Source organism: Candidatus Marsarchaeota archaeon (genome assembly GCA_023485295.1).
GTDB lineage: Archaea > Micrarchaeota > Micrarchaeia > Micrarchaeales > Micrarchaeaceae > Micrarchaeum_A.
Genome location: JAMCZQ010000002.1, coordinates 113,875 through 171,545, shown reverse-complemented (window position 1 = coordinate 171,545; position 57,671 = coordinate 113,875). Strand labels below are relative to the sequence as shown.

The 57,671-nt window shown below is 48.7% G+C and carries 56 protein-coding genes, 2 tRNA genes and 1 other RNA gene (2 of these 59 only partly in view); 29 read left to right on the top strand and 30 right to left on the bottom strand.

Annotated features, from left to right (window positions below):
* From M1125_01435 to M1125_01415, 5 genes are all read right to left on the bottom strand, one after another.
* Positions 1-636, bottom strand: the 5' portion of a protein-coding gene (locus M1125_01435; protein ID MCL5404486.1) for a hypothetical protein. It extends 465 nt beyond the left edge of the window; 636 of the gene's 1,101 nt are visible here — the first part of the coding sequence; its start codon is at positions 634-636; the stop codon falls past the left edge of the window.
* Positions 637-702: 66 nt separating this feature from the next.
* Positions 703-1,902: a hypothetical protein gene (locus tag M1125_01430; GenBank protein ID MCL5404485.1), complete on the bottom strand. Its 1,200-nt coding sequence runs from the start codon at positions 1,900-1,902 to the stop codon at positions 703-705.
* Positions 1,903-1,967: 65 nt separating this feature from the next.
* Complete coding sequence (locus tag M1125_01425; protein ID MCL5404484.1) at positions 1,968-3,137, bottom strand: MFS transporter; 1,170 nt, start codon at positions 3,135-3,137, stop codon at positions 1,968-1,970.
* A 64-nt stretch (positions 3,138-3,201) separates the two neighbouring features.
* Entirely contained in the window at positions 3,202-3,885 is a 684-nt protein-coding gene (locus tag M1125_01420; protein ID MCL5404483.1) for a hypothetical protein, read from the bottom strand.
* 44 nt (positions 3,886-3,929) lie between these two features.
* Positions 3,930-4,424, bottom strand: coding sequence for a hypothetical protein (locus M1125_01415; protein ID MCL5404482.1), 495 nt, complete (start codon positions 4,422-4,424; stop codon positions 3,930-3,932).
* A gap of 158 nt (positions 4,425-4,582) precedes the next feature.
* Between M1125_01415 and M1125_01410 the strand changes: the two genes are divergently transcribed.
* Genes M1125_01410 through M1125_01400 form a run of 3 tightly spaced genes read left to right on the top strand, consistent with a single transcriptional unit; the run spans position 4,583 to position 8,122 of the window.
* The gene (locus M1125_01410) at positions 4,583-6,463 is read left to right on the top strand and encodes a 2-oxoacid:acceptor oxidoreductase subunit alpha (protein ID MCL5404481.1); all 1,881 of its coding nucleotides are present in this window, start codon (positions 4,583-4,585) and stop codon (positions 6,461-6,463) included.
* Positions 6,450-7,358 carry a thiamine pyrophosphate-dependent enzyme gene (locus tag M1125_01405; GenBank protein MCL5404480.1) on the top strand — a complete coding sequence of 303 codons (909 nt, stop codon included), beginning with the start codon at positions 6,450-6,452 and terminating at the stop codon, positions 7,356-7,358. The genes M1125_01410 and M1125_01405 overlap by 14 nt, the downstream gene beginning before the upstream one ends.
* Before the next feature lie 8 nt (positions 7,359-7,366).
* On the top strand, positions 7,367-8,122 hold the full coding sequence (locus M1125_01400; GenBank protein ID MCL5404479.1) for a GTP cyclohydrolase II: 756 nt from the start codon (positions 7,367-7,369) through the stop codon (positions 8,120-8,122).
* Positions 8,123-8,136: 14 nt separating this feature from the next.
* On the opposite strand, the gene M1125_01395 is transcribed toward M1125_01400, so the two are convergent.
* Together M1125_01395 and M1125_01390 are read right to left on the bottom strand one after the other, a co-directional pair.
* Positions 8,137-8,343 (bottom strand): hypothetical protein, encoded by a 207-nt coding sequence (locus M1125_01395; protein ID MCL5404478.1) that lies wholly within the window; start codon positions 8,341-8,343, stop codon positions 8,137-8,139.
* 54 nt (positions 8,344-8,397) lie between these two features.
* Positions 8,398-8,814: a hypothetical protein gene (locus M1125_01390; protein MCL5404477.1), complete on the bottom strand. Its 417-nt coding sequence runs from the start codon at positions 8,812-8,814 to the stop codon at positions 8,398-8,400.
* 71 nt (positions 8,815-8,885) lie between these two features.
* Between M1125_01390 and M1125_01385 the strand changes: the two genes are divergently transcribed.
* Positions 8,886-9,884 (top strand): hypothetical protein, encoded by a 999-nt coding sequence (locus M1125_01385; protein MCL5404476.1) that lies wholly within the window; start codon positions 8,886-8,888, stop codon positions 9,882-9,884.
* 8 nt (positions 9,885-9,892) lie between these two features.
* Here M1125_01385 and M1125_01380 read toward each other — a convergent pair whose 3' ends face one another.
* Positions 9,893-10,774 carry a hypothetical protein gene (locus tag M1125_01380; GenBank protein MCL5404475.1) on the bottom strand — a complete coding sequence of 294 codons (882 nt, stop codon included), beginning with the start codon at positions 10,772-10,774 and terminating at the stop codon, positions 9,893-9,895.
* A 175-nt stretch (positions 10,775-10,949) separates the two neighbouring features.
* Here M1125_01380 and M1125_01375 point away from each other — a divergent pair, with 175 nt between their 5' ends.
* Complete coding sequence (locus tag M1125_01375; GenBank protein MCL5404474.1) at positions 10,950-11,723, top strand: hypothetical protein; 774 nt, start codon at positions 10,950-10,952, stop codon at positions 11,721-11,723.
* 27 nt (positions 11,724-11,750) lie between these two features.
* Positions 11,751-13,331, top strand: coding sequence for a DUF87 domain-containing protein (locus tag M1125_01370; GenBank protein ID MCL5404473.1), 1,581 nt, complete (start codon positions 11,751-11,753; stop codon positions 13,329-13,331).
* A gap of 34 nt (positions 13,332-13,365) precedes the next feature.
* Here the strand turns inward: M1125_01370 and M1125_01365 are convergent, their stop codons facing one another.
* Both M1125_01365 and M1125_01360 read right to left on the bottom strand, forming a co-directional pair.
* A complete protein-coding gene (locus M1125_01365) occupies positions 13,366-13,662 on the bottom strand; it encodes a hypothetical protein (protein ID MCL5404472.1) in 297 nt (98 codons plus the stop codon).
* Positions 13,659-14,009, bottom strand: coding sequence for an Lrp/AsnC ligand binding domain-containing protein (locus M1125_01360; GenBank protein MCL5404471.1), 351 nt, complete (start codon positions 14,007-14,009; stop codon positions 13,659-13,661). Before M1125_01360 ends, M1125_01365 begins: the two co-directional genes overlap by 4 nt.
* Positions 14,010-14,476: 467 nt before the next feature.
* Here M1125_01360 and M1125_01355 point away from each other — a divergent pair, with 467 nt between their 5' ends.
* Positions 14,477-15,814, top strand: coding sequence for a hypothetical protein (locus M1125_01355; protein ID MCL5404470.1), 1,338 nt, complete (start codon positions 14,477-14,479; stop codon positions 15,812-15,814).
* A 528-nt stretch (positions 15,815-16,342) separates the two neighbouring features.
* On the opposite strand, the gene M1125_01350 is transcribed toward M1125_01355, so the two are convergent.
* Positions 16,343-17,005 (bottom strand): metal-dependent hydrolase, encoded by a 663-nt coding sequence (locus tag M1125_01350; protein ID MCL5404469.1) that lies wholly within the window; start codon positions 17,003-17,005, stop codon positions 16,343-16,345.
* A gap of 88 nt (positions 17,006-17,093) precedes the next feature.
* On the opposite strand from M1125_01350, the gene M1125_01345 reads away from it, so the two are divergent.
* Positions 17,094-17,792 carry a hypothetical protein gene (locus tag M1125_01345; GenBank protein MCL5404468.1) on the top strand — a complete coding sequence of 233 codons (699 nt, stop codon included), beginning with the start codon at positions 17,094-17,096 and terminating at the stop codon, positions 17,790-17,792.
* Between the two features lie 46 nt (positions 17,793-17,838).
* Here the strand turns inward: M1125_01345 and M1125_01340 are convergent, their stop codons facing one another.
* A complete protein-coding gene (locus tag M1125_01340) occupies positions 17,839-18,960 on the bottom strand; it encodes a hypothetical protein (GenBank protein ID MCL5404467.1) in 1,122 nt (373 codons plus the stop codon).
* 264 nt (positions 18,961-19,224) lie between these two features.
* On the opposite strand from M1125_01340, the gene M1125_01335 reads away from it, so the two are divergent.
* The 10 genes from M1125_01335 (at position 19,225) to M1125_01290 (ending at position 28,707) form a co-directional block, all read left to right on the top strand.
* Positions 19,225-19,443, top strand: coding sequence for a hypothetical protein (locus M1125_01335; GenBank protein MCL5404466.1), 219 nt, complete (start codon positions 19,225-19,227; stop codon positions 19,441-19,443).
* Between the two features lie 77 nt (positions 19,444-19,520).
* A complete protein-coding gene (gene ileS, locus M1125_01330) occupies positions 19,521-22,667 on the top strand; it encodes an isoleucine--tRNA ligase (GenBank protein MCL5404465.1) in 3,147 nt (1,048 codons plus the stop codon).
* Positions 22,668-22,679: 12 nt separating this feature from the next.
* The gene (locus M1125_01325; protein ID MCL5404464.1) at positions 22,680-23,255 is read left to right on the top strand and encodes a phospholipase D-like domain-containing protein; all 576 of its coding nucleotides are present in this window, start codon (positions 22,680-22,682) and stop codon (positions 23,253-23,255) included.
* Positions 23,256-23,353: 98 nt separating this feature from the next.
* Positions 23,354-24,169, top strand: a complete 816-nt coding sequence (locus M1125_01320; protein MCL5404463.1) for a hypothetical protein — start codon at positions 23,354-23,356, stop codon at positions 24,167-24,169.
* Positions 24,170-24,346: 177 nt separating this feature from the next.
* Positions 24,347-24,637, top strand: a complete 291-nt coding sequence (locus M1125_01315) for a hypothetical protein (GenBank protein ID MCL5404462.1) — start codon at positions 24,347-24,349, stop codon at positions 24,635-24,637.
* Positions 24,638-24,774: 137 nt separating this feature from the next.
* Positions 24,775-24,847, top strand: a tRNA-Gly gene (locus M1125_01310).
* A gap of 334 nt (positions 24,848-25,181) precedes the next feature.
* Positions 25,182-25,580 (top strand): NUDIX hydrolase, encoded by a 399-nt coding sequence (locus M1125_01305; GenBank protein MCL5404461.1) that lies wholly within the window; start codon positions 25,182-25,184, stop codon positions 25,578-25,580.
* An 86-nt stretch (positions 25,581-25,666) separates the two neighbouring features.
* The gene (locus M1125_01300; protein ID MCL5404460.1) at positions 25,667-27,274 is read left to right on the top strand and encodes a hypothetical protein; all 1,608 of its coding nucleotides are present in this window, start codon (positions 25,667-25,669) and stop codon (positions 27,272-27,274) included.
* Complete coding sequence (locus M1125_01295; GenBank protein ID MCL5404459.1) at positions 27,271-28,536, top strand: amidohydrolase family protein; 1,266 nt, start codon at positions 27,271-27,273, stop codon at positions 28,534-28,536. The genes M1125_01300 and M1125_01295 overlap by 4 nt, the downstream gene beginning before the upstream one ends.
* A 54-nt stretch (positions 28,537-28,590) precedes the next feature.
* Positions 28,591-28,707, top strand: a tRNA-Met gene (locus M1125_01290).
* Between the two features lie 6 nt (positions 28,708-28,713).
* On the opposite strand, the gene M1125_01285 is transcribed toward M1125_01290, so the two are convergent.
* The 6 genes from M1125_01285 to M1125_01260 form a co-directional block, all read right to left on the bottom strand.
* Complete coding sequence (locus tag M1125_01285; GenBank protein ID MCL5404458.1) at positions 28,714-28,893, bottom strand: hypothetical protein; 180 nt, start codon at positions 28,891-28,893, stop codon at positions 28,714-28,716.
* A 9-nt stretch (positions 28,894-28,902) separates the two neighbouring features.
* On the bottom strand, positions 28,903-29,118 hold the full coding sequence (locus M1125_01280; GenBank protein ID MCL5404457.1) for a hypothetical protein: 216 nt from the start codon (positions 29,116-29,118) through the stop codon (positions 28,903-28,905).
* Between the two features lie 12 nt (positions 29,119-29,130).
* Positions 29,131-29,362, bottom strand: an RNA gene (rnpB, locus tag M1125_01275) — RNase P RNA component.
* A gap of 44 nt (positions 29,363-29,406) precedes the next feature.
* Entirely contained in the window at positions 29,407-29,823 is a 417-nt protein-coding gene (locus M1125_01270; protein ID MCL5404456.1) for a hypothetical protein, read from the bottom strand.
* Positions 29,824-29,834: 11 nt separating this feature from the next.
* Positions 29,835-30,032 carry an NFYB/HAP3 family transcription factor subunit gene (locus M1125_01265; GenBank protein MCL5404455.1) on the bottom strand — a complete coding sequence of 66 codons (198 nt, stop codon included), beginning with the start codon at positions 30,030-30,032 and terminating at the stop codon, positions 29,835-29,837.
* 93 nt (positions 30,033-30,125) lie between these two features.
* Positions 30,126-30,704, bottom strand: a complete 579-nt coding sequence (locus M1125_01260; protein MCL5404454.1) for a GNAT family N-acetyltransferase — start codon at positions 30,702-30,704, stop codon at positions 30,126-30,128.
* A 58-nt stretch (positions 30,705-30,762) separates the two neighbouring features.
* On the opposite strand from M1125_01260, the gene M1125_01255 reads away from it, so the two are divergent.
* A complete protein-coding gene (locus M1125_01255) occupies positions 30,763-32,775 on the top strand; it encodes an MFS transporter (GenBank protein ID MCL5404453.1) in 2,013 nt (670 codons plus the stop codon).
* 13 nt (positions 32,776-32,788) lie between these two features.
* Here the strand turns inward: M1125_01255 and M1125_01250 are convergent, their stop codons facing one another.
* The 4 genes from M1125_01250 to M1125_01235 are packed head-to-tail and all read right to left on the bottom strand — an operon-like array spanning position 32,789 to position 36,104.
* Entirely contained in the window at positions 32,789-32,959 is a 171-nt protein-coding gene (locus tag M1125_01250) for a hypothetical protein (protein ID MCL5404452.1), read from the bottom strand.
* 20 nt (positions 32,960-32,979) lie between these two features.
* Positions 32,980-33,696, bottom strand: coding sequence for a succinate dehydrogenase (locus M1125_01245; protein MCL5404451.1), 717 nt, complete (start codon positions 33,694-33,696; stop codon positions 32,980-32,982).
* On the bottom strand, positions 33,697-34,449 hold the full coding sequence (locus M1125_01240; protein MCL5404450.1) for a succinate dehydrogenase/fumarate reductase iron-sulfur subunit: 753 nt from the start codon (positions 34,447-34,449) through the stop codon (positions 33,697-33,699).
* On the bottom strand, positions 34,446-36,104 hold the full coding sequence (locus M1125_01235; GenBank protein MCL5404449.1) for an FAD-binding protein: 1,659 nt from the start codon (positions 36,102-36,104) through the stop codon (positions 34,446-34,448). The genes M1125_01240 and M1125_01235 overlap by 4 nt, the downstream gene beginning before the upstream one ends.
* A 259-nt stretch (positions 36,105-36,363) precedes the next feature.
* On the opposite strand from M1125_01235, the gene M1125_01230 reads away from it, so the two are divergent.
* The 3 genes from M1125_01230 to M1125_01220 all read left to right on the top strand — a co-directional run bounded on the left by M1125_01230 (position 36,364) and on the right by M1125_01220 (position 39,734).
* Complete coding sequence (locus tag M1125_01230; GenBank protein ID MCL5404448.1) at positions 36,364-37,752, top strand: aspartate ammonia-lyase; 1,389 nt, start codon at positions 36,364-36,366, stop codon at positions 37,750-37,752.
* A 117-nt stretch (positions 37,753-37,869) separates the two neighbouring features.
* On the top strand, positions 37,870-39,141 hold the full coding sequence (locus M1125_01225) for an NADP-dependent malic enzyme (protein MCL5404447.1): 1,272 nt from the start codon (positions 37,870-37,872) through the stop codon (positions 39,139-39,141).
* An 11-nt stretch (positions 39,142-39,152) separates the two neighbouring features.
* Positions 39,153-39,734, top strand: coding sequence for an AAA family ATPase (locus tag M1125_01220; GenBank protein MCL5404446.1), 582 nt, complete (start codon positions 39,153-39,155; stop codon positions 39,732-39,734).
* A 4-nt stretch (positions 39,735-39,738) separates the two neighbouring features.
* Here the strand turns inward: M1125_01220 and speB are convergent, their stop codons facing one another.
* Positions 39,739-40,635 (bottom strand): agmatinase, encoded by an 897-nt coding sequence (gene speB, locus M1125_01215; GenBank protein MCL5404445.1) that lies wholly within the window; start codon positions 40,633-40,635, stop codon positions 39,739-39,741.
* A gap of 166 nt (positions 40,636-40,801) precedes the next feature.
* Between speB and M1125_01210 the strand changes: the two genes are divergently transcribed.
* Complete coding sequence (locus M1125_01210; protein ID MCL5404444.1) at positions 40,802-42,139, top strand: hypothetical protein; 1,338 nt, start codon at positions 40,802-40,804, stop codon at positions 42,137-42,139.
* Between the two features lie 121 nt (positions 42,140-42,260).
* On the opposite strand, the gene M1125_01205 is transcribed toward M1125_01210, so the two are convergent.
* The 5 genes from M1125_01205 to M1125_01185 all read right to left on the bottom strand — a co-directional run bounded on the left by M1125_01205 (position 42,261) and on the right by M1125_01185 (position 46,904).
* The gene (locus tag M1125_01205; protein ID MCL5404443.1) at positions 42,261-42,644 is read right to left on the bottom strand and encodes a hypothetical protein; all 384 of its coding nucleotides are present in this window, start codon (positions 42,642-42,644) and stop codon (positions 42,261-42,263) included.
* 115 nt (positions 42,645-42,759) lie between these two features.
* On the bottom strand, positions 42,760-43,893 hold the full coding sequence (gene dnaJ, locus M1125_01200) for a molecular chaperone DnaJ (protein MCL5404442.1): 1,134 nt from the start codon (positions 43,891-43,893) through the stop codon (positions 42,760-42,762).
* Positions 43,894-43,950: 57 nt separating this feature from the next.
* Positions 43,951-45,792: a molecular chaperone DnaK gene (dnaK, locus tag M1125_01195; protein ID MCL5404441.1), complete on the bottom strand. Its 1,842-nt coding sequence runs from the start codon at positions 45,790-45,792 to the stop codon at positions 43,951-43,953.
* Between the two features lie 36 nt (positions 45,793-45,828).
* Positions 45,829-46,455 carry a nucleotide exchange factor GrpE gene (locus M1125_01190; GenBank protein ID MCL5404440.1) on the bottom strand — a complete coding sequence of 209 codons (627 nt, stop codon included), beginning with the start codon at positions 46,453-46,455 and terminating at the stop codon, positions 45,829-45,831.
* An 8-nt stretch (positions 46,456-46,463) separates the two neighbouring features.
* Positions 46,464-46,904 (bottom strand): hypothetical protein, encoded by a 441-nt coding sequence (locus M1125_01185; GenBank protein ID MCL5404439.1) that lies wholly within the window; start codon positions 46,902-46,904, stop codon positions 46,464-46,466.
* Between the two features lie 100 nt (positions 46,905-47,004).
* On the opposite strand from M1125_01185, the gene M1125_01180 reads away from it, so the two are divergent.
* The 6 genes from M1125_01180 to M1125_01155 all read left to right on the top strand — a co-directional run bounded on the left by M1125_01180 (position 47,005) and on the right by M1125_01155 (position 56,560).
* Positions 47,005-47,469, top strand: coding sequence for an Hsp20/alpha crystallin family protein (locus M1125_01180; GenBank protein MCL5404438.1), 465 nt, complete (start codon positions 47,005-47,007; stop codon positions 47,467-47,469).
* A 71-nt stretch (positions 47,470-47,540) separates the two neighbouring features.
* Positions 47,541-48,128, top strand: coding sequence for a hypothetical protein (locus M1125_01175; GenBank protein MCL5404437.1), 588 nt, complete (start codon positions 47,541-47,543; stop codon positions 48,126-48,128).
* A gap of 61 nt (positions 48,129-48,189) precedes the next feature.
* Positions 48,190-50,928 carry a LamG domain-containing protein gene (locus tag M1125_01170; GenBank protein ID MCL5404436.1) on the top strand — a complete coding sequence of 913 codons (2,739 nt, stop codon included), beginning with the start codon at positions 48,190-48,192 and terminating at the stop codon, positions 50,926-50,928.
* A gap of 9 nt (positions 50,929-50,937) precedes the next feature.
* A complete protein-coding gene (locus M1125_01165; protein MCL5404435.1) occupies positions 50,938-51,510 on the top strand; it encodes a hypothetical protein in 573 nt (190 codons plus the stop codon).
* 5 nt (positions 51,511-51,515) lie between these two features.
* Complete coding sequence (locus M1125_01160; GenBank protein ID MCL5404434.1) at positions 51,516-53,372, top strand: LamG domain-containing protein; 1,857 nt, start codon at positions 51,516-51,518, stop codon at positions 53,370-53,372.
* Positions 53,363-56,560: a LamG domain-containing protein gene (locus tag M1125_01155; GenBank protein ID MCL5404433.1), complete on the top strand. Its 3,198-nt coding sequence runs from the start codon at positions 53,363-53,365 to the stop codon at positions 56,558-56,560. The genes M1125_01160 and M1125_01155 overlap by 10 nt, the downstream gene beginning before the upstream one ends.
* A gap of 73 nt (positions 56,561-56,633) precedes the next feature.
* On the opposite strand, the gene M1125_01150 is transcribed toward M1125_01155, so the two are convergent.
* Both M1125_01150 and M1125_01145 read right to left on the bottom strand, forming a co-directional pair.
* Entirely contained in the window at positions 56,634-57,635 is a 1,002-nt protein-coding gene (locus tag M1125_01150) for a type II secretion system F family protein (protein MCL5404432.1), read from the bottom strand.
* Between the two features lie 4 nt (positions 57,636-57,639).
* Positions 57,640-57,671, bottom strand: the end of a protein-coding gene (locus M1125_01145) for a type II secretion system F family protein (protein MCL5404431.1). It continues 1,024 nt past the right edge of the window; only the last 32 of its 1,056 coding nucleotides appear in the window; its start codon lies beyond the right edge, outside the window; the stop codon is at positions 57,640-57,642.

Sequence of the window (57,671 nt, the reverse complement as noted above, 5' to 3'; positions counted from 1 at the left end):
ATAGATTGCTGACGCATAATACGTGCAAGAGTACTTAGTGTAACCACTAAGCGGATATTCTGCGGCATTCTGCCAGCTCGAAAGCCCGCTTTGCGTTGCATTGGCAAAGTATGCCAGCTCGCGCGTGCCTGATGCGCCAGACAAGCCTCCGATGCAGTATATCGCGTTGCCATCAGATGCACATGAGGGCGCAGCATATGCCGGATATTCCGAGCTTATGCGCAACGAAAGCGCGCTTGGAGGAAGAGGGGAAGATGCTACTATTTGCAATACGCTGCCATTTTGCGAAAGGCCGTTTATGCAGTAAAGGCTTCCGGAAGCAGCTACGCAGCTTGTCTGAAGCACAGGTATTGGAAAGCGTGATGCATTGCTCCATGCGCCAAGGGTGCCGTTGCGGCGCACAGGTGCGTAAGAGTACAGGCCGTAATCCGCGTGCGCGTACGACGGCTGCAAGCATGCGATGTATGAAAGCGTGCTGTTTGGCTGCTGCACCGTTGTTGGTATGGAAGTCGTTGCTTTTGCTGTGCTGCTGGGCACATGGACGTATGCAATTACTGCCAGGAATGCAGCCACAAGCAGCACCGCAGCTGCAAACGCTATATAAGCTGATTTTCTTGCTTGACTGACGCCTGCCATTCACACCAATTTTGCGTATTTGCATGCATAAGTTTTGCAGCGAAGGAATCCCTGGAACGGATTAATTTAGCTTACGGCACAAGCTGCACTTGCGTACATGACTGGGGCTGCCGGAAATTCTGGGGCCCTTTGCCAGCCGGCTATTGATCCATTGCTGTTTAGCCTTGCGATAAACGTATAGTTTACAGAGGCAGAGGTTGAATTTATTCCGCCCATGCAGTATATGTAACCGTCAAGCGCACCGCAGGATGGGGACTTTATCCCTGCCGGATACGCAACCGAATTCCAAGGCTGTATCGAGCCGTTGGGATTGATCTTTGAATAATAAATTGAGGAATTCAGCATGCTGCCTGTGCAGTATAGGTAGCCGTTGTAAGCAGTGCAGCTGCTTTGCGTAATAGGTATCGGGAAGCTGGTGGTCTGGCGCCATTTTGTGAGAGATCCGTTTGCGTATATGGAGGAATAATACACGCTTTGCGTGAAACGCGTTTCGCCAGAGGCATTTGTTTCATAGCCGCCTACGCAATAGATATTGCCGGAGTATGTTGTGCATCCAGAAATAACGTAATTGCTGACAGGATACTTTGAAACTTGCTTCCATTGGGAAAGGCCTGAAGCGCTTGCATTCGCCTCATAGACGTATTGCTGGCTGGATGCCGAAGACGTGTTTGCAGAAATGCAGAATGCCATGTTTTCATAGGAAGTGCAGATCGGAATTGGCGAGTATTGGTATGGGGTCGTGGCGTTTTGCGTGCCAGAAGTATCGGGCACATGCATGTAAAGAGACAATATTTCGCTTGAGAAATTTTGCGTGAATCCGTTAATGCAGTAAAAGTTGCCCGACGCGGAAAAACACGATGGGTAGAGCAATGCTATAGGTGCTTGAATAGGCGTGCTCCATGCGCCAAGGGTGCCGCTTGAAGAGATAGGTGCATAGGCGAATTGCCTTAACTCTGAAGTGGCATTGTATGACGGACCTATGCAGCTAATGTAGCCGCTGAGCCCAGCGTAATGCTGCGGTATTGTCGTAGTTTGGAATATCGTAGTAGGCGCTGAAGAGTTTATCGATGTGGTGGCAACACTGGATGGCCTTGGGGCTGATGGCCTGCCCGCCTGCATGAATAGGGCTGCTATTGCGATTATGGCAATTATGATGATTACTGCAGCTGCATAAATGCGCTTGCTGCTTTTTTTCACTGCTCTCTGCTGCCCTTCAGAAAACTGCTTTGCTTCTGGAATGCCTGTAGTGCCTGCAGCCTGCATCATCTAACACCGCTATCATATTGGCATGAATAAATTAAATAACTAACCATAGCCATTGCAATTAGGCATTAGCTGCCTTTCAGCAAGCGCTTGTAGACAATGCCGCTTGCGAACTGGAACACGCCGCCTATGAGCAGCGGCGCGGGAAGCGCGTAATCCATCAAATAGCCGCTTGCAGCAGAGCTTAGCTGCGAGGCCCTTGTGGCTATGCCCTGCACGCTGGTTGCAGTGCCGTAATCTTCTTCGTGTATGCCTTTTACGGTAATTGTGGATCGTGTTGGGTTTCCTGAGCCTGCAACGAACGCCCTTGCAATGTATATGATGCCTGCAATGGGCAGCAGCGGCGAGAATGCCATTGCCACAAGCAGCACGCCGTTCAATGATCTTGTAAGCGAAGCAGTGTTTAGAACGCCAATGCGCTTTGATATGCGCGAAGAATAAGATGCGCCTATGGCTGTCGTTATGTACGAAATCGCAAATATTACGCCTATCTGCAGCGGCGTTGCGTGGTATACCAGCGCAAACCACAGCGGCAGCAAAGGTATGGCCAGGCCTACGCCCACTCCTCCCAGGGAATTGCCAACTATGACCCTCAGTATGTACAGCATGCTTGACCTCTTCATTATGCGAGTAGTCTTTCTTGCCCTTGGCGCCTCATTGAGCACAAGCAGGCATAATACCGAAAATGCCAGCAATACGGAAGAAGCAAGGAACAGGTAGCGGTATGCCTCTAGCTGCGTGATGTATTTCGAAAGCAGGGTTACAGAAGAGAACATCACGCTGCCGAGTATTGAAAACAGTGCAGCAACTCTTGTAAGGCTGGAGAATTTCCTTACCCTATCGGATTCATCCCTGTACATGCTTGCTATGAATGCGCTTGAGCCTGGGGAGAATGAGCCGCGCATGCCTCCTGCCCCGCTGCTTATGCCTGCTATAATCATGCCGGCCATTATTAAAGGGGTATTTGGGCTTAAGGCTATGAGGAACGCCCCTGCAGTGGCAACGATCTCGCCTATTATAAGCTCGTTCTTGTAGCCGTGCCTGTCGCCGAATACGCCTAGCGCCATCGTAAGGAAAAGCGCGAAAAGCATGGTTGCGCCTGCAACTATGCCTATATATATTATTGGAACCTTTAGGGCGCGCAGGTAAAGCGAGAACGACAGCGTCATGTATATTATTGCAATGCTCCGCAAGGCTCTCGAATACACCAAAAACCTGAATTTGTCCGTTTGGTCCACCTGAAGTGCTGCTTTCCTGTTCTATATTGGCTTGCACTGGATTAATAAAAGTTCGTTGCGCTGGCTATACCCTGAGCATGCACGATATATCGGACTTCATGCTTTTTGAATAGTAATACCCGTAATGGCCGAATGCCGAATGCGGTACTGCCTCAAGCCCCGCCATGCTGTTGTAGTGGTGCTTGTATGTCTGCACTATTTCTCGTGTATGCTGGCCCTTGTAATCGCCATCCGAATCGAGGCGCCATAATGCATAAAGTATTGATACATTGTGCGATATTGCAGGCATATTGACCGACTTGCCATTCACGCTAAGGCCCTTTGACCTTGACATAAGTTCGTTATATGGTATGCCTGCGAAATGCGGGCCGTATTGTCGTGGCACAGGTTCAGACCACAAATCAGTGCTCATATGCTGCTGTCTGCTGCTTGATATGCCTATCTCTATATCAATGTCGTTAACAGAGTCGTAGAGCTTGTATAGGCTGTCTACAGGCTTCTCCACAACAATCCCCTTTTCCGATGCCAGAGTGTATTTGAATTGGGCAGTCGTTATATTTGGCAGGAGCAGCAGCGTCATCGTGCCAGAACTCAGTTCAGTGCCGCAGCACAAGCTTGCGGCTGCATCGCCGTAAAGGAGCAGCATGCTCTTTGGAAACATTGAAGCAACCCTCGAATACGAATTCGCAAGCGCGTCATATATATACGATTTTGTTTCGGAACTTTTCGAAACTTCTAGAGTTGGCATAATCCCTATAAAAAACGCTATTATTTATTGCTTTTGTATACCAGTCAGCGTCTGAGCATTCGGGAAACTTCTGCCTTGAATTCCTTTAGAGCGTGCGCGTCCTTAGTCAGGTCCTGCAGTGCGTCCTCATCGCGCTTTAGGGCATAAATAAGCATGCGATTCGATATGTCTGCCTTAATTTTTTTGATCCAGTATTTATACAGGGCCATTGTCTTGTCATTCACATGCGCTTCCACATTCTTCATTATGCCAGATATGGTCTCGCTTGATTTCGGAACCTCGTAAATCTCCAGAAGCCATGATGCGTAATATGCGGTTGAGGCTTCGTTCTGCGTGCTTTCCAGCTGCCCTGCCTGAATTTTCTCTACGTCCTCCCTTATCAGGCTCAAAAGCGATGACTTGTTTTTTTCGTGCTCTTCCTGAAGCACAATGCCTGTGTCGAGGTACGTCTTCATATCTTTTTTGAATATCTCCGCGCAATAGAATGCGGCCAGGGCCTTTGACGCCTTCCTTATTTTTGCCTTTTCGTTGTGTCCCATATTGATTCACGGCAGCTTGCTTTTTGCCGAACATAATATTTAATGCTTTTGCAACTGCGCCTGCAACAAATTCGCCGGAATTAAGGGTTGCAGTGCAAAAATGCAATCGCTTACGAAAGTAATAAAGAAGTTTATTGCAATTTAGTATCGGTGAATTAATGAGAGTTAGTTGGATGATTGGTGGCGCACAGGGGACTGGCGTCGACACGTCTGCAAACATATTTGGCGCTGGCGTAGCAAGGGCGGGCTACTACATTTTTGGGAGCAGGGAATACTTTTCCAACATAAAGGGCAGGCACAGCTATTTCAATGTGATCATTAGCGATTCGCCGCAGCATAGCATAGAAACAAAGGTCAACATCCTGGCGACATTCGATACTGAAACGGCATTCCAGCATTTTGACGAAGTAAAGGATTATTTCATATATGACAAGGCTTTGGAAACCGCTGCAATAGACAAGGTGCGCTCCATGGAAAGCGAACTTGCCGTAAGGCAGGCAAAGATATTGGAGGACGCAGGGCTTGGCATCACGCTGGGAGACGTTGTAAAGTACCTAAGCTCAAAGGGCGTGAAGTGCATCGGCATCGATTACGGCCCGCTTATGAAGAACATAATTAACGAGCTCAAGCTTGACCCAGTAACTGCTGAGAAGGCCAGGAACATGCTTTGCGCAGGGGCTTCCTTCGCAATACTTGGCCTTGACAAAAAATACTTGATGGATGCGATAAGCGCAGTATTCGGCAAAAATGAGAAGTTCCTGAAGCTCAACCAGCTTGCCGCAGAGGCAGGCTTTGGCTCAGCACAAAACGGGTATAGCCTTAAGGAGATACCAAGCAGCGGACACCGGGTGCAGCTTGACGGGAATACCATATCTGCAATAGGCAAACTTTATGCTGGGCTCAGGTTCCAGTCATATTACCCGATAACACCGGCTTCCGACGAGAGCACATACATAGAAGCAAACCAGTTCCTCAGCCTTGAAGGCTCTGACGAAAAGAACGGCGTTGTAGTGCTGCAGACCGAGGATGAGCTTGCGGCCATAAACGCCGCGAACGGCGCCGCTCTGACTGGCGCCAGGGCTGCAACAGCCACATCAGGCCCGGGGTTTTCGCTGATGAACGAGGGCATAAGCTGGGCAGGAATGAACGAGGTACCTGTTACAGTCACTTATTACATGCGCGGATCCCCTGCAACAGGGCTTCCCACAAGAAGCGGCCAATCGGACCTTAAGCTTGCAGTAAACGCAGGGCACGGGGAATTCTCGCGCATAGTAATCGCATCCGGGGACCATAACGAGATTTTCGAAGACGCAGTGACTGCCTTGAATGTTGCGGAGATATGCCAGACGCCTACCATACACATAATAGAAAAGACACTTGCAAACGCATATGCGGTAGTCGATGAGGCAGCAATGCAGCCGAAGGGCATGAAGATAGACAGGGGCAGCATAGTCTTCCCGGAGGAGCCTGAAGAGTACAAGCGCTTTGAATTTACCGAAAGCGGTGCATCGCCGCGCGCTTTCTTAGGGCATGCGAAGATGTATTACACTGGCGACGAGCACAACGAGTACGGGCATATAACTGAGGACAGCATGAATAGGACAAAGATGTATGAAAAGAGGATAAAGAAGGCCGCGCTGGCTGAAAAATACATAGACGACGCACACAAGGTAAGGATTGTTGGAAATGCCGAAAACGTGCTGCTTACATGGGGATCGCCAAAAGGAGCAGTGATGGATGCGATGGAAGCGCTAAGCAAGAATGGCATTAGCGTAGAGATGGTGCAGGTAAGGCTGTTTTCGCCATATCCTGCAGGGATCGTAGCAAAGGCCCTTGCAGGCAAGAAGCGCATAATAGCAGTAGAGAACAACTACAACGCGCAAGGTGCTGAGATAATGACAGAGAATACAAGCATCAGGCCGACGCACTACATACTCAAGTGGAACGGCAGGCCCATGGCCATGGACGAGCTTGTGGAAGCAGTGAAGCAGATTGTAAATAGCGATGTTAAGAAGGTGGTTTTGAATGGAGGCAAATGAAGAATTAGAGTTCAATGATTGGTGCCCGGGTTGCGGCGATTTCGGCATATTGCGCGGAGTGGAAAGCGCTTTAAGCGAAATGAAGCTTGACTTCACCGATGCGGTGATAGTGTCAGGAATTGGGTGCTCAGGAAAGCTTCCGCACTTTGTGTCAGGCCCTATATCCGGGGTGCACACTCTGCACGGCAGGGCCTTGGCGTTCGCGATAGGCATAAAGCTTGCAAACCCCAGCATGAAGGTGATAATAGACGCTGGCGACGGCGACACCTTCGGCATAGGCGTAGGCCATTTCGTAAGCGCAGGCAGGAGAAACGCGGACATGACAATCATAGTTCATGACAACAGGGTATACGGGCTCACGAAAGGCCAGGCATCCCCTACCATGCCAATGGGCGAGAAGACAAAGGCGCTGCCGAAGCCGAACATAAACGGCCCGATAAACCCGATAGCGCTTGCTGTTGCATCAGGTTATACGTTCGTTGCGCGAAGCTTTGCGTATGACACAAACCTTACGAAAGAGCTCATAAAGCAGGGAGTGCAACACAAGGGTATGGGCCTTATAGACATACTGCAGCCATGCCCAACCTACAACGACATAAATACAAACGAATGGTTCAGGCAGAGGATATACAAGCTGGAAGACGACCCTGAGGTGCACGACCCCTCGGAAACAATGGCAAAGATGACGCAGGCAATAAAGAATGCATACATGCCAGATGACAAGATCCCTGTGGGAGTATTCTACAAAAACGAGTTTATTGAGACGTACGAAGACAGGATAAAGGCAAACATACCAAATTACATGGAAAAATTCCCAGCAGAGCAGGAAGTTGAAAAAGACGGGACGCCGCTTACAAGCGTGCAGCAGCTGCTTGAGAGCAGGCGCGTTTTCTGAGCGATCCTATGGCAGGCATTAACGATGAAATGCGCTTGTTCGAGGAGCGCTGGAAAAAGCCTGGGAAGCTGTCGCATGACATCGAAGGCAAGCTTAAGCGCAAAGGGGCTGTAACGCTTCTTGGCAGCACCCCGCTTCCGACAAAGCTTGGCGGCTGGACATACATGGTTTTTGGGGATTATACTACCGGCGAATTCCACACTGCACTGGTTTACGGCGATGCGAAGAAGAACCTGAAAAAGGACAACGTGCTGCTCAGGGTGCATTCGGCATGCGCCACAAGCGAGCTGTTCCACGCAACCAACTGCGAATGCAGGGAGGAGCTTGACGAGGCCATGAAAAGGATAAAGCGGCACGGAAGCGGCATGATAATCTACATGAACCAGGAGGGCGCTGGCAACGGCATTGCAGCCAAGGTTGCCGCATATTCGCACGTGTTTGAATGGCGCTCCGGAAAAGTGGTCAATGCAAAGGACAAGGATGGCAAGCCTGCAAACATGTATGATGCTTACAAAAGGCTAGGATACGAACCTGAAAGCAGGTCGTTCCTGGCTGCCGCTGGCATATTGAAGTACCTTGGCATAAAGTCCGTAAGACTTATGACAAACAATCCAAAGAAGATAGAAGAATTGAGGAAATACGGCATTAAAGTGGAACCAGAGGGCATACACATAAAGCCTGCAAATGCAATGGTCAAAGAGCACCTGAAAGCAAAGTCAAGGGTGCTTGGGCACGCGATTTCAGAAAAAGACCTGAAGCGCTAGGCACAGCTGATTGCTTATGAATCGCCTGCGCCGCATGCGCACATTCCATTCTCATCTATTCTGCTCCCGCATATGGGGCATATCTGGTCTGTGTATTTTACCTGGTGATATTCCTTCTTGTACAATTCCGAATGCGGGTCATGGGTCCTGTAGCCCTTCTTTATCCTTTTTTTAAGCTCGGCCTTTGACTTCTTTTTCTTTGAATTTTCCTGCTTTGCCATTCTTACCACATTCATTATTATGCTCGCGCTTATATTTATTGCTTTTTGTTGTTGCTATTCTGCATTTGCATCAGTGCGTATCAGTGTAGATCTTGGGGGCACAAGGTTCCCGTCAATCCGCCTTTCGACCATTGCCTTTAGCTCCTGCGTTGCATTCTTTTCGGAATAGATATCCCATAGCAGGGCCTTGGAGTCAATCCCGAGCAATACTTCATGCGCTATGGAAATTATATTCTCGTTGTTGTTGCTCCTGATCAGCTTGCGAAGCAAAGCAACCTTGCCGTCTTCGGTCCTTATCTTTGAAAATGCTGCGATTGACAGCGTCGGATACTTGCTGTACATCGCTATCTCCTCTATGCTTGCATATGTTCTCAGCTCCACTTCTACGAGCCATTTCTTGTGCGAGAGGTCGCTGAAAGACTCGTCCTTTATGACCTTTATCGCGGCCTTCTCCGACAGCGTCTTTTCCATTGTATCAGCACATTGCATTGTCCTATAATAATATTAAAAGATTTGCTAGGCCATATAGTATCATGCGTTTTATGAATTACGCCTGTATTTTTGCTGCAATGCTCATTGCCGCAATGATTATTGCAGGGAACGCAAGTGCTGCAGTTGTGCCTACTGCTAACGAGAGCGGGGCTTTTTTCAACGGGTCTGAGGCAGTTTATGTCTATTCTGGCAACTATAGCTGCTATCCGCCGCTGTCGGCGTTGCCAAATAGCCAGTCAAATGCGTCCTCAGTTACGCAGTGCTATGCAGGCATTTCAGCGCCTAAAACAGATGCGCTTCCTGACTGGATATTGGTGCCTGCATACGCAGGCATGTCGATATTCGGCTACAGCGCATACAACTCGATAGACGGGTTTGCAAGCTTCAACAACTCTTTGGTGTATACAGACTGCGGCGCCGGAGGCACACAGTCCGAATGCCCAATAGATCCGAAGCTCGTGTATTCTCCATTGTTCAGCGCTATAGAAGCAGAAGACACCAATTTTAGCAGCAGCCTGCCGGCAGGTGTGCTGCCAATGCCTGCGCACACCCATTTTGTCAACACTACGTTCTCTGAGGACCTGATACCATGGTACTTAGTAGTTGTTTACGTTTTTGACCCGAATATAATGCCAAATGCGACTACAGGCAAATGCGTGCAGTCCGTTGCCTCAAATCTTTCAAATCCCACAGGCAACTGCCTTACATCATTGGCTGCACTGGAGCGCGCAGCTTCTACGTATTCAAATGCAACAGTAAATGCGAATTCAGGCAACCCGATTTGGATTGCTATGGGCAGGCCGGAGGCGCAGGTTTACGTACCTGGCTACGCGAATGGATCAAGCATAGGCAATCCCAACACGAACATTGTTGTGCCGTTTGCTGTCAAGCCAGGAAACTTTTATAGCGCAGCTGTGAATACCACTACAGTGCCCCAGGCAAAGGTGCAGCGGCACGGCAACTACGACATATATGCCGCGATTGCCATTGCTGCTGTGGTTCTGGTAGCAGCTGCAATAGCGCTAGCTTTGCGCAAGATGAAGGCTTAGCCTTGACGCTAATACCTGAGCAGCTTTGTGTCGGGCTCGTAATGCACGCGAGGCAGGGCCTTTTTGATCGCTTCCGGCTTTGGAGGCTCTTCGTCTTCAAATTTCACCTGCCTGCTAAATGAAAGCTCGAAGACCTGCTTGAATTGACGCAGCCCGGAAATAAGCTTGAATGCGTGCTTGCCAGGTAGCCTGCCTTGCAGCGCCCAGTCCTCTACCAATTTGGACGCTATATCTGTAATATCCTCGCTGAATCTGTCGAATTCTACGGCGTTGGAATTATTTGCCATTGCCTGTATGATTATTGCCTTCTTCAAAGACTCGTCAAGATTCAATGCTGCGCTATATAGGGGGTATAACGAATCGACGCTTTTGTAAACGTCTCTAAGTGCCGAAAGCTCTGCCGCCAGTTCCGGGATCGTCTCGCCGTTTTCGTCAGTGCCTTTATAATCCGACTTCGCGCCTGCCATTGGCTTCAAGGAGGAAATCTGCATCTCTGCTATAGTGCGCTTCAGCGCGTTAATGTCAGTGTATTCCAGTTTCCTGGCGTTCGCATAGCTTCCAATTATCGACTGGCGCCAAGTTGCTATGGTTTTTGTGGCCTCGTTTTGCACGATGTCAACCAATGTGTTGAATGAATTTATCAGTAGCTCTGAATTTTTTAACACTGTATTCTTTATTGTATCATTGAACGGAAAATTGCTCCACTCTGTGGAATACTCTATATTCTTAAGCGCTCCTCTTACGCCCCGGAGGTTGTTGATAAAGTCGCCCGTGCCTGATGCATCTGAAAGCGCTTCAGATGCTCTGTCGTAGAAGAATATTATTGAGCGCTGCTTAAGTGCGGCGTCGGCTGCACCTGCTTTCTGGGCCTTATCCTTAGCGTATTCCATCATGTCGCCTTTTGTTACTGCAATTTATATACTATTTAAACTTTTTGTCCAAATCCGTTTAGGCGATTTACCGGCCATGCATGGGTGGAGGCCTGCGCAATACTTATTAAATATATCAGGTCACATTGTAATATTGATGCGACCAGGAAAGCGTTATTTTAAGCGAAGCGGGAGCATGAAGCTCCAGTCTGCATTGGAGATGATGAGTGTCTATTCCTGGGCTTTGCTCCTCATAGCGATAGTTGTGGCATTCGTGTTTCTGTTAACAGGACCGTTCGCGCCTGCGCAGTATCTTGCATCGACATGCAATATACAGCCCCTCATGCTCTGCACAAGCACCTACATCACTGCATACCATGTTTCTCCGCCGCTTCCGATAGAATTCACGCTGGTGTTCACAAACAATCTTGGCGTCAGCATAAAATTCCTTCCAGGCTCCATAAATCTCACAGCAAGCAACATAGGCTCCAAGGGGACGAACAGCTATGCAGGCACATGCGCGCCGCAGACTGCACCGACTGGGTCTCAGGTCGTGTGCACTGTAGGCATTCCTGGCTCAGTAGAGCCGGCAGCAGGCACCAGCATTGTGGCGAATTTCAAGCTTTACTATGACACGTGCAGCGGCAGCACATGCACAGGCCCTTACATATCGACGGGCACAGCTACGACGCAGCTGGAGCCAGCATCCCTGCGCTTGGCTTACCTGGCAGTAAAGGCAAGCCCGGCCTCTGGGAAGGTTGTGATAAACGGCATTTCCTACGCAAGCGGCGTAACAATACCTTTCCTGCCAGGCAATTATACGATTTACGCGGATGCGCCAGCATCATATGTTTTCAGCAACTGGTCGGTCAACAATACGCATGCAAACGTGATTTCGCTGCATACAATACCGACAAAGCTGGTATTGAAGGGCAACGCTACGCTGCAGGCAAACTTTAAGCCGGGCTGATGCGATGAATGGCACGGGATGCTTGAAATGATCGTGAATATTGGAGAGGGAGTAGACATAGACGCGCAGAAGGTTGTGACTGGCAGGTGCTGCATAATAGGTCAGAGCGGCTCCGGAAAATCATTCCTTGTCGGCGTATTTGCTGAGGAGCTCACTAAGCTTGGGCTGCCTTTCCTGCTTGTTGATACGGAAGGCGAGTATACGAACATAGGCAAGCAGTTCGGCCTGATAGTCGTTGGCAAAGGCGAAAACGCAAGCATAGGCTTCGATGTCGACTATGAAGAGCTTTTCAGGCGCAGCGTTCTTGCTTCAAAGGCGGTAATAATGGACGTGTCAGAGTTGCAGGAGGCACAGGCAGAAGTATACAAAGCCCTAGAAGCGCTGTACAATGCTGAAGAGGGCATCAGAAAGCCCTACCTTGTCGTAATAGAAGAAGCGGACAAATTCGCGCCCCAGGTTGTGAAGAAAAGCATAAACATAATTGAGGAAATAAGCGTAAGGGGCAGGAAGCGCGGCATAGGCCTTATAGTGGCAACGCAGAGGCCTGCAAACATAAGCAAGAACGTGCTTGCGCAATGCTCATACGGCTTCATAGGCAGGCTTACGCTTGAAAACGATTTCGAAAGCATAAGCATACTGCTCCAAAATAGAAAACGCATGGAAGAGGTTGCGCGCCTTGGCACAGGGGAATTCCTGCCCTTCGGCATTGGCATCGAGCAGGCTTTCAAGGTAAAGGCAAGGAGCGTAGAGCATGCTGGCGGAACCCCATCGATAAACAGCAGCAGCATAGGAGGCATCAGCGCAGGCGAGATAATCGCGCAGCTTAAGCGTGCGCAGCATGCCGCACCTGCTTTGCATGGGCAGGCGCGACTGCATGAGCGCGCGCAGCCAGAAGAGATAAGCGTGCTGTCAAACTTGCACAGCAGGCGCGAGCTTGAAGAAAAGCTTGCCTCAAGCAAGAATCCGATATCCAGGCTGGCGCATAGGCCTGGCTATTCGCTGGAGTCCATAGAAACGATATATGTGCCGTTCCTGCATATCAAGGTAATGGTGCCGCATGGCAAAGGATCCGAATTTTATGAAGCGGACGCGGTCTATGACAGAGACATGCGCGAAGTGTCTATAGGAAACGGCATAAGCGTACGCAAGTATGCAAGGAAGAAGCTGCCCAGGCTCACAAGAGCAGAAGCTGCATTGCTTGCCGCATTGAGGAGGCGCGGGCGCGCAAGCAGCGAGAAGCTTGCAAAGGATTGCGGAATCAGCATAGAAAACGCGGAAAGGGCGCTGATGAAGCTCGAGGGCATGTCGCTAGCAGCATTCAACGGCAAGGCTTATACAGCAGTGCCGCTTTCCCTTGGCAAAATCAAGCTGCCAGAAACAGCAAAGGCCATGCCTGAAGGCAGGCTTCTTGATATTGATTCAAAGAATGCAGAGGGCATAGTCGCAAGCAATTATCCGGGGTGCGCCCTTGAATCGTATTCTGTATTCTATATTCCGTTCTACAAGGCAAAGCTAAGGAGCAAGAACAGGATCAGGGTGGAATTCTACAATTCGCTTAACCTCAAGGAAGAGAAGCCATCGCTTTTCCCAAGCTTGGCAGGCATTTAGCAATAAACTGCGGATTAGCGGTACAAATCCCTGGCTATTTGCTTTCTGCATTAATGCTGTTGGAGCCATTGCATGCGTTGATGTTTGCAGCGCAAGGCTTTTCAGTTTTTATAAGATGGCCGTAATCCTTCTTGCACTGCTCGTACCTGTCAAGATAGTAATTTCCTACCTCCTTTAGGTGGTTTATGTATTCGGCAAGCTCTTCTTTCTTTACCCGCGTTAGCATGTTGCCCTCTTTCAATACCACGTATTCGCCTTCAACCGGCTTTGAAAGCTCTTCAATGAGCTTTTCGTTGTTGAAGTGCTTGTAGTACCAATGCGCTATCTTCATTTGCTGCACCTTTTGAAGTTTATGTAACTCACAAGAGTGCCGTAATCCTTTGAAACGTTCTTCTTTATGTAATTAGCGACTTCCTCAGGCTCTTTCTCTCCGTCAAAACGCGCCTTTACCATGAAGCCTATCGGGCCCTCTGTTGCATATACTTCCAAGACATCTGGAAGCGAAGCGAGGTCGTTTGCAAGAGCGTTCAGGTCCATCCCCTGCTTTGGCTTTATCAGGAAAAACTTGTGATAGGTCTTGCCGTTCCTTTTAACCATGAAGAACTTTTTGGGATCCTTCACATGCATTTTGCGCTGCTTCGCAGCGCGTGCGCTAGCCTTTGAGTTTTGCTTATCCATGATTCCACCCTTTTATTCATCAGCGTAAACGATCTGCCAGCTGTTTTCAGATATCCTAATTACTTTTATGGGCCTATTGTCATTGCCCGCTTTTTCGCTTTTCCTTCCAAACCCAAACATACATTCTCATCTCTAGTTACAGTGTTTAATAGGATATGTCGGACGATGCCGGGGTATAGGTGGGTAGGGTATTAAGAAACAGAGCACATAAAGCAAAATTGCTTTCTTGCATTTTTATCCCCGGGCAAACATCCTTGATTAGTATTATGGGCAAGCTTTTATAAATAGCTTTATGTAGAAATTAAACCTGATATATAGACATATACTGGAAATTAGATATTGATTATAATAAAATAGGTGATTAGTATATATAATTATGGCATTTCCAGCAATATGTATTAATAAAATAAAATTACAAAATGTTTAAATATTAGTATATAGAATATAACAACAATAAAGGGGAGTTTTTGGAAGAAAACGTTAAAGCGATAATAGAATCGCTTAAAAAAACCCACAGGCACCACATAGAGTTAAAAAAGCGCAACGACGGGAGCACATATATCTTCGAAACTTCTTCAAAATGGGATCCTTCAAGAAGGCAGAACAGGAAAATCTCTTTATTCATAGGCAAGATAGAGCCGAATGGGCAATTTTCAGAGCCCGTTAGGAAGCGCGCATACCTGAAAGGCATAAAAACGCTTGATGAATACATAAGCATGCTAAAGAAGGCAGAAGCACAAAAGAATGCTGAATATATTGAAAGCGCTTATGAGATTCCAATATTAAAGGAGATAAGCACTGACCCGAGGCAGGGCGTATCAAGCATTGCAAACAAGGTAGGGCTTTCATATGCAAAGACAGAATACTGGATAAAAAAGATAGAGCAAAAATACGGGATACATTATACCATAGAACACGTATTCCTTAACAAGTTTGGCTTTTTCAGATTCTTCGCAGTGGCAAAATTCACAGGCAAACGGCCTGATGTGGATGCGCTTAAAAAGATAATAGAAGATGAAAATCACATACAGCTTGCATTCCTAACAAGGGGCGCATACGACTTCTTCATGTTCTTCCTTGCTTCAGACCCTGGCGCAGCGGAAAACATGGTGTACGCGCTGAGGTCCAGCAAAGCGCTTGCCGAATGCCCAGGGATATGGTATTCTAGCTATTTTACGCAGGGAATAGGGTATGTGCCGTTAAGGGAAGAGTTTTTCGATCTAATGAAAGAGAAGGTCTGGCACAGGAGCAAAGAGCAGCCAAGGAAGAAGCCAGAGCAGATATTCCTAAGGGAGTATGCAACACTTAAGGAACTCAACAGCAACGGCATGATGAGCTTCTCTGACATAGACAAGAAATACGGCCTGAAGCCAGGATCGGCGCAGTACACATATCATCAGCTCATAGAAAACGAAATGATAGAAAGAATAACCCTCACAATGGACAACCCACCCATAAAAGACACTGCAGTATTGATAGCAAAACAGATTGAAATCGGCAAGTTTAACGTAAAGCATACAGATTGGTTCAAAAACAATATTTTTGAACCAGAAACTATTCCGTTAAACAAGTACATATTTGAAGGCGACATAGGTTCTCCATACGGGGTAATGCGCATAGCGCCACTGTATAAAAACGGCGACTTGGAAGAACTGGAAAAACAGAGTTACAAAATCACAGAAGGGATTGAAATAGAATCCTCTATAATAACGGATATTTTAGTAGGTAAATTAGGTTACAGAAAAATAGACACACAAAAAACACGAGTATACAGAAAATACTATAAAGCATTATTAGAAAAATGAAACAAAACATTAATTATACAAAATTTAATCCCCACTTCCTCCCATCATTATCACCAAATATTTATATTTCACAACAAAATGGAACTGATGTGTTTAAATACTTTTCCCAATCTGTGTGTTTAGGCAAGTAAACAGCTTAAAACTGGCTCAGCACAGTACACCTACCACCAGCTCATAGAAAATGAAATACTGGCGGTATAGAAATCGAATCTTCTATAATAACAAACATTTTAATAGGTAAATTAGGCTACAGGAAAGTAGACATTACCAAAACCTGGATATACAATAACTATTATAAAAAGTCACTAGAAAACGAAAAATAAAAATCCACTAATTAGGTTCCATTTCCTCCCATCACAACCACCAAATATTTGTATTTCACAATAAGATGGAACTGATGTGTTTAAATACATTTTGCAGACTGCACATTTAGGAAAGTAAACAGCTTAAGTCTAATTTGATGTGGTACGGCTTGTTTGCCCTTTGCCAAGCTTTTTGCAAAATTAAGGACCATGCTGGTTTTGAGCTTTATCCGTATGTATAGGACTCGCCTGGCTTAAGCATAGGCACTTCGGCCTTGCCTGCAAGCAGCTCCTTCAGCTCTTCCGGCCTTTGGCGTATAGCAGGGAATGTGTTGAAGTGCATTGGCAATACCACCTTGGCGCCGAGCCACTGCGCGGCAGTTGCAGCTTCCCTCGGCCCCATTGTGAAGAAGCCGCCTATTGGCAGCATTGCAACGTCAGGCCTGTAAAGCTCGCCGATAAGCTTCATGTCGCTGAAAAGGCCAGTGTCGCCTGCATGGTATAATGTGAGATTGCCAGCCTTTATTATAAAGCCGGAAGGATTGCCGCTGTGCAAGGCGAATGTGATTGCCACATGGATGTTATCTATTGGCACAAGAGTACCGGCATTCATGCCTACGCTTAGGCTTTCCTTAAGGCCTTTCCTCTTGGCTTCTTCGGCGGTCTCAAATACAGAAACGAATTTTGCGTTGTTGGCATTTGCAATTTTGACGGAATCGCCGAAATGATCTGAGTGGTTATGGGTTACAAATACGTAGTCTATGCCTTTGATATCGCTGCTTTTCACCGGCGAAGAGGGATTGCCGTCTATAAAAGGGTCTATCAGGATCTTTTTGCCTGAAGCCTCTACAATCCATGCAGCATGCCCCAACCATGTAAACTTAGCCATAGAATCACATCCATAATATGCTTTAAAAGAATAAAACCCTTTTGCCAAAAGCAAAAACCGTAAATATCTTGTATCTGCTAGTTCTTTTATGGAAACTAGCCATCGCAAAAGCTCTTTGCTTGGCGACAGAGGCTACGATGAGAATATAGTGCTGCACAACGCCCTGAGGCATGCTGAAAGGCTGTACAGCAAGGACGGAGCTATGCCTAAATACGACTCAGAGGCAGCAAGGCGCATTATAAGGCAGGAACATGATAACATAAAGCACATTGCTGAGGAAATGGACAAAAGATGCAACAGCTCGGAAACCGCAGAGCGGGCAGAATTGCGAAGGGCTTATACTGACGTTTTGATAGAGGTGCTGGACACCGCGCTGCTGTCAGATGAGATTGGGCGGCTTAAGGGAACGCACAGCAAGCTCTTGGATCTCGATATCAAGCTGGTAGACGCATTTATTGACAAACCGAGGATTGCAAGGAGCAGCATACGCCTGCTCAACAAGGTTGCAACGTATTCAGAAGTCCTGAGCAGCAAGTTCTACAGCCCTGAGGCCACGAACACGCCAGTAGCATTGCACAAGAAGCTTGTTGCAATGGCCAATGAGGGCAGAGACGAGGAGTACATTTCCATGTTCATCAACACTGTAGACAAGATACTTGTAGGCGCAAATGTGCGCTACAATATCGGAATATCGCTCAGGGGGGCAGAAAGCACAAGCTGCTACAAGGACAACATAGCCCTCAACAGGCTCAAATCTATTTATGAAATATGCAGCAGCACGAAGTAACGCTTGCAAATGCGCATGCTGTCATTAACCTGCATGCACTGCAATGTCAGCCCTCCGCTTTGTCTAGCTCTTTGCCTGAGCCTCTGCGCAATTCGCGAAGCCTGGCCATATTTCTAATATACAGCGATTCAGGGATGTCGTGCATGCGCACCATTTCATATAAGCTATCCATGTAGCTTTCATATACTGATAATGAGTCTGGATTTTTTGAATGTGAATTTGTAAGCCTGTATACCTGTTCGTAGTATTCGAACTTAAGCATCTTGCTGCCAGTGCCTTCCGGCATGTTCAGCTTCTGCCCTAGGCGCTTGAGCCGCATCCTGTCGACAAGCACATAGCCTGCGGCAAAAGGGGCAGGCGAATCGGATTCAGCAAGCTCCAAAGCGATTTCCATGCTGCGCGATTCTGTCTTTTTGTCTATGAAAAAATACAGCGTGGAAGCTATACCTGCGAGCTTTTCCGCGGTTTTCGAATAGCCTTCTGCGCTGCATGCCTTCAATGCTTTCAATGAAGGCATGAAAAGGGCATTGGCACGCTGCGGAGTCATGCTTGCTATGCTAAAATAGATAGTGTCGGCCGCAGCCTCTATTATTTTTGGGTTGCTGCTGCCCAGCAAGCCTGCGAGGGCCTTTGAGCTGTCTGCAGCCGAGTAGTTCAGGTAATGCACGGCAAGCAGGTTTCCATCAGAAGGATCTGCTTCCAAAGCATTGTTTGCGAGAAGCCTCTGGCCCTCTGTGCCGTACTCGTACACTATCCTCAGCGCTATTCCCATGGCTTCGGAATCCCTGACCCTGATGGCTTCCATGGCATAGGGCACGCAGGCGCTTTTCTTGCCCTCTTCAAGCGCACAGTCTAGGACCATAAGGCCCTTGCCTGCTGCCTGAGCGTGCCTGCCATTGCCTTCTGCAAGGGCAGTGCCGACATGTATGAAGTATTCGCGTTCCTCGCCAGGGCAGTTGCCGCTGAGGGTTGACCTTATGGCGCTAAGCGCCTTACTACTGCTTTTTTCATCGCCTATGAGCAGCATCCCAATTAGGAATTCGGATGCGTCCCTTTTCGTATCGAACTTTATTGCGTTAGGCCATTCGTCCTCGGCATAAGCCCCAAGAGCAATCATTTTGCCAAGGGTTGCGTCGGCCGAACCTGCATTTTTGGCGTTCTTGTGCATATATTCACCGCAATCTTGCAACCTTTATGTTGCATGTGCGCATAATATATAAATTTGCCGATTTGCCATAAAAATAATCTTGCACAGGTAAAGGAGCAGATGTAAGGTATATAGCTTTTGCTAACATAAAAGTTATACAGGCAGGCATGCATTACGAAGAGGATCAGTTTACAAGCTTAACGGCATGCGCAATAAATGCGTTTTTGAAACGTGCGCGCGCCTGCTAGCGCCAGAGGCGCTTTTCATATTTAAAAAGGAGAGACAATGACGACATTTTGCGAAAGATGCAAGAGAGAAATTTATAAGCAATACAAATGCGACTACTGCGGCAGGACAATATGCAACAGCTGCATAAAGAGCTCGCAGACTGCTACAAAGACGCTCAGGCTTACCATATGCAAGAGCTGCTGGAGCGACATGCGAAAGCGCAGGGCATACAAGTCTAAAAGGTTTACGCAAGTGGCGCGCGCAGCAACAGCCTGATTCTCGCTAGTGGTGCAGTTCAGTTATACAAAAGCGCTTTAAACACTGGCAAACATAAAAGTAATGGTGTGTCGCTTATGCTTGACCTAAATGCGAATGAACTTGAGATACTGGACTATTGGAGGAACAATGACATATTGGGCAAGCTTCGTGCGAGGAACAAGGGCAAAAAGCCTTTCTATTTTCTTGACGGGCCGCCATACGTGACTGGCGACCTGCATCCGGGGCAGATGTGGGTAAAGGCGATAAAGGATATAACGTTGAGGTATAGGCGCTTCAGGGGCTATGACGTGCGCGACATGCCTGGCTATGATGTCCACGGGCTTCCCATAGAGAACAAGGTTGAGAAGAAGCTGGAGCTCAAGAGCAAGCAGGACATAGAGACAAAGATAGGCGTTGAATCGTTCATAAAGGAATGCAGGGCCTATGTTGATGAAGGAATAGGCAGGATGGACAGCGATTACGAGAGGTTCGGCATAACCCTTGATTTCGCGCATCCCTACATACCATACAAGAGCAGCTACATAGAGGCTGCCTGGAGCATGTTCAAGCGCATAAGCGACAACGGACTGCTTTACAACGACACAAAAACAACGTTGTACTGCCCGAGATGCCAGACCCCTGTGTCGCAGGGAACTATGGAGGCAGAGTACAAGGAGGATAACGACCCTTCGATAGCAGTAACGTTCAAGGTCGTTAAGAACGGCTCGAACGCAAAGATAGACGCCGAAGAAGGCTCATACTCGCTCCTGATATGGACAACTACCCCGTGGACCCTGCCTGCAAACGTTGCTGTTGCAGTAAATCCGAAAGAGCTTTATGTTCTTGCCAAATTCGGCGGCAGGCTGCTGATAGTTGCTAAGAAGCGCACAGATGCGGTGGCATCGATGCTTAATGAAAGCGCTGTGATAACTGGCGAATTCTACGGATCTGAACTAGAAGGTCTTGAATATGCAAACCCGCTGGAGCAGTTTGTGCCGATGCAGAAGGAGCTGCGCAGCGTGCATAAGGTAATATGCGAGGAGGGCCTTGTGACAATGGATGAAGGGACAGGCCTTGTGCACATAGCGCCAGGGCACGGGCTTGAAGACTACAATGCAGGCATGCGGCGCGGGCTGCCCATATTTTCCCCTGTGGCAGGCAATGCGGAATACACGAAAGAAGCAGGCAAGTACGAGCACCTGGTTGTTCCGGACGAGGCAAACAAAGCAGTCATCGCAGACCTGAAGCAGATCGGGGCGCTGCTGTTCAATGGCAGCATAACCCACAGCTATCCGCATTGCTGGAGGTGCGATTCCAAGCTCATATTCATAGCCACGCCGCAGTGGTTCTTTGACATACAGAAAGTAAAGAAAAAAATGCTTGCCGAAAACGCAAAAGCGAAGTGGCATCCGGACGAGGCAAAGGCATGGCAGGCCGACGTATTGTCTAACTCGCCAGACTGGTGCATATCAAGGCAGAGGTACTGGGGCATACCGCTGCCGATATGGATTTGCGAGAAGTGCGGCGAGCGGCAGGTAATCGGCTCGCTGGAGGAGCTCAGGGAAAGCGCTACTGACAAGCATTCTGTGGATTCGCTTACAGACCTGCACAGGCCGTACATAGATGCGGTGGAGCTCAGGTGCAAGAAATGCGGAAGCGATATGCAGCGCGTTAAGGACGTTGCAGATGTATGGTTCGACTCCAGCATAGCGTTCAGGGCAAGCATATCAGAGGAAAGCGAATTCCAAAGGCTTTTCCCCGTGGACTACATAATAGAGGGCAAGGACCAGCTCAGGGGATGGTTTTCCGGCCTGATAAAGGTAGGCGTCCTTGCATACGGCAGGTGCCCGTTCAAGCACATAGGCGTCGACGGGATGCTGCTTGCAGAGGATGGAAGGGAGATGCACAAGAAGCTTGGCAATTATGTCCCTGTAAGGGAGCTTACCAATATAGTGAGCGCCGATGCGTTCAGGCTCTGGAGCGTTAGCCACACGCCATGGCTTGATATGATGTTCAGCAGGAGGGAGCTCAAGGATGCGGAACGAACAATAAGCATACTATACAACACTGCCAACCTGATAAGCGAGTATGGGCGCCTGATCAACGCATATCCAAAATGGAACAAGACTCCAAAGAAGCCAGACGACCTGGAAGACAGGTGGATAATGTCAAGGCTGCAGTCGCTGATTATAGACGTCACGGACGCATACGAGAACTACGAGTCGCACATAGCTGCGAACAAGATAAGGTACTTTGTCAACGAGGACTTCAGCAGGTTCTACCTCAAGGTGGCGAAGAAGAAGCTGCTTGGGAGCAGCAAGCTGCTGCAAAGGTCTACGATGCAGATTGTGGGGAATGTGCTTAGCACTGTGCTCATACTTGCAGCGCCAATAATACCGTTTACATCTGAATACATCAGCCTGAAGATGCTCCGCAGCGCTGAAGAGAGCGTATTCATGGAAAAGTGGCCCAAGGGCAAAAGCGAATACATAAGCAAGGAGCTGGAGGCCGAATTCGAGATAGCAAAGTCGGCAATAAGCGCCATACTAAACGCAAGGGAGGCCGAGCGCATACCCCTAAGGTGGCCGATAAGCAAGGCGACCATAGAGGCAAAGGGCGCCTCGGAATACAACACTCTGCTGCGCTATTCGAACCTTATAGCAGAGTACACCAATTCGAAGGCTGTTGACGTGAAGAGCGCGCAGAAGGTTGGGCTCGAGGCAAAGCCGCAGTTCCAAAAGATAGGCCCAGAATTCAAGGGCATGGCGAATGCAGTGGCAGAGGCGATAGCCGATACTGAGCCTTCAGAGATCAAAAAGGGGTTCGAATCCGATGGCTCTTATACGCTTCACACCAAGATGGGGCCTGCCAGGATAAGGCCAGAGCACGTTTCGCTGCTTGAATTCAGCATGAGCGAAAACATGAAGCCCTTCGAAGGAGGGTATGTCGCGATAGAAAAGGAGCTAAGCGAGGGGCTGCTTGAAGAGGCCATGGTCCGCGAGCTTGCAAGGAGGATACAGCTTGAGAGGAAGGGCATGGGCCTAAAGCGATCCGACGCTATAGAGATATACATAGACGCCGAGAGCCAGGTCGGCAAGGCGATAGAGTCGTTCTCGGAATCGCTGAAGCGATCGCTCAACGCCAAGAGAATAACGCTTACAAAGGAATTCCCTGAATCGCTGTCGCCTGTGCCTGTGGAAGTGATGGACACCAGCATGAGGGTTGCGATAAGGGCCCTGTGAAACGGCATGCAGATGGCGCTAGATAAAGCTGAAAGCGGCAAAAACTCCTACAGGATTGTAGAGCGCATAATCTTCTCGAAGGGCAAGAGCCTTTACATAATATCGCCTTACGTAAGCGGCTATTACGCAAAGATGCTGGCTCGCGTTGCACTTAGAAAGAACGTATACCTCATTACGACTGAGCAGACCAAGCGCACTGTTTTTGGCCGGCCAGGCCGGATCGCTGCTCCAGGGCCAAGGCCTTTGCACGGGGCATATGTGGCCGCGATAGCGGCGCTGGCGTATTTTCTCGGCATGTATGCGTTCGCGCTGATTTTTATAGACGTGTTCGGGCTATGGCTTGCGATGCTTGCGCTTCACAGGATTGCATTCAGGGGCAGGCGCCCGCGCATAAATGTGCGCAGCGTTAACGATTCGTTCGTCCATGAAAAGATCTATATAGGCGAGGGCATTGCCGCGACAGGCAGCGCCAACCTGACTTATGCAGGCATGCACAGGAACATAGAAAGGATGGAGGCGTTCAGCGGCCATGACGACGTAGCCAGGCTTAAAAGGCATTTTGACGAGCTGTGGAAATCTGCAGAATGAGCGCAAGCTTTAATAATGTTGCTTACTTCTTTTCTTTAAATAGGCGACCGAAATGTTAATATATCTGAAACCTACGCTATTAATAAATGGTGGTATAGGTGGGGCGAAATAGATTAGCGTGGGGTAAAGGCAAGGCTGGGCAGAGCAGCTTGGAATACCTTGTCACATACGGATGGGCTTTGCTCATCGTGGTTGCTGCGACAGGGCTTCTGTATTTCTATGTGCTGGTGCCTGCGAACCTTCCTTCAAATACATGCACGTTCATAGTAGGCGTACAGTGCGACAGCTATTATGTAGGGATAAATCCTGCAAACCACAGTGCGGTCAGGATAGGCATGCTTGCAAGCAACCCGGAATATTACCCGATAAAGGATCCAGTAATGGTTATAAGCTTGGGAAGCACGAATTTCACTTCTAGCTGCACTCCGCAATATGTGAGCCCTGGCGAGACCTTCATATGCAATGCGAGCGTGCCGGACAGCTTTGGCAAGTCGCTCAGGTCCAACGTATACATAGAGGATTACAACTGCGGCCTTAGCAAATACGGCGAGTTTAACGGCACATGCGCGGATCCGCCTTTGCAGGTGTACAAGGGCGTGCTGGACTATGCCGTGACGCCAGGCGTGCAGGCAGGCAAGACAGGAGTGGCGATAAGCCCAGGGTACGTGGCAGTTAGCGCAAATGGGGCACAGGACCCATTGAATGTGTCATTTTACTTCATGGGCTCAAGGGCAAACGACGTTACGCTGAACCTGACGCTGAACAACAGCATTGCTAAGCTTGAAAGCAGCAACACGTTTACAGGCTCTACAGGAGTGGCTTCGGATTACATATACAGCACACACCCAGGGGAAGTAATGGTGACTGCACATTATGACGGCTATTCGAACAGCACAGTAGTCACATTCACGTGAATTGGTCTGGCCCGCGCTTCTGCACGGGCTTTTGCTTCTTGTTCTTGCTTTATTCTTTGATGCATGCTTTGGTGCTTGCAGTAGATATTTCTAATTATTTATTAGAAAGTTCCACAAAAGGCTTATATATAACAAATACCGAATAATAAACATAGGTGAAAAACCGTAGTTGGTCCAATGGACGACGAATTCGAAAAAAGGGTAGACGAGGTGGGGGAGTTCGCAGATGAAGAAGCAGGCGAACAGGACATCGAGGCATTGGCGGCGGCGAAGCTGAAGGAAGTGGATTTCGGCCCATTCCTGAAGGCAGTAACGAATGAGGAGCCGGATGCGAATGCAGAAGCCGCCCTTAAGAGCTTCCTGGCAGAAACGGCATTAGAAGTGATGAAAAAGGCAACGGTAGTCAAAAGAAGGAAGCAGATGAACAGGCTTGGAGCAGCAGCGATAATAATAGCTGCAAAAAGCTAAAAAGATAAACCAGTAAATACGGCGCCGCGTTTGCGGCGCCAGCTCCCAAAATTGCTCGTTCTTATTTTGGTCCTTTTATAGAAAGGGATTTTAATATTAGTTTTAAATCTATTCTGGCTTTAATTTAGAGTATGGCTGCGATCGTAGTCTAGCCTGGTAGGACTTTGCCCTTCCAAGGCAAAAACCCGGGTTCAAATCCCGGCGATCGCATTTCATATTTACTAGGAAGGCGCCAAGGCGATGCACATCCGCATGTACTGCGATTACGAGGCAGAAACGGAAGGGAAAGCATTGAGTTGAAAGGGGGCTCCATAAGTGAGTGTTTATGTCTGGTGTGTCTTTCTTCCTCCGAAGCGAACACTAATCTACCGTCGACTATTGCAGCAGAACAATGATCATGTGATATCGGCCAGTTAAAGCCAACTACTATGCCCATTTGATGAACCTATTGTTTTAATAATATCAACTGTTTATTTTAATAGTTTGCATATGTGTTTTCATGAACATAAGGGAAACTAAAAGGTTAGTACATATCATTGTAATAATGAACAGGAAAGATCCTGCAATATTATATCTTCTAAGGGCAAAAAACGACAGAAAGAACTCAAATGCTTGGACACTTCCCGGCGGAGGGGTTGAAACAGACGAAACGGCAAAGGAGGCGGCAGTGCGCGAGCTACTTGAGGAAACAGGGTTGAAAGTATCTTCAAGAAGATGGCGCAAGTTATCAACGATAAATTATGTAGGCAATGATGGAATAAGATGGCAGACATCATTTTTTGTCTGTATCGATTTAAACCTAGAACTAAGAAATGTTACCCTTTCTAGCGAACATGAAGGAAAGCGATTGCTACACATGCGTAAGATTAGAAGCCTTAAATCAGATCATTTTATAAAGAAGAACTATTCTAGAATTAACGTATTATACCAAAAGCTGAAGTAACTTAGGTGGTTGAATGAAATATGCAGTCTACGGGACAGTATACAATAACAAACAAACAGTCCCGACGATCGCACATAGTGGTCATAATGGATGGGTATGAATTTGATGATAATGCCATAAGGAACGGCTTGGGCAAGCTCACTTATTTTGAACTGACGGATAAGGTGCCAGTGCTCACGCGCAGTGAAATGAAAGTCGTAGAGCTCCTAGAAGACGTTTCCGAAATAATAGATTCAGTATATGCAGAGCAGATATGCCCTGCAATGCTTGACGTGGTCCGAAAGCTTGGGGAAAATAGCAGTGGTGCAAACAGCGAAAGGCTGAAGTATGCATTGTTCAACAAATCGCCGTGGGACATATTCAACGGCCTGAAGCCATTTATAACAGGCAATGGCATATGCAAAGGCGTGGCTGTTTACCCGGAAGGCATTGCTAAGGAGGAGCTTGAGAGCGCCATGGCCAAGGGGGAAATAGACCCGAGCGCTGCAAAAAGCTATTATACTGCAATAGAAAGGCATGGCAACAGGCTTGTTGCAGTGGCCTACGCAGACAAGTATAGAAAATTGCTTGAAAAGGCTGCGGCGAAGCTGAACGAAGCGGCCAATGCAGCAGACAATAAATCGCTAAGCGCCTACCTGAAGGCCACGGCAAATGCGTTCCTGTCCAACGACTATGACGAGCAGCAGAAGCTTTGGCTTAAGCTTGACAGCAGGATAGAGCCCACAATAGGCCCGTACGAAACGTATGACGACAGGAAATTTGGCTACAAGGGATTTTTCGAATCGTATGTAAGCATAAGGAACGATGAAGAAACTAGAAGGCTAAAGGTCTTTGCAAGCAAACTCGAAGAGATAGACATGTCCATACCGATAGAGGCAGGGCTGGATTTCAGAAGGAAGAGCCAGGCAAATTCTCCCATAGTGGTCGTTGAAGAGATCTATTCTGGAGGCATGGCAAATGCAGGCTTTACCACTTCCGCGTTCAACCTTCCCAACGATGAAGCGATTAGAAGAACCCATGGCTCCAAAAAGGTGCTGATGAAGAACGTAATAGATGCGAAATTCGACGCATTGCACATGCCGGTTGCGGAAAGGCTGCTCGATAAGAAGCAGCTAAGCCTTATGGACAAAGAGGCGCAATTCCTTTTCATACTTTTCCATGAGCTTTCGCACGGGCTCGGCGCAAGCGAAGCAAGGATCGGAAGCGAATATGTTCCGGCGTCCATAGCACTTAAAGAGCTTTTTTTGCACATAGAGGAGGCGCGTGCTGACATTACTGGCATTTTCTGCGCTATGCATTTTGCCAAGCAGGGCATGCTAGGAAGCATATCAATGGAGAGCTTTTACGTCAGCTATCTTGCTGCAGACCTTCTTCGCGGCATGCGCATGGGCCTGAAAGAGGCGCATGCAATGGGCGAAGCCATTGAATACAACTACCTGAAGGAGAATGGCGGGATTTTCTACAATCCAAAGGAAAAGCGGTTTGGAATAGACATGGACAAAATAGAGGCTGCAATAATAAAGCTCGTGAGGGAGCTCAACAGCGTAGAGGCTTCCGGCGATTACGGCAGGGCTGAAAGGCTTACGGAAAAATACTGCCGCTACACGGCAGAGCTTGAAGAGGCTTATAATTCAATAGGGGATTTGCCGGTGGACGCTGTGCCAAAACAGCATAGGCTGCAGGGACCTGCATGAACAGCATATTGATAAAAGGAGCAGACGTACTGCTTCCGGATTTCAGGCAGGCACATGCGGACATATTGGTTGAAGACGGCAGCATAAGCAAGATTGGAAGAATAAATTCGAAGGCTGAAGTTACGATAAATGCACGTGCAGAGGGGCTGGCCGCAATTCCTGGATTCATCAATACGCATGCGCACATAGCAATGGCCGCTTTGCGCGGGCGCGTGGACGGGCTTGGATTGTGGGATTTCATCCGCGAAACATCGGCCTTTGACGCAAGGAATAGCGCAGACATGATATACAATTCTGCAGTATTGGGCATTGCCGAAATGATAAGGAATGGGATCACTGATTTTGTGGACTTCTATTACGGAGAGGATTCTGTGGCAAGGGCCGTGTCTGACATGGGCTACCAGGGCAATCTGGCCTGGGTCGTGCTTGACAGGGACAAAACTACGCAAAATGGCGATCCCGTTTCCAACGCCGAGAATTTCATAAGAAGAAACAGGCATCCGAATGTAAATCCGATGATAGCCATACAGGGGGTATATGCCGCCTCTAAGGATACGATAGGATCGGCATACGAATTGGCTGAAAAATATGACAAAAAAGTAACCATGCACATAGCAGAAACGCAGTTCGAGGTAAGGGAGCACAGGAAAAAATACGGCTTTGGTCCGGTAGAGTGGCTGCACAAATACGGATTCATTAACAAAAGGCTTCTTGCAGTGCATTGCGTATGGCTAAGCAGGAAAGAGGTGGCTATCGTCTCGGAGTCCGGAGCTATATCTTACAACCCTACAAGCAATATGAAGCTTGGTTCCGGCATTGCGCCAGTATATGAAATGAACAAGCGTGGTGCGAGGATAACCCTTGGCACAGACAGCGTGGCAAGCAATAATTCCCTCGATATCTTCAGCGAGATGAAGTATGGCGCATTGCTGCAGGGCGTGAGGCTCAGGAATCCGGGCGCGATTTCTGCTAAGGATGCATTCAGCTTTGCGACGAGCAATGCGTCAGGCTTTCTTTACGGCAGGGCTTACGGGATAGCCAGGGGCGCGCCAGCAAACATCGTGCTTCTAAGGAGATCGGCAAATAGCTTAAGAAGCAGCATCCTAAGCGATGCCGTATATTCTGCAAATCCTTCAGACGTGGCTGCTACCATAGTCAGGGGAAACCTGCTTTACAGGAACGGTTTCGGCGAGGACCTTGCAAAAAAGGTAAAAAGGGCTTCAAAGTACGTTTACGGGCATTTGCCGGAAAAAAGGCCATAGCGGCTTGCAAAAGTAATTTATATATTGTTTGGCTATTTATTGTGCTTTTATTTCGGCGGAGTAGCTCAGCCTGGTTAGAGCGCTAGACTCATATGCATAGCATTATGAGTGATGAGCTTTTTGCGATGACGAGAAATCTAGAGGCCGTGGGTTCAAACCCCACCTCCGCCAAAGCTTCTACACTTTGAGCGCTGTCCTCCTAGATGCAGCTTCGATGCTTTTGCCTGCTATTGCAAGATTGCATGAATTGTGCGTCCTGTCCCAGTCCTCACATCTCTTTGCGAGATTTTTGTCATTGTAATGCAGCATGCATATCTCGCACATGTATGCGCCGAATTCCGCGTCATATATTACCATGCAAGCATCTCACAGCGGGAAATCCTTTGGCAGCTTTGACCTTAACGATTTGTATTCGCCTGTCGTGCCATATTCTTCCCGTATTTTTTCCAGGATTGCCTTTGCCTCTTTTTCTGAAAGGCCGCGGGCGCGTGCGACCATGTGGACAGTGCCCTCAAAATCCTCGTGGCACGTATTATAGCAGTTTACCATGCCATGCATAAGCTCGTTCTCCCTTTCGTCCATGCTCTAAACCTCGGCGGCGGACCGTAGCCCCCTTTCTGTTTTAGGCAGCATTTGACTGAGCGGCTCAAAGGCCTTGCATACTCACTGCGTTTTCATCGGCTCGTTTCATCCGCACCGCGGCGCTCGTAGTGTCATCGCTTATGCCGCGCAGCGGTCTCGTTTCTGTTCCGACTGGGGCCTTAAACCCCTTAACGCTCTGTATGAGGGGAGCTTCCTCCTTTCGGTAAGCTGCCCGTCCGCCGCCAGTATTATTTAGCGTGACCATTAATTAAATGCTTTCCTATGCGGCTATGTCGTAGTGGTTGGCGCAGTCGAATTCGCAGCTGCAATCGTGCTTGTAGCAGTCGAAGTGGTTGGCACGGTAGACGTTGTCGAGGCTACGGCAGGCGCGATGTGGCCACCAACGAAGAAGTTGTATATGTCAGCAAGGAACTTCAGGCTGTACGATATGCTGAAAGAGCCAGTCTTGAAGAAGTAATAGGTTGTCGATATCAGTATTATCAGCAGCACAAGGACCAGCAGCCCGGTTATGGCGTACTTGAAAAACTTGAAAAGCACAATTATGACTATTATTATCAGCACTATTCCCACTATGGCCCTGTAAGCAAGCGGCACAGTGGTGGTCTGGTTCGCTACAGTCGAATTTATTATTGCAGTAAAAAGTGCAAGAAGGGCGAAAGCAGAAATAAGTTTATTGGTTGCCATTTTATCAAACCCTATTGGAAAGCAAGCTTTATATCTGATTCTTCAACGGTTTTCCTTTTGGCGTGCTTTGAAAGCTTTACGGACTTCGATGCAGCGTCGAAAGCGAGCTTGTTGATTGTCTGATGGAATGCGTCAAGAGCTTCCTTGCTCACGCGCTGAGCGCCTGCTTCTTTAAGCATCTTCCTTATGCTAGACTTCTTTATGTACATGCGTATCTGCCCGCAGGTATGCCATTCCTACCCTTTGTAGTATATGAAGGTAAAATTAATATAGGCTGTGATGTGGCTGATGCACCGCGCATGTCACCGCTCCACCCTTATTGGGTATTTGCTCCCGAATTCCCTGCTCAGCAATCCAAAAAGCAACTGGTCTGCAGGGCCGCTTTTTGTGATTACGGCCTCCTTGAGAAGGCCCTCGCGCCTGAAGCCTAAGGATTCCATGAGCCTTATCGAAGGCACGTTTGTGGCTATGGATGTGGCGTATACCCTGTTAAGCTTCAATTCGCGAAAGCAGAATTCCAGGAGCATCGACACTGCCTTGCTCGTGTATGCATGGAGCCTGTACTGCTTGCCTGTCCAGAAGCCCACTTCGGCGCTTTTGCTGAAACGGTTGACATTGCGCGCTCCCACGAGCCCTATAGGTATGGATTTTGGCAGCAGGCTCACAAGAAAGTCATACGATATGCCGAGCTGATAGTTTGCTATGGCCGATTCTACAAGGGCGTTTGCATCTTCTAGCCTGTATGGATTGGGGAATTCCCCGACCGAGCCAACATTACTCGCTATTGTCTCGTCATTCGCCAGCTCTGAGATTGCAGCCGCATGTTCATATGTCGGTATCTCCATTTCCAGGCCGGCAGTATCGGAATACACCTTAAGCATGCAAGCGCACCTTTTATATCTTTCCCAAGGACATAATAATAAGTTTTGCGTGATTGCTTTGGCTTCTGACGCACAGTCAAAAATACACGATATTGAAAGCTCTGGCATTACAAGGTCGCATATAAGGGTAATGCTGATTTCTGGCATGAGCTTTTTTACTGACGCGTATGACCTTTTTGTGATAGGCGTCGTGCTGCTTATGGTTAGGGGAATGTTTAGCCTGAGCGCAGTGCAGCTCGGCCTCCTGGCCAGCATAGCGCTGTTCGGCGCTGCGATAGGCCCGATCATATTCGGCTTCCTTGGGGACAAAGTCGGGAGAAGGTATACGTACTGGCTTACCGTATCCATACTCATAGTGGCTGCCATAGGCTCGGCATTATCTTTCAGCTTTATACAGCTCGTTTTGTGGCGCTTTATACTGGGCATAGGCATAGGGGGCGACTATCCGCTAAGCGCGACTATAGTGGCGGAATACGCCAACAAGAACGACAGGGGCAAACTCATATCATCAACGTTCGCAATGCAGGGCTTCGGCATAATAGCTGGTGGTATTCTGGCTGTCGCGCTGCTCTACCTGAACGTGCCCATAGGCATAGCTTGGAGGATACTGCTTGGTGCAGGGGCAATACCTACGCTCACCATACTTTACGCAAGGACGAAGCTTGCAGAAACCCCGTGGTACAGCCTTTACAAGAGCAGCGCTGCGGGCACTGCGCAATCCAAGGGTAGAAAAGCGCGCAGAGCAGGCAAGGATTCGTTGCACAGTTTCAGGATCGGCTTCCGCGACCTGTGGCAGAATAACTGGAAATACATGATAGGCACTACGGCCTCTTGGTTTATCCTTGACGTTTCGTATTACGGGACGTCTATTTTCACGCCTTATCTTGCGACATTCTTCGGCTTCAGCGGCCTATTCGGCCCTACGCTTGCATCAGCGCTTATACTCATAATAGCTGCAGTGCCAGGCTATTGGGTGGCTGTCGCGCTTATAGACAGGGAAGGCCGCAAGCCCATGCAGCTTTTTGGATTTCTCGCCATGTGCGTGCTGTTTGTAGTGCTTGCCCTGCTTGGCAAAACCATACTTGAGGCGCTGCCCCTGGCGTTTTTCGCGATATACGGCCTTACCTTCTTCTTCTCGAATTACGGGCCAAACACAACCACATATGTATATCCTGTTGAGCTTTACCCTACGCAATACAGGGCAAGGGGCCATGGCGTCGCTGCGATGGCAGGCAAATTCGGCGCTGCGATATCAACGCTTGCATTTCCTGTGCTTATATTGCAGATAGGCAAATTCGGCGTAATGGGAATGCTGGGCGCAGTGGCGTTTGTCGGATTCATAGTGACCATAGTGTTCCTGCCTGAGACAAAGAAGAGGTCGCTGTTTGAGACGTCAGGCGAAACTTCAATGCTGCTTGTCACGCAATCGCTTTACGCGCAGTTCGAGCTCATGATAGAAAAGATTGACGAATCGATGCTTATACTCAGGAAGCGCATTGAGGGCAAGATCGACAACGAAAAGCTTTTCCAAGACATAAAGCGCAACGAGCATGAATGCGACGTAATAGTGCATGATGTATTGGATTACATAGCCAGCGCAAGGCTCAACAGCATGACTTACAGGGACGTATCGCACATGGCTGAAAGGCTTGACGACGTAATGGATGGGATAGAGGCCGTTGCGGCAAGGTTCAAGATATACGAGATAGACAGCATAGAACCTGCAATGGTTGAAATGGTCGATGATACTGAAAAATGCATAGAGTATATGAGGGACAGCGTAGGCCTCATCAGCGGGCTGCAGGGCAACAGGAACGCTGCAGACCAGATAAGGGAGAACGCCATCAGCGCTGCAAAATACGAAAACATGGCCGACGACCTGCTGCGCTCATCGCTGCATGAGATAATCAAGGCGCAGGACTTCAGGTATGTCATCAAGTACAAGGAGGTTTATGAGCACATGGAAAGGATAAGCGACAGGTGCATGGACGTCATAGATACCATAAACGACATAGTGATAAGGTATATCTACTTTAGCAAGGGCCGCAGAAGGCTGAGCCTGCATTCATAGAAGCGGCATTCGCTTATGGCAGCACTATTGAAAAGAAGAACATCAGGAACCCTATGACCGAAAGCGCTACCACATATTGCTCCTGCAGTGCTGCATATTTGTGGAGCAGCGCAGCTGCGCCGAACACCATGAACGCAAGGAAGAATATTGGGTACCTGAATCTCGACGGCAGTATCTTTCTCATTCAATCACTCTGCTCATGCCTCATATGTGCAATATGTGTATAAATGTCACATCCAGCGGTATTCCGGCAGCAAGCGCCCTTATGTAGAGGTCTACAAACACGAACATTATGAGGCTTGTCCATGCCAATGCCTCATGGTGTGCGTTCAGCTTCGACTGGAAATTGAAGAACGAATTCCTCTGCTTTCCTGCATACTTGCAGCCATAGCAGTCGATCCTGCCGCCGGTGAGATGGCGGACCGCATGGCAGGAGAACACCCATATCGTGACCATCAGGGCATTTGCAAGCAGTATCAGGCTTGCAAGGCGTATTATAAGGCCTCCGCCGAATGTGATAGACACATAAAAATCATAAAAGAAAAATGGCAGTATCAGAACTGAAAAGTACATGAAGTACCTGTGCAGGTTTTCCACCCTGAAAAATCCTGTCTCGCCGGAATACGTGCGTTTTGCTGAATCGCCCCTTGAGTCAAGCGCGCAGGAGACCGGATGCTTGAACACGTGCCTGTGGTAGTCCTTCCTGTACGCATAGCACGTGAGCCTGAACAGGCCGACGAACGGAAGCACCAATATCGTCGGCGAATAGAAGGGGTCTATAATGCCTTTGTACGGCTTGACTGGAAATTCCAGGAGCAGCCATATTGTAAACGCCACCAGGAATATGAACGAGTAAAGCCTCCAGTTCGGCTCAAGGAATTCCGCAGGTATCAAGCTGTGCAGGCTTTTTTGTGCGTCCATTCAAACTCCGCCTTTCTTTTTTCCGCGCTTTTTGAAAAACATGGCTATGGGGTCGTAGCTGTTGTCGACTGCCCTCTCCTTTTCCTGTATTATCGCGTTATCCGTTATCTTTATGCCCTCAGGGCATACCTCCTGGCAGCATTTCGTAATATTGCAGTACCCCAGGCCGCCCTCCTTGTTCAGGTATGCAGACCTGTCAAGGGTGTCCATCGGGTGCATGTCAACTGAAGCGGCTTTTATCACATGCCTTGGCCCTACGTAAGGCTCTTTGTGCTCCCTTACCACATGGCAGACGTCCATGCACAAAAAGCACTCTATGCATTTCCTGAACTCCTTAGTGCGCTCGACGTCCATCTGCGCTATTATCCATGGGCTCTTGAGCCCGGGCCTTGGCTGGAATGCAGGAATTCGCCTGTCTATCTCGAAGTTTTCAGAGACGTCGGTAACTATGTCCTTGACAAGAGGAAATGCCGCCATTGGGGCTACCTTTATTTTGTCGCCTAGCAGGTCAATCCTGGTCTTGCACATTAGTGCAGGCCTGTTGTTTATTTCAGCTGCGCACGAGCCGCATCTGGCTGCCTTGCAGTTCCATCTCACTGCAAGCGTCGTATCGATATTTTCCTCAACGTACCTTACGGCATCAAGCACTACCATGCCTTCTTTTATAGGCACCTCGTACTCGACGAACTTTCCGATGTCACCTTTGACGTCAGGATCCTTCCTGAACACGCTCAGCTTCACCTTATCGCTCAATCATACACCTCTGGTTTTACAAGCTTCTTTAGATCGTCAGGCATTTCAGCAAGCGGCTTCGTAGAGAGCTGCATGTTCCCTTTCGAATCGATTTTGCATATTATGTTTTTCAGCCATTCCCTTGATTTTTTCGGATAGTCGCTTCTTGCATGCGCGCCGCGGCTTTCCTTCCGCATTATGGCGCTGCGCACTATCGCTTCTGTAGCTATTAGCATATTGCCAAGCTCAAGGCACGCAAGCAGGCCTTTGTTGTACTTGAGTGACCCGTGCACTCCTGCATTGCCGTATTGCGATTTTATCTCGTTTATCACGCTGAGGGCCTTTTGCAGGTCGCCTTCGTTTCTAATTATGCCGACGTGATCAGACATGTTCTCGCGCAGGCGCCCCATAAGCTCGTTTGGGTTTGTGCCGCTGTCCTTAAGGAATGCCTCGACCTCGCTTGCAGCGGCTTCAATGTCATTGGCGCTTATCTGCGGCTGCTTTGCTTTCTTTGCATATGCGCTTGCGGCTTCGCCAGTGCGCTTGCCGAATACAAGTATGTCTGCCAGCGAATTGCCGCCAAGCCTGTTGCCGCCGTGCAGGCCAGAAGCGACTTCGCCTGCAGAGAATACGCCCTTGACATTTGTTGCACCAGTCTCTGCATCAACCTTTATGCCGCCCATCTGGTAGTGCACTGTAGGCGCAACTTCCATCTTCTGCTTGGTTATGTCAACGCCGGCGAAGTCCTTAAACTGCGAATACATGCCAGGCAGCTTGTGCTTTATGAAGTCTGCACCCTTTTGGCTTATGTCAAGGTAAACGCCGCCGTGCTCAGTGCCGCGGCCTGCCTGTATCTCATAATATATGGATCTTGCCACTACGTCTCTTGCGTCAAGCTCCTTTTTCTCAGGCGAGTACCTTAGCATGAATCGCTCGCCCTTGCTGTTCGTAAGTATGCCGCCTTCGCCCCTCACCCCTTCGGTTACGAGCAGGCCTTTTACCCCTGGCGGATAAACCATGCCAGTGGGGTGGAACTGTATCATTTCCATGTCCTGCAGTTCAACTCCTATTCTATAAGCCAGGCCGAGGCCGTCGCCAGTAGATTCCCACGAATTTGATGTGACCTTGTAGACCCTGCCGCAGCCTCCGGTAGCTATTATTATCGCCTTTGCCTTGAATAGGTAGAATTTGCCTTCGCGCATGGACAGCCCGAAGGCGCCGCCGAAGGACTGGCCTGATTTGAATAGCTTTGTTATATAGATCTCGTCAACAACCTTGACGTTCTTGTGTATTATCTGGTCTTCCAGAGTTCGTATTATTTCAAGGCCCGTCTTGTCCCCTACGTGGCAAAGCCTCCTATATGTATGCCCGCCGAACGCCCTCTGCATTATCTTGCCTTCCGGAGTCCTGTCAAATATCGCCCCGAAGCGCTCAAGCTCAAACACCCTTTCGGGAGCTTCCTTTGCAAGAATCTCCGCCATGCGCCAGTTCGACAGGTATGCGCCTTCGACTATCGTATCGGAAAAATGCACCTGCCAGTTGTCCTTGGAATCAACATTGCCCACTGAAGCGGCTATGCCGCCCTCAGCCATGACGGTATGCGCTTTGCCAAGCACTGATTTTGAAACCATTGTGACAGTTGAGCCGTTGTCCAGGGCAGCGAGAGCGGCACGCATCCCTGCGCCACCGGCGCCGATTATGAGTATGTCGGATTCGATGGTCGTATAATCTGTCACTTGATTACCTTATAGGAATTATTCCCAATTGGAAGTAAACAAATATAAACATTATATAAAATTCAGGACATTTAAGCAGGGATGACTTGCCCATTTGCAAAATTGCTGCCTTGCTTGCTCTTTGCGCTTGCTGTATGATAATACCAAAATAACTTAATTAGTGCACTGCAATAGCTTATTGGCAATCGTGGTGTTCGACATGGGATATAGGATAGAAAGCGATGTGCTAGGGAAGGTAAGGATTGATTCCGAAGCATATTATGGCTCTGAAACCGAAAGGGCCAGGTTGAATTTTCAGATTTCGGGCATGCACATACAAGAAGAGTTCATAAGGAGCTACGCAATGCTTAAGGAGGCTGCCGCAGTCGCAAACATCAAGGCGGGAAAGCTCGACAAAGCCAGAGGCAAGGCCATAATAGAAGCCGCAAAGGTCGTTGCCAAAGGCGGCCTTTCAGACCAGTTTGTATTGGACGTCTTCCAGGCCGGCGCAGGCACAAGCACGAACATGAATGTAAACGAGGTCATAGCAAACAAGGCCATAGAGCTGCTCCATGGCAAAAAAGGCAACTACAAGCTCGTGCATCCCAACGACCACGTGAACATGAGCCAGTCTACAAACGACACCTATCATTGCGTAATAAGGATAAGCGCGTATACATATGCGCACGCGTGGCTGCTGCCAGCGCTCGAAAGCCTTGAGAAAAGCCTTGCAGCAAAAGCGCGCGAATTCGGCAAGATCTACAAGATAGGCAGGACGCACCTGCAGGATGCTGTGCCGATGACCCTCGGACAGGAGTTTTCAGGCTATTCCGGCTCGGTCAGGCATGTGCGGCTTGAGCTTACCAGGGCGCTGGAATCCATGCTTGAGCTTCCGCTAGGTGGGACTGCAGTAGGCACAGGCATCAACACGCCGAAAAACTACCAGAGGTATGCAATTGCTGAGCTTTCCAGACTCTCAGGCTTTAAATTCAGGCCTGCAGGCGACATGTTCGCAGTGATGCAAAGCGAGCATGCTGAGCTTGAAGTCGCAAACGCGCTTAACGATGTCGCTATTGCGCTGAACAGGATAGCCAATGACATACGCCTGCTAGGATCCGGCCCTAGGGCCGGGCTCAACGAGCTGATACTGCCTGCAGTGCAGCCTGGCTCCTCCATAATGCCTGGGAAGATAAACCCAAGCATGGCGGAGATGCTGAACATGGTGTGCTTTCAAGTCATGGGCTGCGTGCATACGATTGCAGAAGCAGCCAACGCTGGGCAGCTGGAGCTGAACGTATTCATGCCGGTAATTGCGTACAACATGCTTTTCGCGATAAGGATATTGTCCAATGCGTCAAACGCCTTCAATTCCAGATGCGTGATAGGCATAAAGCCGAACACCGAAGCGATAAAAAGGAACCTGGAGATGGACATATCCCTTGCCACTGCGCTAAGCCCGTACATAGGCTATGCAAAGGCTGCGGAAATCGCGATGAAAGCATATAAGGAGGGCAAAACAGTAAAGGACGTGTGCATCGAGCTTGCGATAATGGACAGGGCAAAGCTTGACAGGATACTTGATCCTGAGCGCCAAGCAAAGAACGGCTGAATGCCGAGTAGAGCTAAATAGCTTGTTGCTGCATATAATTGTTAATTCAGGCATGCGCATTCAAGTTCCTCGGCTGCCTGCATATGCATTTGATTATGTTGAGTACAAGGTGGTTTTATGGCTACAGATGACCAGATATTGGAAGCTTATGGCTCTAGCAAGGGCAAGATAGAAACTGCACCGAAGGTGAAAATAGCTGACAGCAAGGACCTTGCGCTGCACTATACGCCAGGCGTTGCCACTGTGTCGAGGGCCATAATGGCCGACAAGTCGAAGGTTTTTGATTACACTGGAAGGTCAAACAACATTGCCATAATATCAGACGGCAGCAGGATACTTGGCCTTGGGAACATAGGGCCTGAGGCTGGACTGCCTGTGATGGAGGCAAAGGCGCTGCTGTTCAAGAAGTATGGCGGGGTTGATGCAATACCGCTGTGCATAGGCACGCAGGAGGAAGAGGAGATAGTCAGGTTCGTTAAGAATATTGCGCCTTCGTTCGGCGCATTCAACATAGAGGACATAGAAAGCCCTAAGTGCTTCAGGATCGTTGAAAGGCTGTCAAAGGATCTTGACCTGCCGGTGCTCCACGACGACCAGCATGGGACAGCAATGGTAACAATCGCAGCACTGATAAACGCGATGAAGCTGTCGGGAAAGGATATTACAAAGTGCAGGATAGTGATAAATGGCGCAGGCGCGGCTGGCATAGGCATAAGCAGGCTGCTGGCTTACATGAAAATAAAAAACGTTTACGTGGTGGACAAGTCAGGGCTATTGTATGAAGGAAGAGAGACGAACATGAACGAATTCAAGGCAGACATTGCCGCGCGAACCAATCCTGAAAAAATGAATGGCACATTGAAAGATGCGGTTGAGAAGGCCGATGTGCTCATAGGCGTTTCGACTGCGGGTGTTTTTACAAAGGACATGATAAGCAGGATGAACGAGAAGCCCATAGTATTTGCACTTGCAAACCCTGTGCCTGAAATCTCTTACGACGATGCAAAAGCTGCAGGTGCATTTATTGTGGCTACAGGGCGCTCCGATTACCCGAACCAGGTAAACAACATACTGAGCTTTCCGAACATAATGAGGGGCCTGCTTGATTCAGGAGCGAAAGGCGTGGATTATGACATGCTCTACGAAGCGGCAAAGGCTCTCGCCAAGACTGTGGGCAAGGACCTCAGGGTAGACCATATACTACCTACGCCGTATTCGCCAAAGGACATGATAAAGGTGCTTTCCGGAGTGGCGACTGCTGTGGCGGCAAGCGCCGTGAAATCGGGCAATTCGAAATTCAGCAATGTTGACATTACTGCGATAGCTTCCAAGGCAGCAAGGATCATAAGGAGGAATATAAGGATAGAGAAAGTGACTACAAAGCTGTAATGGCGCATTAGATGATAATCTGCATAACTGGGATGCCAGGGGCCGGAAAGACGGAAGCCGGAAATATGCTCAGGCAGCACGGCTTCAAGGAGGTCGAAATGAGCGCCACTATAAAAGAGCGCATGAAACGCGAGGGCATTGAACTGGACAACAAGAACATCCGCGAGTTTTCCCTTAAGCAGAGGGCATTGCACGGCAACGATGTGGTTGCCAGATGGACCATGGAAATGATAAAGGACATACCTGAAAAGGATCTGCTGATCGTAGGGCTGCGCAGCGAGGACGAAGCAAAATATTTTAAGAAGTTTGAAGAGGTCAAGATAATATGCATTACGGCACAGAAGGAGACACGCTTTGAAAGGCTGAAGGCCAGGCATAGGGAGGACGACCCGAACACGTACGCTGACTTCGAATACCGCGAAGACAAGGAGAAGCAGTTTGGAATAGAAAGCGCGATTAAGCACGCTGATTATATAATACACAACAACGGCACAATCGCGGATTTGGAAGGCAAAGTTTCTGAGGTATTGGAAGAATTAAGGGAGTATGAGCGCAGGATGAAGCAGGACAAGCAAAAGCGCAATGCCGCCTGACACATTACTGCATGCTGCTTTTGCGCAGCGAGTAGCCGATCAGCATGTATGCAAGCTTTGCAGCCAAATAATCCGGGGCCTTTAGGTATGGTATAGGCGCGAGCTCTGATATGTCTGCGCCTAGGAGCTTATGCTCGGAAAGCACATATTTTAACAGGCTTGTAAGCTCTTTGTAGCGCATGCCGTCAGGCTCCGGAGTCCCGACGCTTGGCATCTCAGATGGATCCAGCACGTCCAAGTCTATTGTTATGTAGATGTCGCCTTTCACATTCCGGCTTATCCAATCTTCTGCCTTTCCTGGGCCTATGCTGTGGATGTCCTTCATGTAAAGTATGCTGCCGCCCTTGTTGAAGCTTGCCTCGTCGATGCTCCTTACGCCTATGCTGTAGCAGTTGCCTGCTAGCTCTTTTGCCCTTGAAGCCACGCATGCGTGCGAATACCTGCTACCCATGAATTCATCGCGCGAATCCGAATGCGCGTCGAAATGCAGCACGCTGAACTTTCTCCCCGCATCGGCGAGCGCCTTGATCGCGCCAAGAGCTATCGTGTGCTCGCCGCCAAGAAGCAATGGCGTCTTTCCGTCTTCCAGCAAGATTGCGACCTCCTTGGCTATGGCGTTTACCATTGCCGCAGGGGAATCGACATTTGGCTCCAGCTCTTCTAGCGTGAATATGCCTGACTTGCTGGGATCGAAACCAAGCTCCTCGTTGAACAGCTCGATATGCCTGCTTGCATCTATTATCGCCTTTGGGCCTTCCCTCGCGCCAGCGCCATAGCTGACTGTGGAATCGTAGGGAATTGGCAATACTGCTATGGCCGCGCTTTTATAATCCTGGCTCTCGAGCCCGAAAAGATTCCGAGGCGGCATGCTGTTGAGTATGTGCATAATGCTTATTTTCATGCTAATGATTTAAGCTTTTGCCAGGAAGCGTGCTGCATCAGAGGCACGAATACCGGAAGTAGCCGCATACAGAAGAGGTAGACAAAAGCTTTAAATAATAGTTGCATTACAAATACCTAATTCACATTTGAGTGTGGGGAAAACTCGTAGGAAAAGTGAATAATAAATGGTTAAAAACACTAAGCTGGAGAATCTAGGAAAATTCAATATAGAAGAATTGCCAGGAGAAAGGGTTGTATACCCGGTGCAGTCGCCAAAAAGCAGCAAGGGTTTGGAGATTTCAGCGAATGAGGACTTTGTGATAGCAACCAATATGCGCCTGATTGTTCTCAGGAAGAGCGGATACGAGATAATACCGTACGACAAGATAGAATACCCGTCAGTAGAACATTATGGATTGCTGCGCAAGCCGTACCTTGTAATAAACCTCAGCGGCATGCCCGACAAGCCGATAAGGATAAATGTGAATAACAATCGCCTGCCAAGCCTGCTCATACAGGTAAGCAATATACTGACTGCAAACAAGGATTCGACCTTCGCTTATTCGTATGGCAAGGCAGAAGCTATGCGCGAAATGAGCGAGCGCAGCCGTGTCGAGAGCGCAGCAACAAGCGTCGTAAGCTCAAGCAGCAGGGCCTATGCTACTGTAGAAGTAAGCAAAAGCGCGAACAGCCAGGAAGCGGTAGAGAGCAATGAGCTAGAGGCAAGGGCTTACAATGCCGCCATGAGCATGAAAACAGAAGCAAAGAATGCAGACTTGGAAGAATACAGCAAAGTCCCTGAAGTGCAGCATGTGCCAAAAGCGCAAAGCAATGCCAATAAAATCAGCAAAAGCCCGGTACTGCTCAATACTGTCGCAAGGATAGCAAAAGCCACAGCAAATGCAGCAAGCAGCAGCTTCTCACTGTTCAATATAGTTAGCGAAAAGTTCAAATACAGCATTGACGGCCAGATAGACAATATGACATGGGCTGCAGTGAATAGCGTGCACCATTACGCAGACCTTGGCCAGAACCCTGAGCTTTTCATAGAAAGCCTTGCCATAGGCAAGGTAAACGAGTTTATATCGGGATACAATGCTTATGCTTCATTGGGCAGCATGCTGACAAAACAGCCGCCAGAGAATAAAGCTGCGGTTGTAGAAGGTTCTGCAATTGGCGGCAAGATGTCAGAGAGGCAGGAGAGCAAAGTGACAGAGGCCGCAGCAAAGCAGGACAGCAAAGCAGTTGATATGCGCGGCGCAGGCAGCGAGGACGATACTAAATACTTAAGGGGCATAGATTCTGAGCTGGCTGGCATGCTGAAAACAAGTGACGCGAACGATGCAGTGGCAGCTCAGCAGACACAGCAGAACGCTAAGAAGAAAATAAACCCTGATGAGGACCTACTGATATTCGCTTTGCCAAGGCACAGGTCGCGATTGCGCCTCGATCGTTTGGTGCAGCTAACAAAAGCGCCCCTAAATAAGAAGCAGAAGACCCAGGTTCAGAGCAGCAATCTTTAACCCTTTGCGATTAGGCTTGGCATCGATTTTGAATTGGCACAGCGCTAGCGCTGCAATTGCTTTTCAAAGAATAAAGGAATAAAAATAAAAAAATTAAAATCCAAATGCCGTTACGCTTTGCTTATGCAGAAGCCAGCTTCCCGTATGTTGCCCCGATTATAGCTATTACGAAGCCAATCAGTGCAAGACCGAAGTAGCCGAAGTTCCCTGCAGTTATCCCGACAAAAGCAAAGCCGCCTAGCAATGCCGGCGCCACCCCTGCCTTTGCAAGAGGATTATGCCTCATCAGGTTCGTAAAGCTCACTAGGAACAACACGACTGCGCTTAGCACTCCAACAGCGTACAATACTGGTAGCCATACTGTGCTTACTGCCTGGTAAAAGGCACCCATTGCGCCTGTTCCTGTGCCAGTTGCATACGATAGTACCAAGTAAATAACGCTGCCTATCAATTCCAGTGCGAACGCGACTGGATTTGTTTTGCCTGAAATTGCAGTTTTTGCCATTAAAACCACTATAAATATCTTATTATGAAGGATTTTTAAAGCAATCGCATGCGTTTGCTTATTTAAATACAAATGCAGCTTTCATGGAAAGGCATCGCTTGCGCTGCAAAACCAGCTATTTCCAAAAGCGTTTCCTTTTATCCTGGGAATCCTTTCCCTCAGTTTCCATGTACCTGCGCAGTATCTCCTCCTGTTCCTGTGTTAGCCTTTTTGGCATGTCTATTGCAATGCGTATTATCTCATCGCCTGAGCCTGAGCGGTTGAATCGCGGCACGCCCTCGCCTTTCAGGATTATGGTGTCCCCGTTCTGCGTGCCGGGGCTTACAGTTATCTCCTTGCTGCCCGACAGTGTGGGCACTTCTACCTTGCCGCCAAGGATTGCGGTATAAAACGGTATGCGGACTGCAGTTGCTAAATTGTCACCTTCGCGCTTAAACCTTGGGTCAGACTTTACCTCTATGTCTATGTACAGGTCGCCCCTATGCGAATCGCCATAATCGCCCATTCCTTTGAGCCTCAGCCTTGTGCCGCTGTCGACGCCCCTTGGTATTGAAACGTCAATGTGCTCCTCTTTTTGGATCCTGCCAGTGCCTGAGCACTTCTTGCACTTTTTCTCAGGGATTTTGCCAGTGCCGTTGCATGTGGGGCATGTCGTTATCGTCTGCATTACGCCAAATGGCGTGCGCCTGGTCGCAGTAACCTGGCCGTGGCCCCTGCATGTGGGGCACTGCACCATGCTTGACCCAGGCTCCGCGCCTGTGCCATTGCACCTGTCGCATGCAGTTATGTGCCTTACCAGTATCTGCTTGGTTGCGCCCCTCACTGCGTCCTCCAGGCTTATGCTCACCTTTGCAAGTATGTCGTTGCCGCGGGAGCCGCCTCGCGAGCCTGTGTTGAAAAGGCTGTCAAAAATGTCGTCGATGTTTCCAAAGCCCGAGAAGCCGCCTGCTCCGCCAACGTCAAATCCCATGTTCCTGAATATGTCCTGGAAGTCGAAGCCCCTGAATATGTCTTCCTCGGTATATCTGCGGTTAAATTGCTCCGGGCCGAACGTGTCGTACTGCTTGCGCTTCTCAGGATCGCTTAGCACGGCGTATGCCTCGTTTATCTCCTTGAATTTCTCTTCGGCGTCCGGGCTTTTGTTCCTGTCAGGATGGTACTGCATCGCAAGCTTCCTGTATGCCTGCTTAATCTCATCTCCGCTGGCATTCTTCTTCACGCCCAGTATGTCATAGTAATCTTTTGCCATGGTTGATACGCCTTGCTTTGGCCTGCCAGCAAGCTATTCCGTGCTTCTGGACAGACATCATTTTTCGACCTTGAAATCTGCATCTGTAGCGCCAGGATCGCCTTGGCCGTCATTTCCTGGGGCGCCGTCATTTGGACCGCTGGCTTCCCCAGGCTGGCTCTTGTAGAGCGATGCGCCGACTTCCTCAAGCGCCTTCTTGAGCTCCTCGCTCTTCTCCTTTATGGCATCGTAGTCTTCCTTCTTTATCGCTTCCTGGAGTGAGGCTTTTGCATTTTCAACCTTGTCCTTGTCAGAGCTTTGTATCTTGTCCTTGAACTCATCAAGCGTATGCTCTGCTGTGTAGACAAGCGATTCAGCGTTATTCTTCGCCTCGACCTGCTCCCTGAGCTTCTTGTCCTGCTCTTCATACTGCTTTGCTTCCGCCATCTTCTTTTCTATGTCATCCTTGTTCATCTTGTGCGGAGCTACGATGTCCATGCTTTGGCTCTTTCCTGTAGCCTTATCCTTGGCGGTTACATGGAGTATGCCGTTGGAGTCTATGTCGAATGTCACTTCTATCTGCGGAACGCCACGCTTTGCAGGAGGAATGCCGGTGAGCGTAAACTTTCCCAGATCTATATTGTCCTTTACCAGTGTTCGTTCGCCCTGCGCCACATGTATGTCCACGCTTGTCTGGAAATCCTCTGCAGTGGTAAATACCTGCGATTTCTTCACAGGTATGGTAGTATTGCGCTCTATTATAGGAGTTGCAACCCCTCCCAGCGTCTCTATGCTAAGAGTAAGCGGCGTGACATCCAAAAGCAGTATGTCCTTCACTTCGCCGGTAAGCACGCCTGCCTGTATTGCTGCGCCTAGCGCAACGGCTTCCATAGGGTCTACGCCGCGCTCTATCTTTTTGCCTAGCAGCTGCTCAACGTACCTCTGCACTATAGGCATGCGCGTCGGGCCGCCTATCAGTATTATCTTGTCAAGGCCTGTCGGCTCTAGCTTCGCATCCTTTAGCGCCTGCATCACAGGCTTTGTGGAGCGCTCGATTATCGGGACAACCAAGCTCTCAAGCTTTGCCCTGGTGAGCTGGTACGTGAAATGCACGGGCTGGCCGCTTTTCTGTGCCAGGAACGGAAGGTTTATCTCCGTGGTCACCACCGTTGACAGCTCAATCTTGGCCTTTTCGGCGGCTTCGCGAAGGCGCTGGTATGCCTGGTGGTCGTTCTTCACGTCGATTCCGCTCTGCGTCTTGAATTCCGAAGCAAGGAAGTCCACAAGCGCGTTGTCCATATCTGTACCGCCAAGCTGTGTGTCGCCGCTCGTTGACTTTACTTCAAATACGCCCTTTCCGAATTCCATTATTGTGACGTCAAGCGTGCCTCCGCCAAGGTCGTACACCAATATTTTTTGCTCCTTGTCTGTTTTGTCAAGGCCGTATGCCAGGCATGCTGCAGTAGGCTCGTTCACAAGCCTTACAACATCCAGTCCAGCTATGGCTCCCGCATCCTTTGTGGCCTGCCTTTGATTATCGTTGAAATACGCAGGAACTGTTATGACTGCCTGCTTTACTTCCTCTCCAAGAAATGACTCTGCGTCCTTCTTTATTTTCTGCAGCAGCATTGCTGAGAGCTCCTGTGGCTTGTATGACTTGCCCAATATGTGGTAGATGTAATCCGATCCCATCTTTCTTTTGAAAGCGGTAACTGTGCCGTCTGGATTCGCAACGGCCTGCCTGCGCGCCGGCTCTCCCACAAGGTGCTGGCCGTCTTTCGTAAACGCCACGTAGCTTGGAAAGGCCTTGCCGTATAGCGAGGCGCCTTCGCTGCTCGGTATTATTACTGGCCGGCCGCCTTCGAGCACTGCCGCTGCCGAATTTGATGTTCCAAGATCTATTCCTATTATTTTACTCATTTTATCACCTGCATTATACATCGATCATCATGCGCACTATTTTTTTGTGCTGCTCTCCCCTCCTTGGGCTTCATCATTCTTGCCTGGGGCTTTATTTTCGTCTGCTGTTGCACCGGTACTTCTTTCAGCTGATATTATGACTGAAGCGGGCCTTATCATTATATCCTCGAATTTATAACCTTTTTTAACCACTTCTATGACCCTGCCTGGAGCTTCGTCGCTTTCGCGCGTCAGTATAATCTCATGCTCGTATGGGTTATATTTTCCCGATGCGTCAATTTCCCTAAGCCCTTCGGCCCTTAGAACCGAGAGCATGTTGGTGTATACCATTTTTACGCCTTTCGCGAATCCTTCATCCTTGGTTTCCTGCGCAGACAGTATTGCAAGCTCGAACTCGTCAAGCACCGGCAGCAGCTTTTTCATTATTTCCGCCTTTCCTATGCTCTTCGATTTAGCCAGCTCGGCTGTCACCCGTTTCTTGTAATTGTCGAACTCTGCTGCTAGGCGCATGAACCTGTCTTTCATGTCTTCATACTCCTTTTTTGCAGTTTCATCGGTATTCTCTTCCTGAGCAGTTTTCGCGCCGTTTTTGACAGCCTTGCTGCTGCCGTTTGCTTCTGGTACAGCACCAGTATTCTGCCCTTGAGATTCGTTATTCCCCATTTGAAGCTTCACCTCCTGCTTTTGGTTTCGTACCTGTTTTTAATATGATCCATCTGCTCCGACAAAATGCTGTCGAATTCTGAAGCCGCATCCAGCAGGCTGGACATTTCCCTTTCTATATCATATTCTACCTCTTTTATTGCAGATGTCATGTCTGCGCCCCTGAGGTAGTATTTCCTGCCGCGCTTTACCACCAGGCCAGTATCAATCAGCCTGTTCAAATGGTATATGATTGTGCTGCGCGCCACGTTGCTGCTGGGCTTTATTTCAGAGCTTGAAATACCTGTATTAAGCCTTGATGCAATTATAAGCTTTTCTAGTATCTCTTGCTCTATGGCCTTGCCGTTATCGTCAGTGTTGGCAAGGTCAAAAACCTCGCACATCCAGCGCACAAATTCCGCTGGGTTTGTGCTTCGCCTCTTTTCAACACTGCGTATAACAATGTGCATATGAATCGCAGTATATATTATTGCAACAAAAGATATAAATATTTTTCTATCTAATCATATATTAGTTGAAATATCAAATAAATTTTGACAGGTGATTGAGATGGAGGACAAGAGGAGAAAAGCAAGCAAGGACGCCCTGGACCTTTTCAGGCCTTCTAGCGCATTGGAAAACATGGACAGCCTTTTCGACTATCTGACAAAAATGCCGTACAGGCTGCTGACAGAGTACATAGCAAGCCCATACAAGATGCCAGACGCAGACATAATAGACAACGGCGATTCATATACAATAAAAATCGACGTGCCAGGAGTGGATAAAAAGGATATCAAGCTGAAGGTATTGGACAATAACATAGTAATAAAGGCCGAGAAGAGCAGCGAGAGGGAAGAGAAAAATGGCGGCTATTATTCAAAAGAGCGCGCCTCGGTGGGCTATTACAGGAATGTTGCCCTTCCGGAGCAGATAAAGCCTAGCAGCGCAAAGGCAAAGATGGACAACGGCACGTTGATGATACAGGTTGACAAGGCCGAAAGCGCAGTGGGCAAGGGGATAAAGGTAGACTGAAGCCCTTCTTTTTTAATTTTATTTTAATTTATTTTGCAAATTGCTTTATTTATAACGCATGAAATATTAGTATGCGAAGAAGCGCATTCATAGGCATTGTGGCTTTCATGCTGGCATGCGCAGCATTCAATGCGGCCAATGCGCTGTTCTACTACACCTCTTTTGCAGTTGCAGTGGGAATCCTGCTCATACTTGCAGGAGTGGCAGCGTTCTCGTTGATGTATGCCAAGGATGCATCGCCGCATGCATCCAAAAGGGCATCAGACAGAAGCTTAAAAAGGGCCGGCATGCTGCTTTTTCTTGCTGGCGGGCTTGCTGAGCTCGTCGTGATCGTCCCTGATCTGGCATTCGAATTTGTAAAGACCTTGGTAATCACGCAAAATGCAGCAGAAGGTATTGCAATACTTTTCATAGCCTTTGCTGTTTTTGCGCTGGCATACAAGAAGCCGCACAACAACTGGCGCGGCACGTGCAAAGGCGCAATGAATTATGCATCGCTTGTCCTTGTGCTGCTTGGCTTCCTTACGCTTTACTCTGTGATGTTCAGCTCGCTGAATGGCTACCTGAATGCGCAGAATTTCATCGGGGCGCTTATTTTCCTGAATGAAGGAGTGCTGCTTTTTTTTGTTTTGCTCGCACTCATGGGCTCCTGTGCATAGATGCTACGCTGCTTTTCATAAATTATCTATTTATTTATTGCTGTCTTAATAACTAATCGATATGATGCTCGGAGGCTCCAGGAAAGGGCAGATAGCCCTTGAATTCTTAATAGTCTACTCCATAGTGCTGCTTATATTCGTCATTATATTTGCGCTTGTTGTAAATGAGAGGGCTGCAAGTCTAAGTTCGGACGAATACCAGTCTTTGCAGCTTGCTGTCGAGGATATTGCAGTACACCTGGACCAGGCGCTGATAGCAGGGAACGGCTATACCGCGACAGTGCCGGTGCCGCCTGTGACAAGCACAAATCCATATAAACTGTTCATATCAACTTCAGGGGTTATAGAGGCCAATGTCATTATAGGCGTCACGCAGTCCGAAGCCATAGCTTACAGCTCGATAAGGAACCCCATAATAAATGGCACGCTTATCAGCAGCATAGACGGCGTAAACACATACAACATATCGACTTACACAGGCTTTGTTACTATAACGGACTCTGGAGGCATCATATACATAGACGAGGCGCCCCCTAGCGTGGCGTATGTGCCAGACTCCTTATATATTCAGAGCAAAGGCACCACCAAAGCAGCGAAATTCAACGGGGAAAACAGCTACATAGCGACCAATACGACGCAGTCCCTGCCGATTGACGCGCTGACGATTTCAGGCTGGGTTTACATAGCAGGGTTCAATTCTTCCAGCGGAGCTCCAGAATGGTGGACCGACGCATTGGACCAGCCGTACATAGGGCTCAAGGCGGTGCCAAACGCTTATCCGAGTTACTCATCTGGCGCCTTCGTGCTTGTGCTCAAGAATGCCACAGGGACAAATTCAACTTGCAGCGTTCCTGCAAACATAAACAAATGGTACTTCGTAACTGAAGTGGTGAACGGCAGCAAGGCTAATTTGTCGATAAATGCAGGGGCCGAGGGCTGCGGATTCAGCTACCGCAATCCGTCAGGCCTCATAGCCTCGCCAGATATCGGAACATATGCGCCTGACTACATAGGCCCGGGAAATGTAATATATGGTGACATAACGAACTTGCAGGTTTACGACAAACCACTCTCGCCAAACCAGATAAGATCGCTTTATTATGCTGGCGTTGCCGCAAGCCCGATATCGCAGAACAGCCTGTATGGGTGGTGGCCGCTTGACGGTAGCCCAGACAGCTTCGTAGGAAACGGAAACAACGGGATAAGCTACAACGTAAGCTATGCTGAAGTAAACGAGGAAAAGGCCCATGTATCCTATACGAATGGGGGCAGCGCTCCGTCAGCGCTCGTAGGCTTCGTGACAAACAGCGGCTTTGACAGCGTTGAACCTTCATACCTTCAGCCTAACGGGATGCATGATTTCGTGACGGCAAGGACCGACCAGAATGGGAATGTGACATTGTTTACAATGTCAAACGGTTCCGTCAGCAACTTGAATGGCACTGCATATCTTTTCAACGGAAATTCATCTACTGTTGGCAATCTTGTGGGATGGTGGCCGCTTGAGCTAGGGCATGGAAAGAAGGCTTACGACTTTAGCGGATATTATAATAACGGCAACTTTTCCAGCGGAAAATGGCTGCCTTATGAAGAGACGGTAACGAACTTGATGGTCGGCGAATTTGACGGATCGTCAAGCTATTTGCATTACAATACTTCGAATAACGAAACCGACAGCATAAGCATTTCGGCATGGATAAACAATACCGGAGAGGGCAGCTACCCCCAGAATATAGCTGCTGTGACCGGGTTACCTAGGTCACAGCAGGTCTTTGGCATAGGAGTTGAAAGCGCGAACGGGCCTGCTGTCGCGAGATGGAACAACGTGGCTGATACGCTCACTGGCAGCGAGGCACCTTCGCCTTCCGGCGGCGTTATAACCCCAGGCAAGCCATACCTTGTAACAGGAGTATGGAATGCGGCAAATAATTCGATTCTGCTTTATGTAAATGGCGAAGTAGTGGCCAAAAGCACTGCAAACGGCACGGATTTGGTATGGATAAAGCAGGTGAATATAGGGGGCCTGCTAAGCGGCATGGGCACATTCAACGGCAGCCTAAGCGACGTTCAGGTATACAATACTGCGCTGCCGCAGACCTATGTGGAGCAGCTGTACCATGAGGGCCTCGCAGGCGGACCGCTTAGCGATGTAGGGCTTGTGGGATGGTGGCCGCTTGACGGTAGCCCGCATGACTATGCCATAAACAATTACACCCTTGCTTCAAACTCCGTTTACTTTAAGAATATCGCATTCATAAACGCATTCGTAAATAGCACGCTCAATGTTGCAGGGTTCTCCGGGGTTGGAAATTCGATAATAGACCGCAAGCCAAGGATGCCGACTTCGACGCCAATAGCCATTGCAGCTTGGATAAGGCCAGCTTCTTACCAGAATTCTAAATATGGCGAAGGCTCGATAGCTGGATGGGGAAGCGGAAAGCTTAACACAACCGCACTCATAGTAAGCAATAATGGCCAAATCTCCGTATTGGGCGGGCAGTACAGCTGCTCTGTAGGGCTTTATGCAAAGCCCAACATCTGGTCGTTTGTGGCACTTAGCATGGAATCTAACGTAGCTACAGTCTACCTCGACGGCATCAACGAAAGTTGCACACTTGCGGCTGCGCCAGTGCCCACATCATATAACTTGAGCATTGGCAGCTTAAACGGTACAATGGATTTCAACGGCTCTATCGCAAACGTGCAGATATACAATTCGACGCTTAGCCCGTACCAGGTAAAACAGCTTTATATAGAAGGGCTTCCAGTAATAAGCAGGTTTGGCATATCTTTCGGCTGAGGAATTTGCATGGATATTGATTTTGCAAAGAAAAAAATGATGAAGGCCCAATTCTGGAGCTTCGACATAATATTTGCAATTATAATATTCACCGTAGCAATGACTATACTTGCTTATGCATGGTACAACATAAACACACAGCTTGCCCTGAGCTACGGAAGCGGGACCGAGCTTATGCAGTTTGAGGCACAGGCACTTGCGGAAAAGCTGCTAACACCAGGAGTGCCAGCGGATTGGCAGGCGCTGATCAACACCTCGAATACCTCTACGTGGGGCACTGTTGGCATAGGCCTGACCAGTACCCCAGAGAGCAGCGCACTTGACCCTTCGAAAGTATATGCGCTTCTTGCAATGGCCGACCACAATTCAAGCGATTATCAGGCGACAAAGCCTCTGCTCGGAATCGGTTATGATTATTACATAAGCATTACAGGCAAGGACATAAACATCACAATAGGTAGCAACCCTTCAAGCCATGGGGCGCTGACAACATATGTGTATAAGGACAGGTCAGTGTTCGCGAGCGAGCCTGTGCTTATGGAAATAATTGTATGGACGAATGAGCCAATAGCAATAAGCTGATGCGGATGAACTGCCTGAAGAGAAGAAACTACAAGGGCTTCATATTTACGCTAGATGCGGTATTCTCTCTCATAGTGGCAAGTGCAGCTGTTTCGCTGCTGCTTTTCGTTCATTTTACAAATCCGATAGCAGCAAGCGCATCCTCATCGCAAGAGGCGCTTAGCGTATTGAACAACATGCTTTCGACCGAATTGGCAAGCATACTGCAGAGCGGCGTTGCGCTGCCTCCGCTGCAGCCGTACAAGCTGCCAAGCAGCAGCGAGCCTTTTGGATATGCAGGTTTCCTTTCGAATGGCAGTTACATAACCGCACCAACTGAACCTATTTCAAAGGAAGCCCTGACCATATCCTTCTGGGTTAAACCGACAGCCCCAGGAAGGTACGCTGCAGGATCCGGGATCAATGTGCCTGGCGCAAACAACAGCAGCGTCATAATTTTCCTTGGGAATTCAACTTCCTCGATAGTGATATCGTACAACATTAGCGGCGGCCTCTACATAAATGGCATTGATGAGAACTGCATAACCACGCCAGCTGGAAGCGTACCTGAAAACACCTGGACAAACGTGATACTAAGGCAGAACAGTACTTCAGAAGCGGTTTTCATAAATGGCAAGCAAGTGGGCACCATAGGCACAAGCTATCCATATCATATATATGGCATAGTGTTTGGTACTTCAAGGGCAGGGCCTACTGCACCTAACAACGTCGGCTTTTACAATTTCACAGGCTACATTGCGAACGTGCAGCTTTATGCAAGCGTGCTAAACCCAAGCAAGATATACCAGCTTTACAAAAGCGCCATAAACAGCGTACCGATAGGAAACGCTGGGCTTCTTGGATGGTGGCCGCTTGATGAGAACGCAAACGACTACAGCGGCAGCGGGAATGACGGGAAGCCGCACAACGTCAATTTCGTCAGGACCGATTACCTCCCGATAGGGCAGTACAACGCAAGCATGAACGAAAGCCTTATGCAGACTATAAGCGAGCTTTACATGAGCAACGACAGCATGTACGCCCAATTCCTCCTGAACGATTCGGTGCTAGGGCAGCCGCGTGCAGGCATATACATAAACAGGAATTATTCCGCTTCTGAGAGCGTGCCGTACTTCAACGTATCAGAAGGCAGCTACGATCTGATTTACAACAACAGCCCGCTTTATGTTGGCAGGCCAGCGATGACCTTCGCCGCATGGATATACCCAGAGGGATTGGGGACTTGCGGCAATGCTACTGCGCCTTCGTGCATCATATTAAATAAATATGGCAGCTTCAAGTTCGGAATCGACAAGTTCGGAAGCGTATGCGTATTACTAAATGGAACCACCCCTGGAGACGAATGGAATTGCACGCAGGAAGGCCTGATAAAACCGAGGACATGGGCTGGTGTTGAGATAACACACAATACAACACAGCTCAATGTAAGCATTGATGGAGGGCTCGTATACAATTTAACCGAAAAAGGCGAAGTGCTTCTGAATTCCGGGCCTTTGATAATAGGAGCAAGCGGTGAGCCTGGATCAATAAGTGGGACGTTCAATGGCTCTATTGCAAACGTGCAGCTTTATGATGAAGCCCTGCCGCCGGATGCTATCGTAGGCATAGGCAATGGAGGGCTTGGGGGGCTTGCGCTTCCGAATGAAAAACTGGTAGGGTGGTGGCCGCTAATAGGCAACACCGAGGACTACAGCGGAAATGGAGATGCAGGAATACCGTATGAAGTAAGCTTTATGCAAGTGGCGTATACGCCGCCGACGATAGTGAATGCTTATGAGATAAGCAAATCTTCCGTGCCGGTGCTGCTGCGGCAGCACGGGAAGTCTGGAATGTACAATATAAGCGTAGTTATATGGAATTGATTTCGCACAGCAAGGCAAAGGGCAGCCACAAAGGCGTGCTTTTGACGCTACTTACGATAGTCATATTCATACTCATGCTAGGAGAGGTAATAACGTATGTAGTGCTGAATATAAATTATGACAATTTGTCTTCCGCGGTGGCACAAAGCCTTGCTTCGGGAAATTTTGCGCAGAGCATAAATCTCGGGATATCCGCTTTTCTATACTCAGGCCTTGGCAAAGCCCTGAACAGCTTTACATATTTCGAAGCTTCGCCTGCCCAGAGGAACGACAGGTTTGTTAACAATACGCAGGGCCTGCTTGAGGGCATGCTTTATAACGGCAGCTTCTACGAAAACGAGAGCTATTTCAATTCAAGCCTTGAGAAGTCTATAAGCGAATTCAGGCTTGAGGCGCTAACCGAGGGCTTTACTGCGAATCTCAGCAACATAACGCTGTCGGTAAAGATGGCATCGCCTTTTGCAATCGGGGCCGACGTTCGCGGGTTTGCGGCATTGAATACGAGCAGCGGCATAACCCTTGATTACCCGATAGATACAAATGCGACCATAGTGCTGAGCTCGATGCCATCACTGATAGCTGCAGAGCAGGGATTCAACTCTTCGCTGCAAGGGGCAGTGCTGCCAAACGCAACGATAGTTGGAAACATATCTGCGGAACGCGGCTCTACCGGGCCGCTCATGTTTGCATATGGCACTGTGGTGTATGTAAAGGGCGAGCCTACATGCACCGATATATCCTCGAATTACAGGAACGGCAACTTCATACTTGCTACCCCCAATGCAGAGTACATTGGCCAGTATGTATGCGGCATGGCGGGGCTTGTGACCAACATATCGAATTCTTCTACGCCTCTCAGGCCGTACCTTGTGTACTCGAATAGCACAATAATGCAGTACCTGAACACATCTCCAAGGCTGCTCATTGACGGGCCGGCTTTAGAGCTGCTCAACACTTCGAAAATACAAAGCGCTGCAGAAAGCGGCTTTTACTATGCGTCACCGTATGCTGCATCGTTCTTCCAGAGGGCCCAAGGTGAGCCTTATAAGAGATCCAGGAATGGAATATTCACATTCGGTGCAGAGGCCAGGCAGGTGGCGTATTTCAGCGGCTCTGGAAATATAATAACGCCGCTGAGCTTGAGCACTGACAATTTTACCGTAGCGCTCTGGGTAAGGCCGCAGAGCCTTGCAAAGATTACCAGCACTGATGGCTATTCGCTGATAAACACACAGGGCACAAATCCATTTGAACTGCTGCTGAACAGCGGCTTCGGGCAGAATGCAAAGGCAGACTCTGGTGATGAAGAGGTAGGGATAGGCGCAAGCACATACCATGCGTATGGAATAGGCAATAGCACATGGAGCTTTTTGGCAGTTGCGGTTTCCAACGGAATAGCCACTATTTACGCAAATGGCGAGCCGCCATACACTGTAAACAGCATACCTGCAGGGCCTTATTCCTTAGATGACCTGGCGCTTGGACAGGCTGCCCTCGGCATAGGCCCTTATAATGGCAGCATGGCCAATGTACAGATATACAATTCGACGCTTTCAAGCGCACAAGTAGGATCGTTGTATCTGCAGGGCATAGATGCGATTCCGGCAAGCAGGTCGAGGCTAGTAGAATGGTTTCCACTGTATACAAATTCCAAGGACTATAGCGGAATGAATAACAATGGCACCTCTACAGGAGTGGGATATTCCAACATACAGAATTATTATGTTAATCCTACAGGCCAGCAGATGCAAAACTTTGTGTCGAAGACAGCATTCTTCAACGGCACAGACAGTATGATTACGCTCCCGATCTCTGTGGCAAACGGGAGCGACATAACAATGACCGGATGGATCTACCTCAATAATGTCCCGTCAACCGATGAGGGCATATTTTCTTTCACTTCCAATTCCAACAACGGCACAATCGCGGTATTTTTCAAAGGAGACTGCAATGTGGAAGCTGGCGTCACTAATACCATAGGGGCATGGCAGGGAAGCACCGGAGCGGAATGCCTGCTGCCAGACAGATGGTATCAAATCGCAGCTGAAGCCAACCAAGGATCAGGCAGCTACAGCTTGTACATAGACGGAATGAAACAGTTCAGCGCGGCTTTTACAGGAACGCTTGAGGGTTCAAATTCAATAGACGTTGGGCTCTTCTCACCGAAATCTGCATATTTCTCAGGGCTGATGGGCAACCTGCAGTTCTACGGCACGCAGCTGTCGCAGGGCGAACTTACTGCACTTTACAGGGAAGGGCTGCATGGCGGACCTCTGAATGTGTCAGAACTTTATGGCTTTTATCCGCTGGACGGAAATGCCAATGACTACAGCGGCAATGGCAACAACGGCGCAAGCTATGGCTTAAATTACGAGCCGATGGAACTGCCATTATCGACAAGCCCCATAGAGGGCGTGTTTGGATGCTATAACACAGTCTTGTGCAATTCTACTGGGCAGCGGCTGTTTGTTTCAGGATTGCCGCTGGAGAACGCAAACATAGGTTACGCAAATATGAGCGGATCCCTAGGCATGGAATACGGCATGATGCCTGATGCACTGCATCTGAACGGCATAGCATACGCGCTCGCGCATATAGGAAGCTACTTCGGATACAAAAACAATATAACCGCTTCCGTATGGGCTTACATAGCTCCTGGTTACAGCGGGCCTTTAGTTGCAGTGTCTGGAAACAGCGGGACCGAAGCACTGATAAGGGAGCAGGGGATGAAAGTCATAGGACCTGCATCAAACGTAACGCTCTCGCACCCAGGATGGTACAATTTTATAGCGTCTTATAGCGCAGTAAACAACGAGGCTGCGTTCTATGTCAACGGAAGCGAGATTGGAAGCCCTTCAGGGATAACCTACACAGCGCCAGGGCAGTTCCCATATTGGACCACTACGATAAGCAGCGGGACGCTCAACGGCACCATTGAGGACCTTCAGATTTACAAAAGCTATGTATCAAGCGCACAGGCTGCACAACTGTATATGAACAACAGCGTTTTCGGCCTTGCGCCAGCAGAGTACTTGCCGCTTGGCGCTGGCAATGCAGGCATGCAGAACGAGACTGTGAATCTTGCAAATTACAGCGATTATGCGATAATGTATAGTGCCCCGGGATTCATATGCACGAATAATCACTTCGACTATGGGAGCTGCGGAGTCGAATACGTGCCAGGATGATTGGCAATGAAACCGCATAATGCAGATACATGCCTGCGTTCACTGCTTTGGCATACGAAGCTCTCAACTGCTTTTAGAGGCTGCCAAAACTGCTGAAAAGCGAGGCTATTACTGATCCCACCACTAGGTATATGCCCAGCCCTACTAGTATAAACAGCGGCAACAGCCTTATGCCCTTTACCGAGCTTCCGGATGATATAGTAGACATTATTATCGATGCGAAGCCGGTTATTACGACGATTGCCGCTATGGCAAAATTATGGTATGTTGTAGGGCTTATTTTAGGAGGGCTGGGTTTCAAGAACGAAACGCCTGTCGTAGGCAGGCCGCCTGGGTTCGATGCCAATATGCCTTTCCATACTGTATCGGTTATTATTATCATCTGGCTTGTAAGGCCGTAAAGCACAGGTGCAGCTATAAGCCCTGCAAATGCTATGAAAAGGCTGTACATAAGAAGCTGCCCTGAGACCTCCTTCTGCAGCATCTGCTGGCTGCGCATGTCCTTAGAAAGCTGGTCCAGAAGATCCGCCATTGCCCCGCCGAATTTTTGCGCCTCTATCATCATCCTTACTGCGTGCTCAAGGTTGTTTGATTTGTACTTGCTTGCAAGTGCCCGTAGCGCGTTCTCGAATGTCTCGCCGCCGAATATGTTCCTGTTCATCTCCTGCACGTCCGCCGAGAAGTACTTGAATTCAGGCCTTGCAGCCATTAGCATTGCCCTGTCGAGCGCTATGCCGCTTTTCAGATTTGCAGAAGCAAGCTGGAAATAGTCAGGCAATATTCCCTCAACGAAAGTCTTCCTTTGGTCTATCTTGTAGTTGAGCAGCATGTATATGACAAATACGAATACCACTGCAGACCCTATTCCTGCACCAAGGTCGATTAGTATGTTCAGGTGAAGTATAAAGAACAGGGCGAATGCCACTATAGCCAATAGGCCGAAGCCGCCTATTATCATCTTTTCGAGCAGTGAATTGACGCTCATCTTCGATCCTGAAAGGTCCAGTGTCTTTGAAAGGAATCGTGCTACGCTTCTGGAAACGAGCCTTTCAAAATTTATGTTAAGCTTCGCCATTGGATCACGTTGAGAACGACGGCCTAGAGCCGCGTA

Coding starts and splice junctions, on each gene's coding strand:
- M1125_01405 (MCL5404480.1), top strand. CDS start 6,450: ATGGAGGCAAATGAAGAATTAGAGTTCAATGATTGGTGCCCGGGTTGC.
- M1125_01210 (MCL5404444.1), top strand. CDS start 40,802: ATGGTTAAAAACACTAAGCTGGAGAATCTAGGAAAATTCAATATAGAA.
- M1125_01160 (MCL5404434.1), top strand. CDS start 51,516: ATGAACTGCCTGAAGAGAAGAAACTACAAGGGCTTCATATTTACGCTA.
- M1125_01170 (MCL5404436.1), top strand. CDS start 48,190: ATGATGCTCGGAGGCTCCAGGAAAGGGCAGATAGCCCTTGAATTCTTA.
- M1125_01285 (MCL5404458.1), bottom strand. CDS start 28,893: ATGGTAATATATGACGCGGAATTCGGCGCATACATGTGCGAGATATGC.
- M1125_01175 (MCL5404437.1), top strand. CDS start 47,541: ATGCGAAGAAGCGCATTCATAGGCATTGTGGCTTTCATGCTGGCATGC.
- M1125_01365 (MCL5404472.1), bottom strand. CDS start 13,662: ATGAAGATAGCGCATTGGTACTACAAGCACTTCAACAACGAAAAGCTC.
- M1125_01225 (MCL5404447.1), top strand. CDS start 37,870: ATGGCTACAGATGACCAGATATTGGAAGCTTATGGCTCTAGCAAGGGC.
- dnaK (MCL5404441.1), bottom strand. CDS start 45,792: ATGAGTAAAATAATAGGAATAGATCTTGGAACATCAAATTCGGCAGCG.
- M1125_01360 (MCL5404471.1), bottom strand. CDS start 14,009: ATGGATAAGCAAAACTCAAAGGCTAGCGCACGCGCTGCGAAGCAGCGC.
- M1125_01190 (MCL5404440.1), bottom strand. CDS start 46,455: ATGGGGAATAACGAATCTCAAGGGCAGAATACTGGTGCTGTACCAGAA.
- M1125_01230 (MCL5404448.1), top strand. CDS start 36,364: ATGGGATATAGGATAGAAAGCGATGTGCTAGGGAAGGTAAGGATTGAT.
- M1125_01315 (MCL5404462.1), top strand. CDS start 24,347: ATGGACGACGAATTCGAAAAAAGGGTAGACGAGGTGGGGGAGTTCGCA.
- M1125_01390 (MCL5404477.1), bottom strand. CDS start 8,814: ATGGAAAAGACGCTGTCGGAGAAGGCCGCGATAAAGGTCATAAAGGAC.
- M1125_01370 (MCL5404473.1), top strand. CDS start 11,751: ATGATCGTGAATATTGGAGAGGGAGTAGACATAGACGCGCAGAAGGTT.
- M1125_01305 (MCL5404461.1), top strand. CDS start 25,182: ATGAACAGGAAAGATCCTGCAATATTATATCTTCTAAGGGCAAAAAAC.
- M1125_01150 (MCL5404432.1), bottom strand. CDS start 57,635: ATGGCGAAGCTTAACATAAATTTTGAAAGGCTCGTTTCCAGAAGCGTA.
- M1125_01245 (MCL5404451.1), bottom strand. CDS start 33,696: ATGGACGCACAAAAAAGCCTGCACAGCTTGATACCTGCGGAATTCCTT.
- M1125_01260 (MCL5404454.1), bottom strand. CDS start 30,704: ATGCTTAAGGTGTATTCCGATACTGCCGGCCTGGAAATGGAGATACCG.
- M1125_01380 (MCL5404475.1), bottom strand. CDS start 10,774: ATGGAATACGCTAAGGATAAGGCCCAGAAAGCAGGTGCAGCCGACGCC.
- M1125_01295 (MCL5404459.1), top strand. CDS start 27,271: ATGAACAGCATATTGATAAAAGGAGCAGACGTACTGCTTCCGGATTTC.
- M1125_01250 (MCL5404452.1), bottom strand. CDS start 32,959: ATGAGAAAGATACTGCCGTCGAGATTCAGGTACCCAATATTCTTCCTT.
- M1125_01420 (MCL5404483.1), bottom strand. CDS start 3,885: ATGCCAACTCTAGAAGTTTCGAAAAGTTCCGAAACAAAATCGTATATA.
- M1125_01185 (MCL5404439.1), bottom strand. CDS start 46,904: ATGCACATTGTTATACGCAGTGTTGAAAAGAGGCGAAGCACAAACCCA.
- M1125_01165 (MCL5404435.1), top strand. CDS start 50,938: ATGGATATTGATTTTGCAAAGAAAAAAATGATGAAGGCCCAATTCTGG.
- M1125_01265 (MCL5404455.1), bottom strand. CDS start 30,032: ATGTACATAAAGAAGTCTAGCATAAGGAAGATGCTTAAAGAAGCAGGC.
- M1125_01350 (MCL5404469.1), bottom strand. CDS start 17,005: ATGGCTAAGTTTACATGGTTGGGGCATGCTGCATGGATTGTAGAGGCT.
- M1125_01180 (MCL5404438.1), top strand. CDS start 47,005: ATGGAGGACAAGAGGAGAAAAGCAAGCAAGGACGCCCTGGACCTTTTC.
- M1125_01270 (MCL5404456.1), bottom strand. CDS start 29,823: ATGGCAACCAATAAACTTATTTCTGCTTTCGCCCTTCTTGCACTTTTT.
- M1125_01385 (MCL5404476.1), top strand. CDS start 8,886: ATGAATTACGCCTGTATTTTTGCTGCAATGCTCATTGCCGCAATGATT.
- M1125_01410 (MCL5404481.1), top strand. CDS start 4,583: ATGAGAGTTAGTTGGATGATTGGTGGCGCACAGGGGACTGGCGTCGAC.
- M1125_01375 (MCL5404474.1), top strand. CDS start 10,950: ATGAAGCTCCAGTCTGCATTGGAGATGATGAGTGTCTATTCCTGGGCT.
- M1125_01280 (MCL5404457.1), bottom strand. CDS start 29,118: ATGGACGAAAGGGAGAACGAGCTTATGCATGGCATGGTAAACTGCTAT.
- M1125_01205 (MCL5404443.1), bottom strand. CDS start 42,644: ATGGCAAAAACTGCAATTTCAGGCAAAACAAATCCAGTCGCGTTCGCA.
- M1125_01220 (MCL5404446.1), top strand. CDS start 39,153: ATGATAATCTGCATAACTGGGATGCCAGGGGCCGGAAAGACGGAAGCC.
- M1125_01415 (MCL5404482.1), bottom strand. CDS start 4,424: ATGGGACACAACGAAAAGGCAAAAATAAGGAAGGCGTCAAAGGCCCTG.
- dnaJ (MCL5404442.1), bottom strand. CDS start 43,893: ATGGCAAAAGATTACTATGACATACTGGGCGTGAAGAAGAATGCCAGC.
- M1125_01345 (MCL5404468.1), top strand. CDS start 17,094: ATGGAAACTAGCCATCGCAAAAGCTCTTTGCTTGGCGACAGAGGCTAC.
- ileS (MCL5404465.1), top strand. CDS start 19,521: ATGCTTGACCTAAATGCGAATGAACTTGAGATACTGGACTATTGGAGG.
- speB (MCL5404445.1), bottom strand. CDS start 40,635: ATGAAAATAAGCATTATGCACATACTCAACAGCATGCCGCCTCGGAAT.
- M1125_01300 (MCL5404460.1), top strand. CDS start 25,667: ATGGATGGGTATGAATTTGATGATAATGCCATAAGGAACGGCTTGGGC.
- M1125_01235 (MCL5404449.1), bottom strand. CDS start 36,104: ATGCGTGCCGCTCTCGCTGCCCTGGACAACGGCTCAACTGTCACAATG.
- M1125_01340 (MCL5404467.1), bottom strand. CDS start 18,960: ATGCACAAGAACGCCAAAAATGCAGGTTCGGCCGACGCAACCCTTGGC.
- M1125_01400 (MCL5404479.1), top strand. CDS start 7,367: ATGGCAGGCATTAACGATGAAATGCGCTTGTTCGAGGAGCGCTGGAAA.
- M1125_01430 (MCL5404485.1), bottom strand. CDS start 1,902: ATGATGCAGGCTGCAGGCACTACAGGCATTCCAGAAGCAAAGCAGTTT.
- M1125_01155 (MCL5404433.1), top strand. CDS start 53,363: ATGGAATTGATTTCGCACAGCAAGGCAAAGGGCAGCCACAAAGGCGTG.
- M1125_01395 (MCL5404478.1), bottom strand. CDS start 8,343: ATGGCAAAGCAGGAAAATTCAAAGAAAAAGAAGTCAAAGGCCGAGCTT.
- M1125_01325 (MCL5404464.1), top strand. CDS start 22,680: ATGGCGCTAGATAAAGCTGAAAGCGGCAAAAACTCCTACAGGATTGTA.
- M1125_01335 (MCL5404466.1), top strand. CDS start 19,225: ATGACGACATTTTGCGAAAGATGCAAGAGAGAAATTTATAAGCAATAC.